This is a genomic window from Vibrio sp. C8, assembly GCF_054051265.1.
The window spans coordinates 1-57,671 of the sequence record NZ_JBPAOE010000012.1; the positions used below are offsets into that span (position 1 = coordinate 1).

At 44.7% G+C, this 57,671-nt stretch carries 53 protein-coding genes (1 of these 53 running past the window's edge); 15 read left to right on the plus strand and 38 right to left on the minus strand.

The annotated features are described in order from the left end of the window. Positions 1 to 348: 348 nt before the first annotated feature. The 3 genes from hemG to ACRQQK_RS09100 are packed head-to-tail and all read right to left on the minus strand — an operon-like array spanning position 349 to position 3,010. Positions 349 to 873 carry a menaquinone-dependent protoporphyrinogen IX dehydrogenase gene (hemG, locus tag ACRQQK_RS09090; protein ID WP_457511110.1) on the minus strand — a complete coding sequence of 175 codons (525 nt, stop codon included), beginning with the start codon at positions 871 to 873 and terminating at the stop codon, positions 349 to 351. Between the two features lie 22 nt (positions 874 to 895). After that, positions 896 to 2,353, minus strand: a complete 1,458-nt coding sequence (locus ACRQQK_RS09095; protein ID WP_457511111.1) for a TrkH family potassium uptake protein — start codon at positions 2,351 to 2,353, stop codon at positions 896 to 898. A gap of 33 nt (positions 2,354 to 2,386) precedes the next feature. Next, a complete protein-coding gene (locus ACRQQK_RS09100) occupies positions 2,387 to 3,010 on the minus strand; it encodes a YigZ family protein (protein ID WP_457511112.1) in 624 nt (207 codons plus the stop codon). Positions 3,011 to 3,225: 215 nt separating this feature from the next. On the opposite strand from ACRQQK_RS09100, the gene fadB reads away from it, so the two are divergent. Beyond that, a complete protein-coding gene (gene fadB, locus ACRQQK_RS09105) occupies positions 3,226 to 5,433 on the plus strand; it encodes a fatty acid oxidation complex subunit alpha FadB (protein WP_457511113.1) in 2,208 nt (735 codons plus the stop codon). Between the two features lie 4 nt (positions 5,434 to 5,437). Then, on the plus strand, positions 5,438 to 6,601 hold the full coding sequence (gene fadA, locus ACRQQK_RS09110) for an acetyl-CoA C-acyltransferase FadA (protein ID WP_102964068.1): 1,164 nt from the start codon (positions 5,438 to 5,440) through the stop codon (positions 6,599 to 6,601). A gap of 100 nt (positions 6,602 to 6,701) precedes the next feature. On the opposite strand, the gene punR is transcribed toward fadA, so the two are convergent. Next, positions 6,702 to 7,607, minus strand: a complete 906-nt coding sequence (gene punR, locus ACRQQK_RS09115; RefSeq protein ID WP_457511114.1) for a DNA-binding transcriptional activator PunR — start codon at positions 7,605 to 7,607, stop codon at positions 6,702 to 6,704. Between the two features lie 150 nt (positions 7,608 to 7,757). Here punR and punC point away from each other — a divergent pair, with 150 nt between their 5' ends. After that, entirely contained in the window at positions 7,758 to 8,957 is a 1,200-nt protein-coding gene (gene punC / locus ACRQQK_RS09120) for a purine nucleoside transporter PunC (RefSeq protein ID WP_457511115.1), read from the plus strand. Between the two features lie 55 nt (positions 8,958 to 9,012). On the opposite strand, the gene glmU is transcribed toward punC, so the two are convergent. From glmU to ACRQQK_RS09235, 23 genes are all read right to left on the minus strand, one after another. Further along, positions 9,013 to 10,374 (minus strand): bifunctional UDP-N-acetylglucosamine diphosphorylase/glucosamine-1-phosphate N-acetyltransferase GlmU, encoded by a 1,362-nt coding sequence (gene glmU / locus ACRQQK_RS09125; RefSeq protein ID WP_457511116.1) that lies wholly within the window; start codon positions 10,372 to 10,374, stop codon positions 9,013 to 9,015. A gap of 143 nt (positions 10,375 to 10,517) precedes the next feature. Continuing rightward, positions 10,518 to 10,940, minus strand: a complete 423-nt coding sequence (locus ACRQQK_RS09130) for a F0F1 ATP synthase subunit epsilon (protein ID WP_102942781.1) — start codon at positions 10,938 to 10,940, stop codon at positions 10,518 to 10,520. A gap of 18 nt (positions 10,941 to 10,958) precedes the next feature. Continuing rightward, entirely contained in the window at positions 10,959 to 12,362 is a 1,404-nt protein-coding gene (gene atpD / locus ACRQQK_RS09135) for a F0F1 ATP synthase subunit beta (RefSeq protein ID WP_042489561.1), read from the minus strand. Between the two features lie 34 nt (positions 12,363 to 12,396). Further along, positions 12,397 to 13,263 carry a F0F1 ATP synthase subunit gamma gene (gene atpG / locus ACRQQK_RS09140; RefSeq protein ID WP_042489558.1) on the minus strand — a complete coding sequence of 289 codons (867 nt, stop codon included), beginning with the start codon at positions 13,261 to 13,263 and terminating at the stop codon, positions 12,397 to 12,399. A 43-nt stretch (positions 13,264 to 13,306) separates the two neighbouring features. After that, positions 13,307 to 14,848, minus strand: a complete 1,542-nt coding sequence (gene atpA / locus ACRQQK_RS09145) for a F0F1 ATP synthase subunit alpha (protein ID WP_457511117.1) — start codon at positions 14,846 to 14,848, stop codon at positions 13,307 to 13,309. A 13-nt stretch (positions 14,849 to 14,861) separates the two neighbouring features. After that, the gene (atpH, locus tag ACRQQK_RS09150; protein ID WP_457511118.1) at positions 14,862 to 15,395 is read right to left on the minus strand and encodes a F0F1 ATP synthase subunit delta; all 534 of its coding nucleotides are present in this window, start codon (positions 15,393 to 15,395) and stop codon (positions 14,862 to 14,864) included. Positions 15,396 to 15,409: 14 nt separating this feature from the next. Further along, entirely contained in the window at positions 15,410 to 15,880 is a 471-nt protein-coding gene (gene atpF / locus ACRQQK_RS09155) for a F0F1 ATP synthase subunit B (RefSeq protein WP_042489550.1), read from the minus strand. A gap of 74 nt (positions 15,881 to 15,954) precedes the next feature. Beyond that, positions 15,955 to 16,209, minus strand: coding sequence for a F0F1 ATP synthase subunit C (gene atpE / locus ACRQQK_RS09160; RefSeq protein ID WP_002540812.1), 255 nt, complete (start codon positions 16,207 to 16,209; stop codon positions 15,955 to 15,957). Between the two features lie 53 nt (positions 16,210 to 16,262). After that, on the minus strand, positions 16,263 to 17,093 hold the full coding sequence (gene atpB / locus ACRQQK_RS09165) for a F0F1 ATP synthase subunit A (protein ID WP_167412279.1): 831 nt from the start codon (positions 17,091 to 17,093) through the stop codon (positions 16,263 to 16,265). Between the two features lie 8 nt (positions 17,094 to 17,101). Beyond that, positions 17,102 to 17,491 (minus strand): F0F1 ATP synthase subunit I, encoded by a 390-nt coding sequence (locus tag ACRQQK_RS09170; RefSeq protein ID WP_457511119.1) that lies wholly within the window; start codon positions 17,489 to 17,491, stop codon positions 17,102 to 17,104. A gap of 188 nt (positions 17,492 to 17,679) precedes the next feature. Beyond that, positions 17,680 to 18,564, minus strand: coding sequence for a ParB/RepB/Spo0J family partition protein (locus ACRQQK_RS09175; protein ID WP_457511120.1), 885 nt, complete (start codon positions 18,562 to 18,564; stop codon positions 17,680 to 17,682). Between the two features lie 24 nt (positions 18,565 to 18,588). Beyond that, positions 18,589 to 19,362 (minus strand): ParA family protein, encoded by a 774-nt coding sequence (locus tag ACRQQK_RS09180; protein ID WP_102942790.1) that lies wholly within the window; start codon positions 19,360 to 19,362, stop codon positions 18,589 to 18,591. Positions 19,363 to 19,376: 14 nt separating this feature from the next. Further along, positions 19,377 to 20,006, minus strand: a complete 630-nt coding sequence (gene rsmG / locus ACRQQK_RS09185; RefSeq protein WP_457511121.1) for a 16S rRNA (guanine(527)-N(7))-methyltransferase RsmG — start codon at positions 20,004 to 20,006, stop codon at positions 19,377 to 19,379. Further along, positions 20,006 to 21,901 (minus strand): tRNA uridine-5-carboxymethylaminomethyl(34) synthesis enzyme MnmG, encoded by a 1,896-nt coding sequence (gene mnmG / locus ACRQQK_RS09190; protein WP_457511122.1) that lies wholly within the window; start codon positions 21,899 to 21,901, stop codon positions 20,006 to 20,008. Before mnmG ends, rsmG begins: the two co-directional genes overlap by 1 nt. Positions 21,902 to 22,386: 485 nt before the next feature. Then, a complete protein-coding gene (gene mioC, locus ACRQQK_RS09195; protein ID WP_457511123.1) occupies positions 22,387 to 22,824 on the minus strand; it encodes an FMN-binding protein MioC in 438 nt (145 codons plus the stop codon). A gap of 11 nt (positions 22,825 to 22,835) precedes the next feature. Beyond that, on the minus strand, positions 22,836 to 24,197 hold the full coding sequence (mnmE, locus tag ACRQQK_RS09200) for a tRNA uridine-5-carboxymethylaminomethyl(34) synthesis GTPase MnmE (RefSeq protein WP_457511124.1): 1,362 nt from the start codon (positions 24,195 to 24,197) through the stop codon (positions 22,836 to 22,838). A gap of 98 nt (positions 24,198 to 24,295) precedes the next feature. Further along, positions 24,296 to 25,918 carry a membrane protein insertase YidC gene (gene yidC, locus ACRQQK_RS09205; protein ID WP_457511125.1) on the minus strand — a complete coding sequence of 541 codons (1,623 nt, stop codon included), beginning with the start codon at positions 25,916 to 25,918 and terminating at the stop codon, positions 24,296 to 24,298. Positions 25,919 to 25,920: 2 nt separating this feature from the next. After that, complete coding sequence (gene yidD, locus ACRQQK_RS09210) at positions 25,921 to 26,178, minus strand: membrane protein insertion efficiency factor YidD (protein WP_081878773.1); 258 nt, start codon at positions 26,176 to 26,178, stop codon at positions 25,921 to 25,923. After that, positions 26,145 to 26,468, minus strand: coding sequence for a ribonuclease P protein component (rnpA, locus tag ACRQQK_RS09215; protein WP_237292831.1), 324 nt, complete (start codon positions 26,466 to 26,468; stop codon positions 26,145 to 26,147). The genes yidD and rnpA overlap by 34 nt, the downstream gene beginning before the upstream one ends. 46 nt (positions 26,469 to 26,514) lie before the next feature. After that, positions 26,515 to 26,652, minus strand: a complete 138-nt coding sequence (gene rpmH, locus ACRQQK_RS09220; RefSeq protein WP_004728723.1) for a 50S ribosomal protein L34 — start codon at positions 26,650 to 26,652, stop codon at positions 26,515 to 26,517. 252 nt (positions 26,653 to 26,904) lie between these two features. Beyond that, positions 26,905 to 27,642 (minus strand): amino acid ABC transporter ATP-binding protein, encoded by a 738-nt coding sequence (locus ACRQQK_RS09225; RefSeq protein ID WP_457511126.1) that lies wholly within the window; start codon positions 27,640 to 27,642, stop codon positions 26,905 to 26,907. Next, entirely contained in the window at positions 27,639 to 28,310 is a 672-nt protein-coding gene (locus ACRQQK_RS09230) for an amino acid ABC transporter permease (protein ID WP_042489518.1), read from the minus strand. The genes ACRQQK_RS09225 and ACRQQK_RS09230 overlap by 4 nt, the downstream gene beginning before the upstream one ends. A gap of 71 nt (positions 28,311 to 28,381) precedes the next feature. Continuing rightward, positions 28,382 to 29,128 (minus strand): amino acid ABC transporter substrate-binding protein, encoded by a 747-nt coding sequence (locus tag ACRQQK_RS09235; protein ID WP_457511127.1) that lies wholly within the window; start codon positions 29,126 to 29,128, stop codon positions 28,382 to 28,384. Positions 29,129 to 29,425: 297 nt separating this feature from the next. Here ACRQQK_RS09235 and dnaA point away from each other — a divergent pair, with 297 nt between their 5' ends. The 5 genes from dnaA to ACRQQK_RS09260 all read left to right on the plus strand — a co-directional run bounded on the left by dnaA (position 29,426) and on the right by ACRQQK_RS09260 (position 36,248). Further along, positions 29,426 to 30,829 carry a chromosomal replication initiator protein DnaA gene (dnaA, locus tag ACRQQK_RS09240; protein ID WP_457511128.1) on the plus strand — a complete coding sequence of 468 codons (1,404 nt, stop codon included), beginning with the start codon at positions 29,426 to 29,428 and terminating at the stop codon, positions 30,827 to 30,829. A gap of 60 nt (positions 30,830 to 30,889) precedes the next feature. Next, a complete protein-coding gene (gene dnaN / locus ACRQQK_RS09245) occupies positions 30,890 to 31,990 on the plus strand; it encodes a DNA polymerase III subunit beta (RefSeq protein ID WP_042489509.1) in 1,101 nt (366 codons plus the stop codon). Positions 31,991 to 32,010: 20 nt separating this feature from the next. Next, on the plus strand, positions 32,011 to 33,090 hold the full coding sequence (recF, locus tag ACRQQK_RS09250) for a DNA replication/repair protein RecF (RefSeq protein ID WP_457511129.1): 1,080 nt from the start codon (positions 32,011 to 32,013) through the stop codon (positions 33,088 to 33,090). 19 nt (positions 33,091 to 33,109) lie between these two features. Next, positions 33,110 to 35,527, plus strand: a complete 2,418-nt coding sequence (gyrB, locus tag ACRQQK_RS09255; protein ID WP_457511130.1) for a DNA topoisomerase (ATP-hydrolyzing) subunit B — start codon at positions 33,110 to 33,112, stop codon at positions 35,525 to 35,527. A 286-nt stretch (positions 35,528 to 35,813) separates the two neighbouring features. Beyond that, positions 35,814 to 36,248 carry an Hsp20 family protein gene (locus ACRQQK_RS09260; protein WP_457511131.1) on the plus strand — a complete coding sequence of 145 codons (435 nt, stop codon included), beginning with the start codon at positions 35,814 to 35,816 and terminating at the stop codon, positions 36,246 to 36,248. Between the two features lie 105 nt (positions 36,249 to 36,353). Here the strand turns inward: ACRQQK_RS09260 and ACRQQK_RS09265 are convergent, their stop codons facing one another. The 3 genes from ACRQQK_RS09265 to glyQ form a co-directional block, all read right to left on the minus strand. Further along, the gene (locus ACRQQK_RS09265; protein ID WP_457511132.1) at positions 36,354 to 37,604 is read right to left on the minus strand and encodes a valine--pyruvate transaminase; all 1,251 of its coding nucleotides are present in this window, start codon (positions 37,602 to 37,604) and stop codon (positions 36,354 to 36,356) included. 208 nt (positions 37,605 to 37,812) lie between these two features. Further along, entirely contained in the window at positions 37,813 to 39,879 is a 2,067-nt protein-coding gene (gene glyS / locus ACRQQK_RS09270) for a glycine--tRNA ligase subunit beta (RefSeq protein WP_457511133.1), read from the minus strand. 1 nt (position 39,880) lies between these two features. Continuing rightward, entirely contained in the window at positions 39,881 to 40,798 is a 918-nt protein-coding gene (glyQ, locus tag ACRQQK_RS09275; protein ID WP_042489583.1) for a glycine--tRNA ligase subunit alpha, read from the minus strand. A 433-nt stretch (positions 40,799 to 41,231) separates the two neighbouring features. On the opposite strand from glyQ, the gene ACRQQK_RS09280 reads away from it, so the two are divergent. Beyond that, positions 41,232 to 41,786, plus strand: coding sequence for a TMEM165/GDT1 family protein (locus ACRQQK_RS09280; protein ID WP_042489488.1), 555 nt, complete (start codon positions 41,232 to 41,234; stop codon positions 41,784 to 41,786). A gap of 138 nt (positions 41,787 to 41,924) precedes the next feature. Next, entirely contained in the window at positions 41,925 to 42,185 is a 261-nt protein-coding gene (locus ACRQQK_RS09285; protein WP_102969040.1) for a hypothetical protein, read from the plus strand. A 75-nt stretch (positions 42,186 to 42,260) separates the two neighbouring features. Here ACRQQK_RS09285 and tusA read toward each other — a convergent pair whose 3' ends face one another. After that, positions 42,261 to 42,524: a sulfurtransferase TusA gene (tusA, locus tag ACRQQK_RS09290; RefSeq protein WP_102969039.1), complete on the minus strand. Its 264-nt coding sequence runs from the start codon at positions 42,522 to 42,524 to the stop codon at positions 42,261 to 42,263. A gap of 134 nt (positions 42,525 to 42,658) precedes the next feature. Between tusA and ACRQQK_RS09295 the strand changes: the two genes are divergently transcribed. Together ACRQQK_RS09295 and ACRQQK_RS09300 are read left to right on the plus strand one after the other, a co-directional pair. After that, positions 42,659 to 42,844 carry a hypothetical protein gene (locus tag ACRQQK_RS09295; protein ID WP_102969038.1) on the plus strand — a complete coding sequence of 62 codons (186 nt, stop codon included), beginning with the start codon at positions 42,659 to 42,661 and terminating at the stop codon, positions 42,842 to 42,844. A gap of 126 nt (positions 42,845 to 42,970) precedes the next feature. After that, a complete protein-coding gene (locus ACRQQK_RS09300; RefSeq protein ID WP_102969037.1) occupies positions 42,971 to 43,912 on the plus strand; it encodes a LysR family transcriptional regulator in 942 nt (313 codons plus the stop codon). Between the two features lie 37 nt (positions 43,913 to 43,949). Here the strand turns inward: ACRQQK_RS09300 and acuI are convergent, their stop codons facing one another. Continuing rightward, a complete protein-coding gene (gene acuI / locus ACRQQK_RS09305) occupies positions 43,950 to 44,930 on the minus strand; it encodes an acrylyl-CoA reductase (NADPH) (protein ID WP_102964078.1) in 981 nt (326 codons plus the stop codon). Between the two features lie 451 nt (positions 44,931 to 45,381). On the opposite strand from acuI, the gene katG reads away from it, so the two are divergent. Then, positions 45,382 to 47,559, plus strand: coding sequence for a catalase/peroxidase HPI (gene katG / locus ACRQQK_RS09310; protein WP_457511134.1), 2,178 nt, complete (start codon positions 45,382 to 45,384; stop codon positions 47,557 to 47,559). A 124-nt stretch (positions 47,560 to 47,683) separates the two neighbouring features. On the opposite strand, the gene ilvA is transcribed toward katG, so the two are convergent. The 4 genes from ilvA to ilvG are packed head-to-tail and all read right to left on the minus strand — an operon-like array spanning position 47,684 to position 53,061. Then, entirely contained in the window at positions 47,684 to 49,216 is a 1,533-nt protein-coding gene (gene ilvA, locus ACRQQK_RS09315; RefSeq protein WP_457511135.1) for a threonine ammonia-lyase, biosynthetic, read from the minus strand. Positions 49,217 to 49,220: 4 nt separating this feature from the next. After that, positions 49,221 to 51,062: a dihydroxy-acid dehydratase gene (gene ilvD, locus ACRQQK_RS09320; protein WP_457511136.1), complete on the minus strand. Its 1,842-nt coding sequence runs from the start codon at positions 51,060 to 51,062 to the stop codon at positions 49,221 to 49,223. Positions 51,063 to 51,117: 55 nt separating this feature from the next. Next, positions 51,118 to 51,402 carry an acetolactate synthase 2 small subunit gene (ilvM, locus tag ACRQQK_RS09325; protein ID WP_042489461.1) on the minus strand — a complete coding sequence of 95 codons (285 nt, stop codon included), beginning with the start codon at positions 51,400 to 51,402 and terminating at the stop codon, positions 51,118 to 51,120. Between the two features lie 12 nt (positions 51,403 to 51,414). Then, positions 51,415 to 53,061, minus strand: a complete 1,647-nt coding sequence (gene ilvG / locus ACRQQK_RS09330; RefSeq protein WP_042489459.1) for an acetolactate synthase 2 catalytic subunit — start codon at positions 53,059 to 53,061, stop codon at positions 51,415 to 51,417. A 629-nt stretch (positions 53,062 to 53,690) separates the two neighbouring features. Here ilvG and ACRQQK_RS09335 point away from each other — a divergent pair. Next, positions 53,691 to 55,217, plus strand: coding sequence for a YifB family Mg chelatase-like AAA ATPase (locus ACRQQK_RS09335; RefSeq protein WP_457511137.1), 1,527 nt, complete (start codon positions 53,691 to 53,693; stop codon positions 55,215 to 55,217). Between the two features lie 140 nt (positions 55,218 to 55,357). Then, positions 55,358 to 56,236, plus strand: a complete 879-nt coding sequence (locus tag ACRQQK_RS09340) for an acyltransferase (protein WP_457511138.1) — start codon at positions 55,358 to 55,360, stop codon at positions 56,234 to 56,236. Between the two features lie 40 nt (positions 56,237 to 56,276). Here the strand turns inward: ACRQQK_RS09340 and ACRQQK_RS09345 are convergent, their stop codons facing one another. Then, positions 56,277 to 56,879, minus strand: a complete 603-nt coding sequence (locus ACRQQK_RS09345) for a thiol:disulfide interchange protein DsbA/DsbL (RefSeq protein WP_457511139.1) — start codon at positions 56,877 to 56,879, stop codon at positions 56,277 to 56,279. Positions 56,880 to 56,913: 34 nt separating this feature from the next. Beyond that, positions 56,914 to 57,671: the 3' portion of a serine/threonine protein kinase gene (locus ACRQQK_RS09350; RefSeq protein ID WP_457511140.1), read on the minus strand. The gene runs 229 nt beyond the window's last position; 758 of the gene's 987 nt are visible here — the last part of the coding sequence; its start codon lies beyond the right edge, outside the window; its stop codon occupies positions 56,914 to 56,916.

Consider the following 57,671-nt stretch of genomic DNA (forward strand, 5'->3'; position numbering starts at 1 on the left):
ACAAGAGAGAAGACTTAACTTTGATTTTCATCAACGAGTGCCCACACAGATTGATAGGTTTAAATTGTTAAAGAGCTACGTTCTAAAAGGCATTCCTCTCAAAACGGACGGCTATTTTAGCTAGTTAAGTTTAAGTGTCAAACACTTTTTTTAAACTTTTTCATCGTTAATTGATGCTAGTTAATAAACCAGCTAACTGGTTACATTTCTTAAGAACTGTTCCCGTGTCAGCGAGGCGGCATTATAGGGAGATGACCAGAATTGGCAATAGTTTTTTAGCAAAGATTTTGAAGTTTTTTATCGTTCGAACAAAAAAGAGCCAGCAAGGCTCTTTTTTGTCTGTTTTCTTTACAATTGTTCAAACTTTTGGGCGAATAAAGACACTTTTTCCCAGTCTGTGTATTCAACTTCTTTACTTGTATCCGTTTCACCACCAGTCAGCTTCATAATGAAACGAATCATCATTCTATCTATTGGGCGGTAACGTGGGTAATAAAGCGCTCCCGCAAACACACCTATCAATGAAGGTTGCCAAGGCGATTTTTTTAAAAACGTTTTTATATAAACGCTTCCTTCAGGAGTATCTTTACCCTGTTCCACTTTACGAGCAGTGAGATTGACACAATAAAAGGCTGCCTTTACTTGTCCTAACTGTTTTATGTGAGCATCGATGAATTGATACAACTTCGCATTTAATTTTCCATAGCGGATAGATGCACCAATCAAAACTTTGTCATATTGTGTTAAGTCCATTGTCTGGCACTCATGCAGGTCAACAAACTGACATTCATAACCTTGCAACTGCTGCGCAATGTGGTGCATGATTTTTTTTGTCTGCCCTTCGCGGGTCGAATATAAAAGAAGTGCTTTCACGCTATATCCCTGCTTTGTAACCCTAGCTACGCCAAAACGTAGGCGTTAACAAAATTAATAAAGTAAATATCTCTAGACGACCGAACAACATGGAGACAATAAGCACCCACTTGGCACTATCATTAATATCAGCAAAGTGGACAGAAACCTCTCCGAGCCCAGGACCTAGATTGTTTAAAGTAGCAGCAACAGCTGAGAACGCACTAAGTTCATCCATTCCTGTCGCAATCACTGCAAGCATACAAACCACAAACACTAATGCATAAGCAGAGAAGAATCCCCATACCGCATCGACAACACGTTGTGATAACGCACTGTCCCCCAGTTTAATCGGGTAGATTGCTCTCGGATGCACTAAACGTTTCATTTCACGAGCACCTTGCAATGTAAGCAATAACACGCGAATGACTTTCATACCGCCACCGGTTGAGCCCGCGCAGCCACCAATAAAAGACGAGAACAGTAAAAGCACAGGTAAGAATAGAGGCCATTCTGAGAATCCTGTTGTGGTAAATCCGGCCGTTGTCGATATTGATACCGTTTGGAATATCGCCTGATCAAACGCATCATAAAGAGAGTCATAGGTATGGTGCTGCAATAGCATTAAGAAACAGACCGCAAATAGAATAACTTGTATTGCAACGAACGCTCGAAACTCAGGGTCACGCCAATAATATTTGGGATGCACACCACCCGTTGCCCAAACAGCATAATGCAAGGTGTAGTTACACGCAGAGATTAAGAGAAATACCACCGTAATCAAGTTAATCGCATAGCTGTCAAAATATCCCATACTCGCGTCATGGGTTGAGAATCCACCGATAGCGATAGTTGAAAAGCTGTGGCAGATCGCATCAAAAACCGTCATGCCAGCCAACCAGAACGATGTAGCACATAGAATGGTTAAACTAAGATAGATATACCACAACGCTTTTGCTGTCTCTGCAATACGAGGCGTTACTTTCGTGTCTTTCACAGGACCGGGAACTTCAGCTCGATACAACTGCATACCACCGATACCCAGTACCGGTAGGATAGCAACAGCTAATACGATGATACCCATACCACCAAACCACTGTAGAAACTGACGATAAAATAGAATCGCCTTCGGTAACTCATCAAGGCCAACTATGACTGTCGCCCCCGTGGTGGTTAATGCAGAGAATGATTCAAAAAAAGCATTAGTGACTGAAAGGTTTGGGTTATCTGACAGCAAAAAAGGCATCGCCCCAGCGCTACCGATTACCGTCCAAAAAAGGACAACAATAAGAAAACCGTCTCGGGATTTTAGTTCGTGTCGATAATGGCGGTTAGGAAACCAAAGTACCGCGCCAAAGAACAGCAATGCAAAGAAAGTAGTGACAAATGGTACACCCGCACCATCACGATAGATCAAAGCGACCAGCGCTGGAGCTAGCATTGTAAAGCTGAATATCGCGAGCAACAGCCCGACAATCCGGATAATTGAACGAAATTGCATTGATAGACAAAATGAAGCCGGGCTTCTTAGTTCCTATATATTGTTTAAATCGGTGACAATGATTTTTGCACCGCTTCGATTAATGATAGTTTGGGTGAAATCTTCAACATGAAGAACTTCCAGCTCCACATCCAATTCCACGTTTGAACCGTATTGAGCGTCAACTTCTGTCCCATCGAACTGCTTAATAATAGACTGAGCTAGCGGAACTAGGCCGTAGTCTAAACTTAGGTGCAAATTTGTGGTGATTTTTTTCTCAATAGTTTGAAGCAGCTTAAGTGCTTGTTGCACACCACCACCGTACGCCTTAACTAAACCACCGGTTCCAAGACGAATACCGCCATAGTAACGCGTGACAACAGCTGTTATTTCACCAACACCAGAACCAGATAATTGAGCCAATATCGGCTTACCCGCTGTTCCTGACGGCTCGCCGTCATCACTAAATCCCCAAAGCATCGAATCCTCAGGCCTACCTGCAGCAAATCCCCAACAGTTATGTCTAGCATCAGGATGTTTTTGTTTTATTTGCTCCACAAACGCTTTGGCAGCATCACTACTAGGCGTATGAGCAAGATAAGTAATAAACAGGCTCTTTTTTATCTCTTCTTCGAAGATAACTGGCTCATTAGGGATTAAATAGGGTCGAACGTTCATATTTTTCACAAAAGCATAAAGACGGCCAAGTGTATCACGAGCCCTAAAAATGTGCTCAGGATTGGTATCAGCACACAATGTTAAACACTTGTTTAAAAAATGTATTGAAATTAAACATTCTGCCGTTCAAACTGAAACTACTGGTCACACCAGAAACTAAATACAACAAAAACTCTCACACACAATCCTTCGGTTGTATGTCAAGGAGATAGACAATGATTTACCAAGCCGAAACCCTACAGGTAAAGGAATTAGAGAACGGTATTGCAGAGATAAGCTTCTGCTCACCGAACTCTGTAAACAAGCTCGACCTCAGCACTCTTAATTCTCTAAACGAAGCTCTTGATGCTCTCCAAACCCATCAAGGTTTAAAAGGTGTTGTGCTCACAACGGATAAAGACTCATTTATTGTCGGTGCCGACATTACTGAGTTTTTAGGACTATTTGCAAAACCAGAAGCAGAGCTAAATACGTGGCTCGTTTTTGCAAACAGCATATTTAACAAGCTGGAAGATTTACCGGTACCAACACTCTCTGCGCTAAGAGGTTTCACTCTTGGCGGCGGATGTGAGTGTGTACTTGCTACCGACTTCCGCATTGGTGATAAAACCACCAGCATCGGTTTGCCAGAAACCAAACTTGGTATTATGCCCGGCTTTGGTGGCACGGTTCGCCTGCCAAGAATCATCGGCGCAGACAGCGCGATGGAAATCATCACTCAAGGTAAAGCCTGTAAAGCTGACGAAGCACTAAAACTGGGCTTACTCGATGCCATTGTTGAAAGCGACAAGCTCGAAGAATCTGCTATCGCGACGCTAACCCAAGCCATGAATGAGAAGATTGACTGGCAAGCGAGGCGTAAGCAAAAAACCTCAGCGCTGACATTAAGTAAGATTGAAGCGATGATGAGCTTTACCATGGCGAAAGGCTTAGTCGCTCAGGTAGCGGGTACTCACTACCCAGCGCCAATGACCGCCGTAAAAACTATCGAACAAGCAGCAAACTGCGAGCGCGATGCCGCTTTGGATATTGAGCGTAAACACTTTATCACCCTAGCGAAATCTCAAGAGGCGCAAGCGCTTGTAGGTATCTTCCTGAATGACCAATACATTAAAGGGCTGGCAAAAAAATCTGCGAAATCTGCATCGAAAGATACTCAGCGTGCAGCTGTTTTAGGCGCAGGTATCATGGGTGGTGGTATCGCTTACCAATCCGCGTCAAAAGGCGTTCCGGTAACCATGAAAGACATCGCTCAGTCGTCTCTTGATTTAGGAATGACGGAAGCGTCTAAGTTGCTAAATAAACAACTTGAGCGTGGCAAGATCGACGGCTTTAAGATGGCTTCTGTGATCGCTTCTATTTCACCAACGTTACATTATGCAGGTATAGAGCAATCCGACGTTATTGTGGAAGCAGTGGTTGAGAACCCAAAAGTGAAAGCGGCCGTTCTGAGCGAAGTAGAACAACAAGTTTCAGCAGACACCGTCATCACGTCAAATACCTCGACTATTCCAATTAACTTACTGGCGAAATCGCTTAAGCGCCCAGAAAATTTCTGTGGTATGCACTTCTTCAACCCAGTACACCGTATGCCGCTGGTTGAAATTATCCGTGGTGAACAGACTTCTGAAGACACCATCAATCGTGTTGTCGCTTACGCTGCGAAAATGGGCAAATCGCCAATCGTGGTTAATGACTGCCCCGGATTCTTCGTAAACCGTGTTTTGTTCCCATACTTTGCAGGCTTTAGCTTGTTGATGCGTGATGGCGGTGATTTCACTCACATCGATAAAGTGATGGAACGTCAATTCGGTTGGCCTATGGGCCCTGCCTACTTGTTGGATGTGGTAGGTATAGATACCGCTCACCATGCACAAGAAGTGATGGCGCAAGGCTTCCCTACTCGTATGGCTAAAGAAGGTCCTGACGCGATCAGCGCCCTGTTTGAAGCTCAGAAATACGGTCAGAAAAATGGTAGTGGTTTCTACCAGTACACAGTCGATAAAAAAGGTAAGCCTAAGAAAGCCTTTGATAACAGTGTTCTTACACTGCTTCAAACCGTGTGTGGTGCTTCTGCCGAGTTTGATGACCAAACCATTATTGAACGCATGATGATTCCTATGATCAATGAAGTAGTGCTTTGTTTAGAAGAGAACATCATTGCTTCGCCTCAGGAAGCTGATATGGCTCTAGTTTATGGCTTAGGTTTCCCTCCATTCCGTGGTGGTGTGTTCCGTTACCTAGATAGTATTGGTCTAAGTACTTATCTAGAAATGGCGAAAAAACATCAGCATTTAGGTGCGGTTTATCAAGTACCTCAACGCCTGATAGATATGGCTGAGAAAGGTGAAACCTTCTACGGTTCACAACAGGCTGGCTCACACCAAACCGTCTCAAAGCAAATCACTTTGGAAAAGGAATAACAAAATGAATAATGTAGTGATTGTTGATTGCCTTCGTACCCCTATGGGACGTTCCAAAGGCGGGGCGTTTCGCCATCAGAGAGCGGAAGATCTGTCAGCTCATTTGATGAAAGGGATTCTGGCTAGAAACCCACAAGTAAACCCACACGACATTGAAGATATCTACTGGGGCTGTGTGCAACAAACCTTAGAGCAAGGCTTCAACGTTGCGCGTAACGCAGCGCTACTGGCAGGCCTGCCAATTGAAATTGGTGCTGTTACAGTTAACCGTCTCTGTGGTTCTTCTATGCAGGCTCTTCACGATGCCACTCGTTCAATCATGGTTGGTGATGCAGAGATCTGCCTAGTAGGTGGTGTTGAGCACATGGGACACGTACCGATGAACCATGGTGTGGATTTCCACCCAGGTTTATCAAAGAACGTTGCAAAGGCAGCAGGCATGATGGGTTTAACCGCTGAAATGCTGGGCAAAGTACACGGTATTAGCCGTGAACAACAAGATGCGTTTGCCGCACGTTCACACCAAAGAGCGTACGCTGCAACTGTTGAAGGAAGATTCAAAAATGAAATTCTTCCAACAGAGGCTCATGCGGAAGACGGCACTCTGTTCACTCTTGATTACGACGAAGTGATCCGCCCAGAAACCACTGTTGAAGGCTTATCTGCTCTTCGACCAGCCTTTGACCCAGTCAATGGTACGGTAACTGCGGGTTCTTCTTCTGCTCTGTCTGACGGTGCTTCTGCAATGCTGATCATGAGTGAAGCAAAAGCGCTGGAGTTAGGACTTACTATCCGTGCCAAAGTAAAATCGATGGCGATTGCTGGCTGCGATCCTTCTATCATGGGTTATGGACCTGTTCCTGCTACTCACAAAGCACTGAAACGCGCTGGTCTATCAATGGAAGATATTGATGTGATTGAACTGAACGAAGCGTTTGCTGCTCAGTCTCTACCTTGTGCAAAAGACTTAGGTTTATTGGATAAGATGGATGACAAAGTAAACCTCAATGGTGGTGCTATTGCATTAGGCCACCCATTAGGTTGTTCAGGAACACGGATCTCAACGACGTTGATAAACCTTATGGAAGCAAAACAAGCAAAATACGGCTTGGCAACCATGTGTATTGGTTTAGGCCAAGGTATTGCGACGATTTTCGAACGTCCGTAACATTTTCGAACGCTCGTAACTTAGTTAAAAATAAAAGGCCACCAGCATTACTGGTGGTTTTAAAGCCAAACAATAATGCCAGCCCACGCTGGCATTATTCTTAATCCGCTTTTAGCCAGTCTCTATGAAGTTGTTCGCTCGAACCTAAATAATTCACCATCCACTCAATTAAACGGTGATTATCATCTTTACGCCATACGAGGCAGCACTGACTTAATGGTTGTTGATCGGGTAATGTTTTTTCTACTAACAAGCCTTGTTCGATCAATGGCAGTGCAATATGACGTGGCATATAGCCCACACCAATTCCCTTTTTCAGGCACTCTATCGCGCAATACCAGTTGGGCAATAATAATCGACGCTGTTGAGGATAATGTCCCGTATGTCTTTTAGGTAAAACACTGGAGGTATCATCAAGACAAATCGCTGGAAACTGACTCACAAAGGCTTCACTCAAATCTTGCTGTTGTGCGCACGGATGATGAGGTGACATCACAAATGTCCATTGCAACTCGCCCATATCTCGTACTTCGAAGTCTCCACCAACAGGAACTGCCGAGGTAGCACCAATCACAATATCCGCACGCTCTTGAGCTATCGCTTCCCATGAACCGTTAAATACTTCCATGTTGATTTGTAGCTCTGCAAACTCAAACTGTTGATAAAAATCTTCCACCAGCGATTTAAGCTTATCGAGTTTCACCACATTATCTAAAGTCAGCTTTAGTGTAGATTGCCAACCATGAGCGGCTCGGCGAGTTTGCGCATTGATCTCCTCCATTTGCCTCAAGAGCAAACGGGCTTGAGCAATAAATAGTTCACCAGCCGGAGTCAGTTCTACTTTACGAGGTAAACGGCGAAAGAGAACCACATCAAGTTCTTGTTCCACTTGCCGAACACCGTAGCTGATGGCTGAAGGAACTTTGTGCAACAACTCTGCCGCGGCTGTAAAACTGCCTAATCGGGCTACCGCGTCCAACATTTCCAACGAAGATTTAGAGTACACACATATACCTTTCAAATTTTTTGAACGATAACCAACAATTTTATCGTTTTATTTTCCTAACAACGAAAAATAGAATAGCACGGTAAATAAATAGGGGTTGGCGCCAATTTGTATTCACGGAACATTAATTAAAATATTTGATTGGTTAAAATGAAAATATCAAAATTACAACTCTTCTATCTTGCGACTCTGTCTATGCTCGGCTTTATCGCTACCGATATGTACTTACCGGCCTTTAAAGCGATGGAAATCGACTTTGCGACAGGACCCGAACAAATAGCCTTGTCTCTGACTATATTTTTGGTTGGGATGGCGATCGGTCAATTGATATGGGGTCTTGCCTCAGATAAATTTGGCCATCGTAATACGCTTGCGGCAGGCTTAGTACTTTTCACCATCGCATCCTTAGGGCTAGCATTCGCCGATCAGGTTTGGCAACTGTTGACTCTGCGCTTTATCCAAGCGATCGGTGTCTGTGCTCCAGCAGTAATCTGGCAAGCCATGGTTATTCAGCGATATTCAAGCCAAAGCCAACAGATTTTTGCCACGATTATGCCGTTAGTCGCGCTCTCTCCTGCCCTAGCTCCTCAACTAGGAGTATTGCTAGCAGAAAGCTTTGGCTGGTCGAGTATCTTCGTTGCGCTCACTGTCATCGGCCTAGCACTGATTACAGCCACAATGGCACAAGATAATAAAAAGGCGGAGATAAAACAGACCAGCATAGCCGCTGATATAAAAGCACTGCTTGCTTCAAAAGCTTATCTTGGCAATGTGCTGATATACGCTACGGCATCAGCGGCCTTCTTCGCTTACCTAACAGGTATGCCGGAAATCATGGCTCAGTTAGGCTATAGCACGAAAGATATCGGCTTAAGCTTCATCCCACAAACGGTTGCCTTCATGCTAGGAGGTTATTTAGGCAAGGTAGCAGTGAAAAAATTTGGCGATGAGAAAGTACTGCGTCATTTGATCGGCTTATTCAGTGTCGCGTCATTGCTGATTTTTATCGCATCACAATGGCAGTTAGAATCCATTTGGCCAATTCTGACTCCATTCTGTTTGATCGCTGTTGCCAATGGTGCTTTGTACCCAATAGTGGTTAATCGAGCCTTAGCCAATGCCAAGCGAGCACCGGCAACAGCTGCAGGGTTACAAAACAGTCTACAAATCTGTATCAGCAGCCTTTCTAGTGCTCTGGTTGCCTCTATGGCAAGCCAAGCGCAAATAGTCATAGGCATCGCAATAATTATTTGTACGGCAGGATTGTGGTTCGGATTCGTTGTTTCCAATAAACAGCTATCACAACATTTCACAACACCAGATAATTCACGAGTTGTCAGTGATGAATAATCCGTAAAAAAATAGCCCCCATAATTGGGGGCTATTTTATAACAGAGCACTTAGATTACTTTTTCTTAACTGGGCGTTGCCAGCCAGAAATTTTCTTCTCTTTAGCGCGAGTGATTACTAACTCACCTTCTGCGACATCTTTCGTTAATGTCGTGCCAGCACCGATTGTTGCACCGTTTGCGATAGTAACAGGAGCCACCAGCTGGCAGTCAGAGCCGACAAACACATCATCACCAATAATGGTTTTGTGCTTGTTCACACCGTCATAGTTACAAGTAATCACACCTGCACCTACGTTTACACGCTGACCAATTTCGGCATCACCAATATAAGTTAAGTGGTTGGCTTTAGAACCTTCACCGATACGAGCGTTCTTAACTTCCACGAAGTTACCAACATGAGCATCATTACGTAAGTCAGCCCCTGGACGAAGACGAGTAAATGGACCCACAGTACAGTCTTCACCCACACTCGCGCCTTCGATCACGCTGTATGGACGAATAACGGTATTGTCATCGATTTCACAGTCTTTCAGGATACAACCCGCACCGATAACCACGTTATCACCGATAGAAACCGTACCTTCGATAATAACGTTCACATCAATTTCAACGTCCATACCGCATTGCAACTCACCACGTAGATCAAAACGAGCTGGGTCGCGTAACATTACGCCTTGTTCCAACAATTTGTTTGCTTGACGAGCTTGGAATGCTCGTTCCAAACGAGCCAGTTGAATACGGTCATTGACACCTTCAACTTCAATTGAGTTCACTGGATGTACAGCTTCAACCGCCCGGCCTTCTTCATGCGCAGCAGCAATAACGTCTGTCAGGTAGTATTCGCCCTGAGCATTGTTGTTGTTCAAACCAGACAACCAGCGTTTTAAGTCACGACCAGTCGCAACCATCACACCAGTATTAATCTCTTTGATCAGCTTTTGCTCTTCGGTTGCGTCTTTCTGTTCAACGATAGCCACTACAGGACCATTCTTACGCACGATACGTCCGTAGCCCATCGGGTTTTTAAGCACTACGGTTAATAAAGCAATACCATCGTTTGGTTGAGCATCTAACAAACTTTCGAGGGTTTCCTCAGAGATCAATGGAACATCACCATATAAAACGAGGATCTTCTCATCATCCTGAAATTGCGCTGATGCTTGATCAACCGCATGACCAGTACCCAGTTGCTCCGCTTGCAGCACCCAATTAACGTTTTCTTCAGCAAGCGCATGTTGCATTTGATCGCCACCGTGGCCATAAACCAAGTGGATATTCTGTGCGCCTAAGCTATTGCACGTATCGATCACGTGCTTGACCATTGGCTTACCAGCAAGGGTGTGAAGAACTTTTGGCTTGTTGGAATTCATGCGAGTACCTTTACCCGCGGCCAAAATTACAGCGCTAAATTTCATGTTAAACCTATTTGTTGAGGTAACGACTGAGGGCATTTTAGCGGCTTACGGGGAGGGTGTTAATTCTTTGTCGTTAATTTCTGTCAAAAATAAAGCAAAAAAGGCGACCAATGGTCGCCTTTTCATGAAACGAGTTAATAAAATTAACGACGTTTCTTAGTCAGCTCAATTACTCGTAACTGAGCAATGGCTTTAGCCAGTTCACTGGCCGCTTGCGCGAAGTCCATATCGCCATGCTGATTCTGAATTTTCTCTTCAGCGCGACGTTTGGCTTCTTGAGCCTTGGCTGTATCTAGATCTTCACCACGAATTGCTGTGTCAGCCAGTACAGTCGCTGTACCAGGTTGAACTTCAACAATGCCACCAGAAACATAAATAATTTCTTCGTGGCCGTGTTGTTTCACTATACGCACCATACCAGGCTTAATAGCGGTCAGCAGCGGTGTGTGACCATGGAAAATACCAAGTTCACCTTCGCTACCGGTCACCTGAAACGTTTCAACACGACCTGAGAAAATTTTCTTCTCTGCGCTTACAACGTCTAGATGAAAGGTTATTGCTGCCATATCGCCTCCTAGTTAGCCTTATAGCTTCTTCGCATTCTCGATAGCTTCGTCGATAGTACCGCAGTACATAAACGCTTGCTCTGGAATGTCGTCGTAGTCACCAGCTAGTAGACCTTTAAAGCCACGTAGTGTTTCTTTAAGAGAAACGTATACACCAGGGTCACCAGTAAATACTTCCGCTACGTGGTAAGGCTGAGTAAGGAAACGCTCAATCTTACGTGCACGAGATACAACTTGCTTATCTGATTCAGAAAGCTCGTCCATACCTAGGATCGCAATGATGTCTTTTAGCTCTTTGTAACGCTGAAGCGTTTGCTGAACACCACGCGCAACATCATAGTGCTCTTGACCAACAACCAATGGATCTAGCTGACGAGAAGTCGAATCTAGTGGGTCGATCGCTGGGTATAGACCCATAGCTGCGATGTTACGGTTAAGTACAACGGTTGCATCCAAGTGCGCGAACGTTGTTGCTGGAGATGGGTCAGTCAAGTCATCCGCAGGTACGTATACCGCCTGTACAGACGTGATAGAACCTTGACGAGTTGATGTGATACGTTCTTGAAGAACACCCATTTCTTCAGCAAGTGTAGGCTGGTAACCTACCGCAGAAGGCATACGACCTAGTAGTGCTGAAACCTCAGTACCTGCAAGTGTGTAACGATAGATGTTATCGATAAACAGCAATACGTCACGGCCTTCATCACGGAAGCGCTCAGCCATTGTTAGGCCTGTCAGTGCAACACGTAGACGGTTACCTGGTGGCTCGTTCATCTGTCCGTAAACCATTGCTACTTTAGATTTTTCAGGTTCAGCGATGTTTACAACACCCGCTTCCTGCATCTCGTAGTAGAAGTCGTTACCTTCACGAGTACGTTCACCAACACCCGCGAATACTGATAGACCAGAGTGTTGTAGTGCGATGTTATTGATAAGTTCCATCATGTTAACGGTCTTACCTACACCTGCACCACCGAATAGACCGATTTTACCACCCTTAGCGAATGGACAAATCAAGTCGATTACTTTTACACCTGTTTCTAGAAGAGCTGTCTCGTTTGATTGCTCTTCGTAGCTTGGCGCTGCACGGTGGATAGAGTAAAGCTCTTCCGCACCGATTTCACCACGCTCATCAATCGCATCACCAAGCACGTTCATGATACGACCTAGTGTCTTAGTACCTACTGGTACTGAGATTGGAGCGCCAGTGTTTTCAACTACCAAACCGCGACGTAAACCATCAGAGCTACCCATAACGATTGCGCGAATAACGCCACCGCCAAGCTGCTGTTGAACCTCAAGAACTAGACGCTCTTTAGAATCCACAACATTCAGAGCATCGTAAACACTAGGTACTTCGCTCTGTGGGAACTCTACGTCGACTACCGCACCAATGATCTGTACGATCTTACCTGTAGCCATCGTTAATCCTCTAAACTGTTTGTTTTACCTAAGCTTAAACCGCTGCCGCACCAGAAACGATTTCTGATAGTTCTTGTGTAATCGCAGCCTGACGGGCTTTGTTGTACACAAGTTCCAAATCTTCAATCAAGTTGGTTGCGTTATCAGTTGCAGCCTTCATCGCGATCATTCGAGCCGCTTGCTCACAAGCAAGGTTCTCAACTACACCTTGATAAACCTGAGATTCTACGTAACGCACAAGAAGCGTATCCAGTAGAGGCTTTGGTTCAGGCTCATAGATGTAGTCCCATGAATGCGGACGCTGCATCTCTTCGCTTTCCGATTTAGGCAAAGGTAGCAATTGATCGATCGTTGGTTGCTGAACCATAGTGTTTACAAACTCGTTGTAAACAACATATAAGCGGTCCAATTCACCTTCATCGTATTTTTTCAACATTACGCCAACAGAACCGATCAGGTCTTCCAAGCTAGGTGCATCACCTAAACCAGAAACCTGAGCGACGACTTTTGCGCCACTGTTGTTAAAGAAAGCCGTTGCTTTTGAGCCAATTACCGCTAGCTCAATATCAGCACCTTTTGCTTTCCAAGCTTGCATATCAGTTACAGCCTTTTTGAACACGTTAATGTTCAAGCCGCCACACAAGCCACGATCTGTAGAAACGATGATATAACCAACACGTTTAGCTTCACGCTCTGCTAGGTACGGATGACGGTACTCTAGGTTTGCGTTAGCCACATGACCGATCACTTTACGCATTGTTTCAGCGTATGGACGAGAAGCTTCCATTGCGTCTTGAGAGCGACGCATTTTTGAAGCTGCTACCATTTCCATCGCTTTCGTAATTTTCTGAGTGCTTTTAACACTACCGATTTTATTACGTATCTCTTTTGCGCCGGCCATCGTTACTCTCCATTAGTTGGTGGCAGAATCTGCCACCGACTTATTACCAAGTTTGGGTTGCTTTAAAATCGTCGGTCAGTTTCTTCAACTGAGCTTCGATCTCATCGTTGTAAGCACCCGTCTTGTCGATCTCAGCTGCAAAATCTGCGTACTGAGCGCGAGCATACGATAGTAGAGCCGCCTCAAAATCTAGAACTTTTGACAGTTCTACATCATTTAGGTAACCACGCTCTGCAGCATAGATAGTTAGTGCTTGGTCAAATACTGACATTGGAGCATATTGTTTCTGCTTCATTAGTTCAGTAACTTTTTGACCGTGGTCTAACTGACGCTTAGTCGCTTCATCAAGATCAGAAGAGAACTGAGCGAAAGCCGCTAGTTCGCGGTATGCAGCTAGTGCTGTACGGATACCACCTGATAGTTTCTTGATGATTTTCGTCTGCGCAGAACCACCTACACGAGATACTGAGATACCTGGGTCAACAGCTGGGCGAACACCCGCGTTGAATAGCTCAGTTTGTAGGAAGATCTGACCGTCGGTAATCGAGATTACGTTTGTCGGTACGAATGCTGAAACGTCACCAGCTTGTGTTTCGATGATAGGTAGTGCAGTTAAAGAACCTGTCTTACCTTTCACTTCACCATTAGTGAAACGTTCTACATACTCTTCGTTTACACGAGCAGCACGCTCTAGTAGACGAGAGTGGAGGTAGAATACGTCACCTGGGAAAGCTTCACGGCCTGGTGGGCGTTTTAGTAGTAGAGAGATCTGACGGTAAGCAACCGCTTGTTTTGATAGATCATCATAAACAATTAGTGCATCTTCACCGCGATCACGGAAGTATTCACCCATCGCACAACCTGCATAAGGCGCTAGGTATTGCAGCGCAGCAGATTCAGAAGCAGAGGCTACAACAACAATAGTGTTCGCTAGTGCGCCATGCTCTTCCAATTTGCGAACTACGTTAGCGATAGTCGATGCTTTCTGACCGATTGCTACGTAGATTGAGAAAATACCAGAGTTTTTCTGGTTAATGATTGCATCGATCGCCATTGCTGTTTTACCAGTCTGACGGTCACCGATGATAAGCTCACGCTGACCACGACCGATTGGGATCATTGAGTCAACTGACTTATAACCAGTTTGTACAGGTTGATCTACCGATTTACGGTCGATTACACCTGGTGCAATCACTTCTACAGGCGAAGTAAGTTTCGCTTCGATTGGGCCTTTACCATCAATAGGCTCACCTAGTGTGTTCACTACGCGACCTAGAAGTTCTGGACCAACTGGTACTTCAAGAATACGACCAGTACCTGTAACTTTCATGCCTTCCTTAAGGTCAGCATAAGGTCCCATTACAACCGCACCCACTGAGTCACGCTCAAGGTTAAGTGCTAGTGCATAACGGCCACCCGGTAATTCAATCATTTCACCTTGCATCACGTCCGCAAGGCCATGAATACGGATAATACCATCGCTTACCGACACGATAGTACCTTCATTGCGAGCTTCACTAACAACGTTGAAAGATTCAATACGTTGTTTAATTAGATCGCTAATTTCCGTGGAATTAAGTTGCATGCTCCAATCCCCATCAAGATTGCAAGGCATCGCTCAGGCGGTTCAAACGACCACGCGCTGAGTTATCGATGACAAGATCTCCGGCTCGAATTACGACCCCACCAAGTAAGGTCTCATCTACACTGCAATTCAGCTGAACTTTACGTTCTAGACGCTGCTCCAGTTTGCTACTGATATCTGAAAGTTGTTGTTCAGAAAGCTCGGTTGCTGAAATAACTTCAACATCGACATTCTTCTCATACTCTTTCTTAAGAGCAATGAATTGCTCACAAACATCAGGAATAGCTCTTAAACGGCCATTCTCAGCCATTACCTTAATTAGGTTTTGGCCAAATTCATCAAACTGTTCGCCACAAATTGCGATAAAAATTTCTGCAAGTTTCTCAGCAGAAGCAGAACTGGTTAACAGTTCATGTATTTGCTCGTTATTTGTAACTTCGGCAGCGAAAGCTAACATCTCACTCCACTGAGTTAGTTGTTGCTTTTCTACCGCAAAGTCAAAAGCTGCTTTAGCGTAGGGGCGAGCAATAGTAGTCAAATTAGACATTCGCGCCCCCAGACTTAAAGTTTTGCAGTAATGTTGTCGAGAATATCTTTATGCGCATCTTTATCGATAGAACGCTCAAGAATCTTCTCAGCACCAGCAATTGCCAGAGTTGCAACTTGTTTGCGCAGCTCATCGCGGGCACGATTACGTTCAGCTTCAACTTCTGATTCTGCTTGAGCAAGGATTTTCTGGCGTTCTGCCTGAGCTTCCTCACGTGCTTCATCTAGAATTTGAGCTTTGCGTTTGTTCGCTTGCTCGATGACCTCTGTTGCTGTGCGCTTCGCTTCTTTCAAAGAATCGGAAGCGTTGGCTTGTGCTAGATCTAAGTCTTTTTTTGCACGCTCAGCGGCTTGCAAACCGTCAGCAATTTTCTTCTGACGTTCTTCAATCGCTTGCATGATTGGTGGCCATACATACTTCATGCAGAACCACACAAATAGTGCGAAAGACAGTGCTTGACCTAGCAGAGTTGCGTTCATATTCACAACAGCTACCCCTCTATATGGACTTAGTATTAATCAATGGCAAACCTAAAAAGCTTGCCTCTGGCAAAACGTGATTAACCTAATTGACCAACAAATGGGTTCGCGAATGTAAATAGAAGTGCGATTACGATACCGATCATAGGAACCGCATCCAGTAGACCCGCGATGATGAACATCTTAACTTGTAGCATAGGAGCCATTTCTGGTTGACGAGCTGCACCTTCAAGGAATTTACCACCTAGAAGTGCGAAACCAATCGCTGTACCAAGAGAAGCAAGACCGACGATGATACCTACGGCGATTGCAGAAAAGCTCAGTAAAGTTTCCATTACTATCTCCAATTATAGTTGTTGGCTAATTGTGCCCAAATAAAAGCTATATATTAATGATCACTGTCTTCGTGTGCCATTGACAGATAAACGATAGTCAACATCATGAACACAAAGGACTGAATCAGAATTACAAGAATATGGAAAATAGCCCACGGTAGTGAACCCATCCATTGTAAATACCATGGTAGCATCGCTGCGATAAGAATAAATACAACCTCACCTGCGAACATGTTACCGAATAGACGCATACCAAGTGAAAGAGGCTTAGCTAGTAGCGATACCACTTCAATTAGTAGGTTAAACGGAATCATCACTGGGTGATTAAATGGATGTAATGCTAATTCTTTCGCAAAACCGCCTAGGCCTTTTACTTTGATGCTGTAATAAATCATCAGAGCAAATACACCTAGTGCCATAGCCATGGTGATGTTTACATCAGCAGAAGGAACCACTTTCAAGTAAGGGATACCTAGCCAATGCTGTGCTGGATACGGCAAGAAATCAATTGGCACTAAGTCCATGATGTTCATTAGCAATACCCAACAAAAGATAGTCAGTGCCAGCGGTGCTATTAGTGGATTGCGTCCATGGAAGGTGTCTTTGACGTTGGTATCGACAAATTCAACCACTATTTCAACAAAACACTGTAGCTTGCCTGGTACACCCGCTGTTGCCTTCTTCGCTACAGAACGAAAAATCCAAAGGAAAATTAGTCCAGTAAACAAAGAAAAAAACAGGCTATCGATATGTACGTTCCAGAAACTTGTTTCACTCAAATGCCATCCCAAATCAAAGTGCTCAGAAATACGAGCCAATGACAAGTTAGACAAGTGGTGTTCAATGTATCCGGACGATGTTAGCGCTTCACCTGGCGCAGCCATAACTCATCCTATTTTTTGTTGTTAATGAATAGCACTGGCGCACAGATATTAATACCTAGAGCCAGCAAATAGGTTAGTTTCAGGGGAACAAGTTCCACCTGCATATACATGTAAGCAACGGAGAATAAAATGACTGTAATAAGAATTTTAAGTGCTTCACCAGTGTAAAAAGAGACCGCTATACGCTTTGCAGCGCGAGCTCCACTAAACATAAAAGCACACAGCGCAAAAACCGCATTGGCAAAGACACAAATGCCTCCCCCAACCAGCGCTGAAAATCCCCAATCAGCATTTACAGCAATAGTCATCCCTGCTGCCACAACCATAACCGCGCCAGACTGGATCATTAACAATTGCTTTGCAAGCTCTCGTCCTGGCCTAGCCAACGCAGCTACCATGTATTCGTACCTCTAGTTACATTCCCAACACTCAAAAACGTAATGTTGAGAAATTCGCGAAAATTATACGAAGGCGCAAAACTAATGCAACGTAAATACAATCTTATGTTACATTTTTGTTCGCTAACCAACATTTTTCACACAAAATTCTTTTTTCTCAAAAATGTGACGCAGGCCGATTATGTCACTTAGGCTTGCAGCTTTGCAACCAATTGCTCTAGTTTCTGGGGTTCATCAAGGCTAATCGTCACCTTAGATTTACCATTTTTGGAACGGACAATTGACACTTTTGCACCTAAGTTTTCACTAAGTTTTTGTGACATTTGTTGTATTTCTACGTCTTCAAGCACATTTTTTTCTTCAGTTGTGTCTGAGAGACATTTTTTCACTAACTGCTCAGTCTGACGCACTGTTAATTGCTTTTTAGCAACTCGCTCTGCAATCTCTTCTTGTCGTTCACCTTCCAACATTAACAGAGCACGAGCATGCCCCATCTCTAACTGTTTGGTTTCAACTAAACGCTTAACAGCGTCAGCCAATTGGTTAAGACGAAGTAGGTTACTGACCGTAGTTCTCGACTTACCGATCACATCAGCGACTTGTTGATGAGTCAGTTTAAATTCATCTTGCAGGCGCTCTAAAGCCTGTGCTTCTTCAATCGCATTAAGATCTTCACGCTGAATATTCTCGATCAACGCCATCGCGATCGCCGCGCGATCGTCCACTGGTTTGATCAAACAAGGCACTTGCTTCAAACCCGCTTGTTTTGCTGCTCTCCAACGACGCTCACCCGCAATGATTTCGTAGCCACCAGTATTTAATGGGCGGACCACAATAGGCTGAATAATACCTTGAGATTGAATGGATGCAGATAGCTCTTCCAAAGCTTCAGGAGACATATCTTTACGGGGCTGGTAAATACCCGGTTTCAAGCTCGCAATCGCGATATCCTGCAGCTCACCATCAGAAGACAGCTCTTGACTGTGTGTTGCGACTTGTTGCTTTTCACGAGCAAGAGAACTGGTTGCCAATAACGCATCCAGTCCTTTTCCTAAACCACGTTTAGACGACATGTAAACGAATTCCTTTATTCTGTGTTAAGCGATAACTTCTTCGCGACGAAGCATTTCTCCAGCCAAAGCTAAATAAGCTTTAGAACCCGCGGAATACTTGTCGTAGTACATGGCAGGTTTACCATGACTAGGCGCTTCAGCGAGGCGGACATTACGAGGAATAACGGTACGATATACTTTGTTACCAAAATGCTTCTTCAACTGATCGGAAACTTCATTGGCCAATCGGTTACGAGGATCATACATGGTTCGAAGTAAGCCTTCGATTTTCAATTTATCGTTCACTACCGCAGCAAGTTTGCTGATGGTATCCATTAACGCAGTTAAACCTTCTAATGCGAAATACTCACATTGCATTGGCACTAACACAGAGTCAGCTGCTGCCATCGCGTTGATTGTAAGGAGGTTTAAAGAAGGAGGACAATCAATAAAGATGAAATCATAGTTATCACGAACTGCTGCTAATGCGTTCTTGAGACGGACTTCGCGAGCGAAAACTTCCATCAATTTAATTTCTGCAGCAGTGACATCGCCATTAGCAGCGATCAAGTCATAATGTCCAGCAGTGTTGCGGCATACCACGTCTTCAAATGGTGCGTCTTCCACTAAGAATTCGTAAACCGTAGCATCGACTTGGTATTTGTCTACACCACTTGCCATAGTGGCGTTACCTTGAGGGTCAAGATCTATCACCAGAACTTTACGTTTAGTGGCTGCCATAGAAGCCGCTAAATTAACACAAGTTGTTGTTTTTCCTACGCCACCTTTTTGGTTGGCGATCGCTACGATTTTACCCACGGTATGCCTCGCTGTTATCCCTTTCGGGATAAGATTACAAGATGACGCTCGCCTTCTAACTCTGGAACTTTCAAAGCTTTGACGTCGGTCACAGAACACCATTCAGGTAGCAGGCTTATCTCTTCCTGCGGCAATTGTCCTTTAAGAGCAAAAAATACACCTGAATTAGCGCGCGGTAAGTGCTGGCACCACTCAACCATATCGGATATAGAAGCAAAAGCTCGGCTCAAAACTGCGTCAAATCCGCCTTCCGGGTCGAACTCTTCAACACGGCTCTGAACAGGAACAACGTTAGCAATATCCAACTCATGCAGAACTTGCTTAATAAAGCGGATACGCTTACCCAAGCTGTCCAGTAATACAAAACTCTTGTTTGGATTCATGATAGCCAGAGGAATGCCCGGTAAACCAGGCCCTGTTCCAACGTCAATAAAGCGCTCACCATCGAGATAAGGGCTTACAACAATGCTATCAAGGATATGTTTCACTAACATATCCGCAGGGTCTCTTACCGATGTAAGATTGTACGCTTTGTTCCACTTGTTCAGCAGTCCAACATAACCTAGTAGTTGCTCACGTTGCTTATCTGATACGTCTAAATCTGTTTTGGCGATTAACGAATCTAATTTAGTACGTAAATCCATTAAGCCGCTTCTCCTTTCTTCAACATGCCTTGTTTTTTCAAGTGAACCAACAAGATAGAGATCGCTGCGGGAGTAATACCAGAGATACGTGACGCAATACCAACCGTTTCAGGTTTAGCTGCGTTAAGCTTCAAGACTACCTCGTTCGATAAGCCTTTAACTTGCTTGTAATCAAGATCCGCTGGCAATTTGGTATTTTCGTGACGCAAAGATTTCTCGATCTCGTCTTTCTGACGATCGATATAACCTTGGTACTTAACCTGAATCTCCACTTGTTCTGCGGCCTCTGCATCTTCAAGCGCAGGACCAAACTCAGGAAGAGAAACAAGTGCATCGTAATCCACTTCTGGACGACGGAGTAAATCTTCACCACTCGCTTCACGAGACATTGGTGTTTTGAGCAGCGCATTCAGAGCATCAATGCCTTTTGAGTTCGGATTCATCCAAGTCTCTTTTAGGCGCTGACGTTCTTTTTCCATATTGTCGATTTTCTGGTTGAAACGAGCCCAACGTTCATCACTAACTAAACCAAGCTCACGCGCTTTTTCCGTTAAGCGAAGATCAGCGTTGTCTTCACGAAGTAACAAACGGTATTCAGCACGTGATGTGAACATGCGGTACGGTTCTTTAGTACCCATGGTCGATAGATCGTCGATCAACACGCCCATGTAGGCTTGATCACGGCGTGGGTTCCAGCCTTCTTTGCCTTGGCTGTACAAACTTGCGTTCAGACCAGCCATCAAACCTTGTGCAGCTGCTTCTTCGTAACCGGTTGTACCGTTTATTTGACCAGCAAAGAACAGACCTTGGATAAACTTAGTCTCGTAAGTCTGTTTTAAATCACGAGGATCAAAGAAATCGTATTCGATCGCATAACCAGGACGAACGATGTGTGCGTTTTCAAAACCTTTCATTGAACGAACAATTTGAACTTGCACATCAAAAGGTAAGCTGGTGGAGATACCGTTTGGATAAAGTTCAGTCGTGTTCAAACCTTCTGGTTCGATAAAGATTTGGTGGCTGTTTTTATCAGCAAAACGCATTACTTTATCTTCGATAGACGGACAGTAACGTGGACCAATACCTTCAATCACGCCTGCATACATAGGGCTGCGATCAAGATTAGAACGAATTACATCGTGTGTCTGCTCATTGGTATGAGTAATGTAGCAAGGAATCTGACGCGGGTGTTGCTCCCGTTTGCCCATAAATGAGAAGACCGGAGTTGGATTGTCTCCATGCTGAGCTTCCAGCACAGAAAAATCGACACTATTTGCATCAATACGTGGAGGCGTGCCTGTTTTCAAGCGATCAACTCGGAAAGGTAATTCACGTAGTCGATCCGCTAGAGCGATCGATGGTGGATCGCCTGCACGGCCGCCTGAGAAGTTTTCCATACCAATGTGGATCTTTCCACCTAGGAAGGTACCAACGGTCAACACAACCGATTTAGAGCGGAATTTAACGCCCATCTGAGTCACTACACCCAGTACTTGATCGTTCTCGACGATAAGATCGTCTGCCGCTTGTTGAAAAAGCGTCAGATTTGGTGTGTTTTCCAGTGTGCTGCGAACATAGGCTTTGTATAAAGCTCGGTCAGCTTGCGCGCGAGTTGCACGAACTGCTGGGCCTTTAGAAGCATTCAGTGTTCTGAACTGAATACCTGCATGGTCAATAGCTTGCGCCATTAAACCACCCATAGCATCTACTTCTTTAACTAAATGGCCTTTACCAATGCCACCAATCGCTGGGTTACAAGACATCTGTCCGAGCGTGTCAATATTATGCGTTAGAAGTAACGTACTTTGTCCTGTACGTGCGGCTGCGAGAGCGGCTTCCGTTCCTGCGTGACCGCCACCAACCACAATGACGTCAAATGTTTCGTGATAAAGCATGAACGACCTCAGGTATTCAATGAGATTAAGAGTTAAACAAAAGAGGCGTATTCTACCCTCTTTCCTAAGTCTAGAAAATCGGTTTTCTATATTTTCCTGTCACTACCGATTACTTAATATATATAAGATCTTTATATAGAGATCTTTTATTACTCTTACTATTAGGATCGACGATCTCTGTGGATAAGTGGAAAATGATCAACAAGATCATGGATCTTTAACGGATCAGAACTTGTGATCTACACATGATCTTATTGCGTATTAGCTGGGATCAAAATTGGTACTTATGCACATCCACTTAAAGAGATCAAAGTTGTTATTGGGATAACTATAGGTTGATCACCGGATAACAGTGTAGTTATCCACAAGTGATTTGTTTGAAATAGCATCAATATTGAATAAGTTTACAGTTAAATTTTAAATTTATTTTCTTACAAGCATAAAAAAAGCAGCGTTTCCGCTGCTGTTTCTTGTTTATTGAGTACTTATTTGAGCTGGTGGATGATGCTTTGTAGCCATTCTGACGCAGCATCTTCAGGTACCGGATGCTCTTGAATATCTATTGTGAAGCAATCTGATAGCGGAGTTGCACCGATATCCTCAAGCAGTGCGTGAGCATGCTTGCCTGCAGCACAAAAGGTGTCATAGCTTGAATCACCAATAGCAATAACCGCAAATTTTAAGTTGCTGGTTCTAGGTGGTGTATTTTGCAATGCAGCTATAAAAGGCTGAATGTTATCAGGATAATCTCCAGCGCCATGAGTCGAGGTGACGATTAGCCACGTACCGTCTGCTGGAATTTCTTCAAATGCAGGTTGATTGTGGATTGTCGTTTCCAATGATTGCTCTTGAAGTAAATCACTGAGATGATCGCCCACGTATTCAGCACCGCCAAGGGTGCTACCCGTAATTATATGGATCATAGTGCTCCGCTTTATTTACCAATACAGAAAGATGAGAAGATTCGGCCCAATAGGTCGTCTGAGCTGAATTCACCGGTAATTTCATTCAAGTGCTGCTGAGTAATACGCAGCTCTTCCGCTAAGATTTCACCAGCCATGTAGCCTTCTAGTTGCTGCTGACCTATGTCTAGGTGTTCTGCGGCACGTTCCAGTGCTTCTAAGTGGCGACGACGCGCCATAAAGCCGCCTTCTTGGTTACCCGAGAAGCCCATACACTCTTTTAAGTGAGTTCGCAGTGCTTCTACACCTTCGCCAGTCTTCGCTGAAAGACGGATCAATGTTGGTGTACTCACATGGCAAATACCCAGCGTTTCACCTGTTTGATCCACTTTATTACGAATAACCGTCATACCCATGTTGTCTGGCAGACGATCAACGAAGTCTGGCCAAATATCTTCAGGGTTAGTGGCATCTGTTGTGGTGCCATCAACCATGAATAGTACTCGGTCAGCTTGCTTTATTTCGTCCCAAGCACGCTCAATACCGATTTTTTCTACTTCATCTGAAGCATCACGCAGGCCCGCTGTATCAATGATGTGCAGCGGCATACCGTCTATATGGATATGCTCACGCAGAACGTCACGAGTAGTACCAGCTATATCAGTTACGATAGCGGACTCTTTACCTGACAAAGCATTAAGTAGACTGGATTTACCGGCATTTGGTCGGCCAGCGATTACGACTTTCATACCTTCACGTAAAATTGCACCTTGGTTGGCCTCTTTACGCACAGCATTCAGGTTATCAATAATCGCTTGCAGATCTGTGGCGACTTTACCATCGGCCAAGAAATCAATTTCTTCCTCTGGAAAGTCAATGGCAGCTTCCACATAGATACGTAGGTGAATAAGTGACTCCACCAGCGTGTTGATACGTTGTGAGAACTGACCTTGCAAAGATTGCAGTGCCGATTTCGCTGCTTGCTCAGAGCTGGCGTCGATCAAATCTGCAATAGCTTCAGCTTGAGTTAAGTCCATTTTGTCATTGAGGAACGCACGCTCTGAGAATTCACCTGGTCGTGCTGGGCGAACACCGGAAATTTTTAAAATACGCTTAATCAGCATATCCATAACTACAGGACCACCATGACCTTGCAGCTCTAATACGTCTTCGCCAGTAAATGAGTTCGGGTTCGGGAAGTAAAGCGCAATGCCTTGGTCCAGCTCTAGACCACTTTCATCTTTGAATGGCAAGTACTCTGCATAGCGCGGTTTTAAAGTTCGTCCCGTTACTTCTAAAGCAACCTCAGCCGCCTTTGGACCTGAGACACGGATAATGCCTACACCGCCTCGTCCAGGGGCTGTTGCTTGAGCAACGATGGTATCAGTTGTCATAAAGGTTGTTACCTAAATACATTTCGAATTAGCGTCATTGTAATCAGCAAAAAACAAAAAGGCGACCTTTTGGCCGCCTTTGCTGATTCATCATTAACTTACTTGGAGTGTAAGCCTTTCTTCTCTAGCGCTTTGTAAATCAAAGTCTGCTGAATCAGAGTCACGACGTTCGATACCAACCAGTAAAGAACCAGACCTGAAGGGAAGAACAGGAAGAAGAATGTGAACATCACCGGCATGAAAGTCATGATCTTTTGTTGCATTGGATCAGTAACAGTCGTTGGGCTCATCTTCTGGATCATAAACATACTTGCACCCATCAATAGAGGCAGGATGTAGTATGGGTCTTGTGCTGACAAGTCATGAATCCAACCAAAGAATGGTGAGTGACGCAGTTCAACAGATTCCATCAGTGCCCAGTATAGCGAGATGAAAATTGGCATCTGTAGGAAGATTGGTAAACAGCCACCAAGTGGGTTTACTTTCTCTGTCTTGTACAGTTCCATCATCTCTTGGCTCATGCGTTGACGGTCGTCGCCAATACGTTCACGCATTGCTTGCAGTTTAGGTTGCAGCATGCGCATTTTCGCCATTGATGTGTACTGTGCTTTCGTTAGTGGGTACATAGCACCACGAACGATGAAAGTTAGACACATGATTGCCAGACCCCAGTTCACTACGATGCCTTGAATGAAAGAAAGCAGTGAGTGTAGAGGTTTCGCGATGAACCATAACCAACCGTAATCCACAACAAGATCTAGGCTTGGTGCAACGGCTGCCATCTCATCTTGCAGTTTTGGACCAACCCAAAGTGTTGATGTGAAGGTTTCTTGAGTACCATCAGCCAAAGTTTTGTTTGGCATACGAATACCGATATCACCTAAGCTACCGATAATACGAGAGTAGATGTTAGTGCCCGGCTCGTTACGTGGAATCCACGCAGTTGCGAAGTAGTGTTGGATCATCGCTGCCCAACCTGTACCGTTTGGTAGGTTGATAGACAGATTACGATCTTGCATATCGTCGAAGCTGTACTTTTTGTAACGAGTATCTTCACTTGAGTATGCGCCGCCACGGTAAGTTGGCATTGCTAAGCTACCGCCCGAATCTTGTAGATTTTGACGTAGATGCGCGTACATACCCATAGTAGCGTTGCTACCAGAGTGGTTAACAACGTTGAATTCAACATCGATAGCATAGCTGTCGCGCTTGATGATGAAGGTTTTGGTGTACTCAATACCGTTTGCTGAATAAGTCATCGGAACTCGAAGTTCGTCTTGACCGTCTGCTAGCGTGTAGCTGTCAGCGTCAACATGATAATTTGGACGAGCAGTGCTGCTTAGGTCGATACCTTGAGGACCGATCAAGCCACTTTGAGCAATAAACTGGTGTCCTTGCTCATTTTTAAGTAGTTGGAATGGAGTCTCTGAATCTAGTTCTTCTGCATACTGATTTAGTTTTGCAGAAACAACATCACCGCCAACTGTGTCAATTGACAGAGTTAGTACATCTGAAGTAACGGTAATCGTTTTTGCAACAGCACTAGTTTGAGATGGTGCTGGGTCAAACTCATCTGCAAATGATGGTGCAGGTACTGTATTGCCTGATTGAGCCTGTTCAACCGCTTGCGGAGCTGGATTCTTAGCTACTTGCCATTGTTGGAAGAGTAAAAAAGAAACCAGAGCCAAAGCGATTAACAGGATATTACGTTGAGAATCCATCGTTAATTATCTCTGTCGTGTTTTTGGATCGGTGGAACGGGGTCAAACCCGCCTTCATTCAAAGGGTGGCATTTTAATAGACGTTTGCCAGATAACCAACACCCTTTTACAAAACCGTGAACTCTCAGAGCTTCTATCGCATATGAGGAACAGGTCGGAGTAAACCGGCATCGAGGGCCGATTAGCGGACTAATAGTCCATTGGTAAAGTTTTACTAAACCAATGGCTATCCACGTGAAGGGCGAGATAGGCGTTGCCATAACTTTTCGAACAAAGTAAATAGTTCTTCATTGCTCAAATACTGCGCGCTATTTTTCGCTATTACAACAAAATCTTTATTAGGAAGTTTGTGCTGTTGAAGACGAAAACTTTCTCTAGATAAACGCTTAAAGCGGTTACGACCAACGGCAGTTTTAATTTGTTTTTTTGGAACAGCTAAACCTAAACGAGGGTGAGAAAGATTATTATTGCGGGCAATGATTGTGAAATGAGGAGAGCCAGCTCGATGAGCTTGCTGAAAGACATTTTTATAATGCTCGGGAGTTAACAAGCGTAACTCCCGATTGAATGCGTACGTACTCAAAATAATTTATGGATTATTTTGAAAGGCGCTTACGGCCTTTTGCACGACGTGCATTAATTACTTTACGACCGTTCGCTGTCGCCATGCGAGCACGGAAACCGTGAGTACGCTTGCGCTTTAGAACTGTAGGTTGAAAAGTGCGTTTGCTCATTGTAAATACCTTACTGATCAGTAGTTTTTAGGTTTGTTAAACCCGGCGTGGGCTTTGTGTCTTCTCTTTATATAAAGAAAGGACTATCCGACGCCTCTCAACAAAGAGGCGGAATTGTAATCACTGTCACAAAAGGTGTCAATGATTGGGTTTGCCGAAGTCCTGTTCAGTTTCTCAAATTACTAAGAAATAGAGGCTTCGGTTTTTCCGGTCGGGCGATTATACGGAGTCTCGGTAAAATCTCAAGGATCCTTATTCGATCCCAACCATATTTAAGAATTTCTTTAAACGAGGATCCTGTGGATTACCAAAAATATCCTGTGGAGAACCTTGTTCGACGATGTTGCCTTCAGCCATGAAGATCACTCTGTCCGCGACTTCTCTGGCAAACTGCATCTCGTGAGTAACCACTAACATTGTTTGATGTTGTGTGGCGAGTTTTTTCATCAGTGAGAGTACTTCACCGACCCATTCTGGATCCAGTGCAGATGTTGGCTCATCAAACAGCAATAGCTCAGGTTGCTGTGCCATTGCTCTACCAATACCCACGCGTTGCTGCTGGCCACCAGAAAGTGCAGAAGGGTAACTGTCTCCCTTGTCGCCAAGTCCAATATCATCAAGTATCTGCTGAGCACGAGCTAAAGCATCGTTCTTTTTCCAGCCTTTTACTGTAATCAAACCTTCAGCGATGTTCTGTCTTGCCGTCATATGCGAGAACAAGGCGTAGTTCTGAAATACAAACCCCGTTTTGCGTCTAAGCGCTAACACTTCCGATTTGCTGTGAGATTGGCAATCAACAGCCACGTTATCAATAGTGATAGTGCCTTGGTCTGCTTGCTCTAAGAAGTTAACACAACGCAACAAGGTTGATTTACCTGTACCGCTTGAACCGATAATGACGATGATCTCTCCTTTATTAATAGAGAGATCGATGCCTTTAAGTACTTCGCTATCGCCAAAGCGTTTATGAATGTTAGTTAATGTGATCATCTTACATACGCCTTGTTGAGTTTATTTTCAGCCCAAATCTGTACTCGTGTAAGAACCACAACCACAGCCCAGTAAATCAATGCTACTGCTAGGAATGCTTCGAAAAAGCGAAAGCTGGATGATGCTTCCATTTGAGCTTTGGCCATGATTTCCGCAACACCCAAAGTAAAGGCGAGAGAGGTCGATTTAATCATATCAATGAAGTAGTTCATCAGTGACGGCAAAGCCACACGTGTTGCTTGCGGCAAAATAATGCGACGCATGGCTTGACTGGTGGTCATTCCCACAGAGAGGCTTGCTTCCATCTGGCTACGATCAATACCAATAATCGCCGCACGAATACTTTCTGCCATGTAAGCGGAGAAATGTAACGTGATACCAATAACCGCGGCACTAAAAGCATCAATACCGACTAAGATAGGGAATATCTGCGGTAAACCATAATAAAGAAGGAACAGCTGTACTAATAGTGGTGTTCCACGGAAGAAGCTGATGTAGAGTTGACTAAGCTGATCAAGCACCGGAACTTTGAACACCCGAATATTGGCCAAGATGACGGAAAGAATCAGAGAGAAAAACATTCCCCATGTCGCCATTTCCATGGTGGTGCCAAGATACTTGAGCAGTATAGGCATCAGATCCAGCATGTATTGAAAGTCAAAACCCATTTACTTCCCCTTAAAGACAACAAAAGGCGGGATCATACAATCCCACCTCTTTAAAAGTACAGTTTAGCTTATTAGTTAGTAATATCAGTGCCAAACCACTTGTTCGAGATTGTGCTTAGCGTACCGTCCGCACGGATAGCTGCAAGCGCTTCATTAACTTCCGCTTGTAGTTTTTGACCTTTCTCGTTATTTAGGAATGGCCAAGCGTTTTCGATCGTTTCGAAAGGCTTACCTGCAAGTTGCAGTGGTAGACCTGTTTTTTCGATAGTTTCTAGCACTGACAGACGATCCATTACGAATGCGTCAGCACGGCCAAGAGCTACGTCATGTTCAATTCCTGTGTCGTAGGTCTTAATGTTTATTTTACCGTCTTTGTCATAGTCACGTAGTAGCTGTTCAAAGTTTGAACCTAGGTTAACTGCAACGGTTTTGCCTGCAAGGTCTTCAATACCTTTGATGCTGCTGTTACCTTTACGAACCGCGATCTGTGCACCGTCAATAACATATGGGTCTGCAAACAGGTACTTCGCTTTACGTGCATCGGTAATAGTAATTTGGTTAGAAATGGTATCGATACGACCTGTTTCTAGCAGACCAAATAGACCAGAGAAGTTTGAAGTCACAAACTCAACCTTGTAATCGTTACGTTTAGCGATTTCATTCCATACATCCACTTCAAAACCTTGAAGTTGGTCTTGCTTAACAAATGTGAATGGGAAATAGCGGCCAGACATGCCGACTTTGATATCTGTTGTTGCTTGAGCTGCTGAAGCTGCCAATACAAGAGTGGCTACTGCGAGTTTAATCCAGTTTTTCATTTTCTAACTCCGAATGAATATAGGGCAGAATGTTACTGGTAAATGTTAGTACAGAACAAATAACCTTATGTTATTAACAATAACCATAATAAGTTTTTATTTTGGGATAACTCACTAATTTTCTGGGATATGTGGGTAAAAATGGGGATGTTTATGTAGATCTTCATAATTGAGAAGGAAATATTGTGAATAACTTTGATCTTATTCACTGGATCTTCGATCAATCGCTGGCGATCTTAGTTATCAACAGGTAGAATTATCAACCTTTATCGATCATCAGATTAGAGTGAGAGCACCGTGTCATCTTCGCTTTGGTTGCAATGTTTGCAACAGCTTCAAGAAGAATTACCAGCCGCAGAATTCAGCATGTGGGTTCGTCCGCTACAAGCGGAGCTCAATGATAATACTCTCACTTTGTTTGCCCCTAACCGTTTTGTGCTTGATTGGGTTCGCGATAAGTACATCAACAACATTAACTTGCTGTTGAGAGAGTATTGCGGCAACGATGTACCAAGCCTGCGTTTTGAAGTGGGTAGTAAACCTGTAGCGGCTGTGAAGCCTGCGCCAAAGCGCTCTGCTGCAGACGTGGCTGCAGAATCATCTGCGCCAGCTCAACTAGCTCAGCGTCGTCCTGTGCATAAAACATGGGACGATGAATCTGTTGAAACGGATATCACTTATCGTTCTAACGTTAACCCTAAACACAAGTTCAATAATTTCGTTGAAGGTAAATCGAACCAGTTAGGTTTGGCTGCTGCTCGTCAGGTGGCAGACAATCCGGGTGCTGCGTATAACCCTCTATTCTTATACGGCGGTACAGGTTTAGGTAAAACTCACCTTTTACATGCTGTGGGTAACGCGATTGTCGATAACAAACCGAATGCTAAAGTGGTTTACATGCACTCTGAACGTTTCGTTCAGGACATGGTTAAAGCACTGCAAAATAACGCGATAGAAGAATTTAAACGTTACTACCGTAGCGTTGATGCGTTATTGATCGATGATATTCAATTCTTTGCCAATAAAGAGCGCTCTCAAGAAGAGTTCTTTCATACTTTCAACGCTTTGTTGGAAGGTAACCAGCAAATCATCTTAACTTCTGACCGTTATCCTAAAGAGATTAATGGTGTAGAAGATCGCCTGAAATCTCGCTTTGGTTGGGGTTTGACGGTAGCGATTGAACCACCTGAGTTAGAAACTCGCGTGGCGATTTTGATGAAAAAAGCGGAAGATCACCAAATTCATCTGCCAGATGAAGTTGCATTCTTTATTGCGAAACGTCTGCGTTCAAACGTTCGTGAGTTGGAAGGGGCACTTAACCGTGTTATCGCCAATGCGAACTTTACCGGTCGTCCAATTACCATTGATTTTGTCCGTGAAGCGCTGCGTGACTTATTAGCTTTGCAAGAAAAGCTAGTCACTATTGATAATATTCAAAAGACAGTCGCAGAATACTACAAAATTAAAATGGCGGATTTACTGTCAAAACGTCGTTCACGTTCTGTTGCGCGTCCTCGTCAGTTAGCAATGGCGCTAGCGAAAGAACTCACCAACCACAGCTTGCCAGAAATTGGTGATGCTTTTGGTGGTCGCGACCACACCACTGTGCTTCACGCATGTCGTAAAATCGAGCAACTGCGCGAAGAGAGCCACGACATAAAAGAAGACTATTCGAATTTGATTCGCACGCTTTCATCATAATTGCGCTATAGTTTGCGCTGATTTTGCGTCGTTAATCCGTCTATCGTTTAAGAGCACACTATGAAATTTACTATCGAACGTAGCCACTTCATTAAACCTCTACAACAAGTATCCGGCACTTTAGGTGGCCGTGCGTCATTGCCTATATTAGGTAACTTGCTGATTAAAGTTGAAGACAATCAATTGTCGATGACGGCAACGGATTTGGAAGTTGAACTGATCAGCCGAGTGACGTTGGAAGGGGATTTTGAAGCGGGCAGCATTACCGTTCCGGCGCGTAAATTTCTTGATATCTGCCGAGGTCTGCCAGATTCAGCGGTGATCACTGTGCTTTTAGAAGGCGATCGCATTCAAGTACGTTCAGGGCGTAGCCGTTTCTCATTAGCGACTCTGCCAGCGAACGATTTCCCAAATATTGAAGATTGGCAAAGTGAAGTTGAAATTTCACTCACTCAGGCAGAACTTCGTGGTCTGATAGAGAAAACTCAGTTTTCGATGGCAAACCAAGACGTGCGTTACTACCTAAACGGCATGCTGTTTGAAATTGATGGTAGCACGCTGCGTTCAGTGGCAACTGATGGTCACCGTATGGCGGTTTCTCAAACCGAATTAGGTGCAGATTTTGCTCACAAGCAAATCATCCTACCGCGTAAAGGTGTATTGGAATTAGTGAAACTGCTGGATGCCCCAGAACAATCTGTGGTACTGCAAATTGGTAGCTCAAACCTGCGTGCGGATGTGAACAATTTTGTTTTCACTTCTAAGCTGGTTGATGGACGTTTCCCTGATTATCGACGCGTAATGCCGCAAAGTACCAACAAAGTTTTGCTTGCGAACTGTGATGAGTTGCGTCAATGTTTTTCACGCGCTGCGATTTTATCGAATGAAAAATTCCGTGGTGTACGTGTGAATCTTGATGAAAACGAAATGCGCATCACAGCAAACAACCCGGAACAGGAAGAAGCGGAAGAGGTTCTAGATGTCACCTTCGAAGGAGACGCAATTGAGATCGGCTTCAACGTAAGCTACATCCTAGATGTATTGAACACTCTTCGTTGTGATAACGTACGTATCTCAATGTCAGATGCTAACGCCAGTGCGCTGGTGGAAAATGCGGAAGATGACAGCGCGATGTACGTCGTGATGCCAATTCGCCTGTAACCAAGAGTTAACTACGCGCTATGCCGCTAACCCGTCTGGTTATTCAGCAATTTCGTAATATTAGAGCCTGTGATATTTCATTATCATCAGGCTTTAACTTTCTTATTGGTGTCAATGGAAGTGGCAAAACCAGCGTTTTAGAAGCGATTTATTTGCTCGGACATGGTCGTTCTTTTAAGAGTTCGCTCACGGGTCGAGTGATTCAAAATGAGTGTTCTGAACTGTTTGTTCACGGGCGTTTTTTGACCTCGGATCAATTTGAGTTACCTATTGGTATTAATAAGCAGCGTGACGGTTCAACTGAGGTTAAAATAGGCGGTCAATCTGGGCAAAAATTGGCACAGTTGGCACAAGTTTTACCATTGCAGTTGATTCATCCTGAAGGCTTTGATTTATTAACGGATGGCCCGAAACAGCGTCGATCGTTTATTGATTGGGGTGTGTTTCATTCTGAACCTGCATTCTATGATGCATGGGGAAGATTTAAGCGTTTAAGTAAACAGCGTAATGCATTACTCAAAACAGCGACCAGCTATCGTGAGCTGAGTTATTGGGATCAAGAATTGGCCTTGTTGGCTGAAAATATTGACCAATGGCGCCGAACTTACGTCGAACAAATGATAGTTGTCGCAGAAGAGTTATGCCGCACGTTTTTACCCGAGTTTGATATTACGGTAAAGTACTACCGCGGTTGGGATAAAGATACCCCATACCAGCAGATATTAGAAAAAAACTTCGAACGCGATCAACAGCTTGGTTACACCTTCAGTGGCCCAAATAAAGCTGATTTGAAGATAAAAGTTAACGGTACTCCGGTGGAAGATGTGCTTTCACGGGGGCAACTGAAATTAATGGTGTGTGCACTACGTGTCGCACAGGGCCAACACTTAACTGAGTTGACCGGGAAGCAATGTATCTACTTAATTGATGACTTTGCTTCCGAACTCGATAGCCAGCGTCGTAAGCGTCTTGCAGACTGCTTGAAGGCGACGCAGGCTCAAGTTTTTGTAAGTTCTATTACACAAAGCCAAGTTGCCGACATGGTCGAGCCAAACAGCAAGATGTTTCATGTGGAACATGGCACAATAGAGCAAGGATAATTTAGTCAGAGAGTAACTCATGTCGAATAATTACGATTCATCGAGTATTAAGGTACTAAAGGGTCTGGACGCTGTACGTAAACGTCCAGGTATGTACATCGGGGACACTGATGATGGCACCGGTCTACACCACATGGTTTTTGAGGTGGTGGATAACTCAATAGATGAAGCGTTAGCAGGTCACTGTAAAGACATCATCGTTACTATTCACGAAGATAACTCAGTATCGGTTAGCGATGACGGCCGTGGTATTCCAACTGAACTGCACGAAGAAGAGAATGTTTCTGCGGCAGAAGTTATCATGACGGTACTGCACGCGGGTGGTAAGTTCGATGATAACTCTTACAAAGTATCAGGTGGTCTGCATGGTGTAGGTGTGTCAGTGGTAAACGCACTATCAGAAAAAGTGCTTCTGACTATTTACCGTGGTGGTCACATCCATACTCAAACCTATCGCCATGGTGTGCCTCAAGCGCCACTAAGTGTTGTTGGCGATACTGAAAAAACAGGTACGACGGTTCGTTTCTGGCCAAGCGCTGACACTTTTACCAATATCGAATTCCATTACGATATTCTTGCGAAACGTCTACGTGAGCTTTCATTCCTAAACTCAGGCGTATCAATCAAACTGGTTGATGAGCGTGAAGAAGATAAACAAGACCACTTTATGTATGAAGGTGGTATCCAAGCGTTTGTTACTCACCTTAACCGCAACAAAACTCCGATTCATGAGAAAGTGTTCCACTTTAACTCAGAACGTGAAGACGGTATTAGCGTTGAAGTGGCAATGCAGTGGAACGATGGTTTCCAAGAAGGTATTTACTGCTTTACCAACAACATCCCACAACGTGATGGTGGTACTCACTTAGCGGGTTTCCGTGCAGCGTTAACTCGTACGTTAAACACCTACATGGATAAAGAAGGCTACAGCAAAAAAGCCAAAACAGCGACGTCAGGTGACGATGCGCGTGAAGGCTTGACTGCAGTTGTTTCGGTTAAAGTTCCAGATCCTAAGTTCTCAAGCCAAACCAAAGACAAACTGGTTTCTTCTGAAGTGAAATCTGCAGTTGAGTCTGCAATGGGTGAGAAACTGAACGAGTTCCTTGCTGAGCATCCTTCTGAAGCGAAAATGGTATGTAGCAAGATTATTGATGCTGCACGTGCACGTGAAGCGGCACGTAAAGCTCGTGAAATGACTCGTCGTAAAGGCGCGTTAGATCTTGCTGGTCTTCCAGGTAAACTTGCGGACTGTCAGGAAAAAGATCCTGCACTGTCTGAACTGTACATTGTGGAAGGGGACTCTGCTGGCGGTTCAGCCAAGCAGGGACGTAACCGTAAGAACCAAGCAATTCTTCCTTTGAAAGGTAAGATTCTAAACGTTGAAAAAGCACGTTTTGATAAAATGCTTTCTTCTCAGGAAGTAGCAACACTGATTACTGCATTAGGTTGTGGTATTGGTCGCGATGAATACAACCCAGATAAACTGCGTTACCACAACATCATCATCATGACCGATGCGGACGTCGATGGTTCGCACATTCGTACGCTACTGTTGACCTTCTTCTACCGTCAAATGCCTGAGCTTATCGAGCGCGGCTACATCTACATTGCACAGCCACCACTTTACAAAGTGAAGAAAGGTAAGCAAGAGCAATACATCAAAGATGAAGATGCAATGGAGCAATACCAAGTTTCTCTCGCTTTAGATGGCGCAGCACTGCATGTCAATGCGGATGCTCCTGCATTGGCTGGTGCTCCACTAGAGCAGCTTGTACACCAGTATAATGCTGCGGTTAAGCTGGTTGGTCGTATGAGTCGTCGTTACCCATATGCGATGGTTCAGGAGTTCATGTATGTGCCTCGATTGACTGCTGAACAATGCCAAGATCAGGCGACAGTAAATGCTTGGACGGCGGTTTTAGTTGATCAGCTTAACGCAAAAGAGTCTGGTGCGAGCCAATACAGCTACCAAGTAGAACACAATGCAGAGCAAAACGTTTATGCTCCTAAGATTGTTGTTCGTACTCATGGTGTGACTTACGAATACTTGATCAGTGTAGACCTGCTTAACTCAAGAGAGTACAGCAAACTGGCTGACGCTTCAGAAGCACTACGTGGCTTGATTGAAGAGGGTGCATTTATCAAACGTGGTGAACGTACGCAACCAGTAGATAGCTTTGCTTCTGCACTTGATTGGCTAATCAAAGAGTCTCGTCGTGGTCTGTCTCTACAACGATACAAAGGTCTTGGTGAGATGAACCCAGATCAGCTTTGGGAAACCACTATGGACCCAGAAACTCGTCGTATGATGCAAGTAACTATTGAAGATGCGGTTGGTGCTGATGAACTGTTTACCACACTGATGGGTGACCAAGTTGAACCTCGTCGTGCGTTTATTGAAAACAACGCTCTGAAAGTAGCTAACTTAGACGTGTAGTAAGCTTGGACGCTTAGTCTTAGTTATTCGAAATAGTAAAAGGCGCACTTAAAAGTGCGCCTTTTTTATTCAATAAGAGTCTATACGCGCTGCTTTTATAAAAAACAAAAAAATATTTAAGAGAGACTTGAAAGACTAAAAGGTGGCCTTATATCTATTCACGAAGCAGGAAATGCCGCAGCTGGTGGGTTTCCACTGACTCGTCCAAAAGGAGAGTCCGCTTCATTATTCAGCATCTAATCAATGCATCATTTAAAAAATATTGCTTCAAAGAAGGATACTTATTATGAGAACTGTAGATTTTACTCCGCTATACCGCAACGCAATTGGTTTTGATCGTCTTCTTAATATGATGGAAGCGAACGCAGCAAAAAATAGCCAAGGCGGTTTTCCTCCATACAACATCGAGCAGCAAGAAGAGAACAAATTCCGCATTACTATGGCGGTGGCTGGATTTGCTGACGAAGAGCTTGATATCACTCAACAAGAAAACACCTTGATTGTTCGTGGTGAACGTAAACCAACAGAAGAAAAAAAATACGTTTATCAGGGTATTGCCGAGCGTGATTTCGAACGTAAGTTCCAACTAGCGGACTACGTAAAAGTGATTGGCGCGACGATGGAAAATGGCTTGCTACATATTGATCTGGAAAGAGAAACGCCAGAAGCCATGCAGCCACGTAAAATCTCCATTAACGGCAAACACTTACTAGAGAGCTAATCATTAAGTAGAGAACGAATAGCAGAAAGCCCGCGAGTAAGCGGGCTTTCTAATTTCTTAGGCCTAGTTTCTCAGGCTTTAGTTACTTACACGAGGGTAACAAAATTAGCTTTCTAAATACGCTTTTTTCACTTCTTCAGCGATCACCGCAACGCCTTTTTGCATTGCTTCATCGTCTTGAACATAGTTCATGCGTATGCATTGATGCGCGTGAGCCCAATCTTCCTTTTGACCAATAAAGAAATACTCGCCCGGAACAATCAGAACACCGCGATCTTTCAGGCGTTTGTATAGCTCCATGGTAGTGATTGGCAGTTCATCAAACCATAGCCATAAAAATATAGCGCCTTCAGGTTTATGAATTCGGAATCGCTTATCATCGATAGCATGTTGCAGAAGTTCTACTGCACGTTGAGATTTCTGTTTATAGAAAGGCTTAATCACCTCTTCACTCAGACGCAATAAGTCATTCTTTTCAATGATGCGGTGTGCCAACGCTGGGCCAATACTGCCCGGTGCTAAGCTGATGATGCCGTTCATATTACTTAGCGCTTCCGTCACCTGCTCGTTGGCAATCACAATGCCGCAGCGTACACCCGGCAATCCCAGCTTAGACAAGCTCATACATAGAATCGTATTCTCATTCCAGAACGGTTCTACATCTTCAAAAATGATGTTTGGAAATGGTACGCCATAAGCATTGTCCACCAGCAGTGGAATATTGTTCTCACGAGCTAATTGGTCGAGCTTGTGGATCTCTTCCTCTGTTAACACATTACCCGTTGGGTTGGTTGGACGAGAGGCGCAGATAGCGGCAACAGAATCGTCGATTTTTAGCTGCTCAAAATCGACATGGTATTTGAACAGACCATTATCCAGCAGTTCGATCTCTGGGTGGTAAGAAACGAAAATATCTTCGTCGATGCCAGCATCACCATAACCGATGTATTCGGGTGCTAGAGGCAATAAAATTTTCTTAAAGCTGCCGTCTGGCTGTTGACCGGCAAACAGGTTGAACAGGTAGAAAAAACCACTTTGACTACCGTTGGTTAAACTGATGTTCTTTTCTGTAATGTCCCAGCCATAAGTATCACGCAGCAGTTTTGCCAACGCGCTGATAAAGACATCTTTACCTTGAGGACCGTCGTAGTTAGTCATTCCAGCCAGTAAAGAGCCATCGGCCAGCATTTCTTCGGTTGTCAGTCGGAAATAATCGAGCATTTCAGGAATGGCGGCAGGGTTACCTCCACCAAGCATGATGGCACCCGGTGTGCGTAAACCATCATTCAAATCGTCCATTAATTGGGTTATTCCAGAATATCGATTAAATTTCTCGCCAAAAGTTGAAAACTGCATTACTGACTACCTGGGGTTGTGTTTATTTGAGTATTGCCGGCGGATAGATTCTCAGCCGTTTAGAATAGTTCCTGAACATACCGTAATGCTTTTGTGAGGCAAAGCACTATTTCATATGATGCAAAAAAAGCGGCGCAACTCGGAGGAGTCAGGCCGCTTTTTCAAGCTTTAGTGGAATAAACTCAGCGTTTTAAACTGAGTTACTCAATTACTTTTGTAGTAATGAGATATCCGCAATTTGCAGGAACAAGTTACGTAGGTTGTTAAGTAGAGTTAAGCGGTTTTTCTTCAACGCTTCATCATCTGCCATTACCATTACGTTATCAAAGAACGCATCTACTGGCTCGCGTAGCGCAGCAAGTTGGCTCAATGCTTGTTGGTAGTTACCCGTTGCGAATGCAGGCTCTAACGCTTCAGTTAACACTTCAACGTTTTCAGCCAGAGCTTTCTCTGCATCTTCCTGAAGAAGAGACAGTTCAATCTCAGCTGGCAGTTCGCCTTCGAATTTCGCCAGAATGTTACCCACGCGTTTGTTTGCTGCTGCCAGTGATTCTGCTGCATCCAACTCACGGAAGTGGGAAACCGCTTTAACACGTTGGTCAAAGTCTGCAGGTTTAGTTGGGCGACGAGCCAGTACCGCTTGGATGATGTCTACGCTGAAACCTTCATCTTGGTACCATGCACGGAAACGACCTAGCATAAATTCAATCACATCTTGCTCAACGCTTTCGTTAGTTAAACGATCACCGAACAGTGATTTCGCTTTCGCGACTAAGTCTACTAAATCTAGGTTGTAACCGTATTCGACGATGATACGCAGAACACCCAGTGATGCGCGGCGTAGTGCAAATGGGTCACTGCCTTTTGGTGCTTGGCCAATACCGAAGATACCTACGATAGTGTCCAACTTATCCGCCATAGCAACCGCTGCTGATACACCGTTGGTTGGTAGGCTGTCGCCAGCGAAACGAGGCATGTATTGCTCGTTAAGTGCCACTGCAACTTCTTCTGCTTCACCGTCGTGGCGTGCGTAGTGCATGCCCATAACACCTTGAGTATCGGTAAACTCGAATACCATTGATGTCATTAGGTCACACTTCGCTAGCAGACCAGCGCGTTTTGATTTCTCAACATCCGCACCGATTTGCTCAGCAATATAACCAGCAAGCTCTGTGATACGGTCTGTTTTGTCTTTGATTGTGCCCAGTTTTTGTTGGAAGATTGCCGTTTCTAGCTGAGGCAGGCGATCAACCAGTTTGCTCTTCAGGTCAGTGTTGAAGAAGAACTCTGCATCAGCAAGACGTGGACGAACCACTTTCTCGTTACCTTCAATTACATGACGAGGCTCTTTAGACTCGATGTTAGATACGAAGATAAAGTTAGGCAGCAGTTTCTTATCTGCGTCATACACTGGGAAGTACTTCTGGTCGCCTTTCATGGTGTAAACCAAAGCTTCTGAAGGTACTTTGAGGAACTTTTCTTCAAACTTAGCGGTAAGCACAACAGGCCATTCAACCAGTGAAGTTACTTCTTCTACTAGGTCATCTTCTAGGTCTGCAACGCCGCCAACTTCTTGTGCTGCTTTTTGTGCATCAGCAATGATGGTGGCTTTACGAGCATCGTAATCTGCAATGACTTTACCGCGCTCTTCGAGAATCGCTGGGTATTGAGATGCAGAATCAATAGTGAACTCTGCTTCACCCATGAAACGGTGACCACGGATAGTACGAGCAGAACTTACACCAAGGATTTCACCTTCGATAAGTTCATCACCGAACAGAATGGTTAGCGTTTTAACTGGGCGGATAAATTGAGTTTCTTTATCACCCCAACGCATTGGTTTCGCGATAGGTAGGTTAGCTAGGGCTTTTGCTGCAAGTTCAACAACAACTGCTTTTGCTTCTTGGCCTTTCACTTCTTGTTTGTAAAGCAGCCATTCACCTTGGTCTGTCTTTAGGCGATCTGCTTGTTCAACAGTGATACCGTTACCACGAGCCCAGCCTTCAGCAGCTTTGGTTGGGTTACCATCTGCATCAAAAGCAACTGCAATCGCAGGACCACGTTTTTCAACGACTTTGTCCGCTTGGCCTTCAGCAAGATTAGCGATTTTAAGAGCCAAACGACGTGGCGTTGCAAACCACTTGATGCCTTCATGAGCAAGGTCAGCAGCTTTTAATTCTGCTTCAAAGTTTGCAGAAAATGCTTCTGCTAGCGTGCGAAGTTGCTTTGGTGGTAACTCTTCAGTACCGAGTTCAATTAGAAATTCTTTTGCCATCTTATTTGTCCTCACCCTTTTTACACATTGGGAAGCCCAAAGCTTCACGAGATGCGTAGTACGCTTCTGCAACCGATTTAGTTAGGTTACGAATACGTAGGATGTAACGCTGACGTTCTGTTACTGAGATTGCTTTACGCGCATCTAGTAGGTTGAACGCGTGGCCAGCTTTCAAAATACGTTCGTAAGCTGGCAGCGGAAGAGGCTTTTCAAGCTCAAGCAAGTGTTTACACTCTTTTTCGCATTGGTCGAAGAAGGTGAATAGGAAATCTACATCTGCGTGTTCGAAGTTGTAAGTAGATTGCTCAACTTCGTTTTGATGGAAAATGTCACCATAGGTTACTTTACCTAGTGGGCCATCTGTCCATACCAAGTCATACACAGAATCCACGCCCTGAATGTACATCGCCAGACGTTCAATACCGTAAGTGATTTCACCTGTAACAGGTTTACACTCTAGACCACCAACTTGTTGGAAGTAAGTAAACTGAGTTACTTCCATACCGTTTAGCCAAACTTCCCAGCCAAGACCCCATGCACCTAGAGTTGGGTTTTCCCAGTTATCTTCCACGAAACGGATATCGTGTACTTGTGGGTCAACACCCAGCACTTTCAGAGAACCTAAGTACAGTTCTTGAATGTTGTCTGGTGACGGTTTAATGATCACCTGGAACTGGTAGTAGTGCTGAAGACGGTTAGGGTTTTCACCGTAACGACCATCAGTTGGACGGCGTGAAGGTTGAACATACGCTGTAGCGATTGGCTCTGGGCCAAGAGCTCGTAAGCACGTCATTGGGTGAGACGTACCAGCGCCCACTTCCATATCTAGTGGCTGAACAATGGTACAGCCTTGTTGGGCCCAATAATCCTGCAGCGCGAGGATCATACCCTGAAAGGTTTTGATATCGTATTTTTGCATAGTCAGGTTCGCGCGATTCTTCTGTCTGAATTGATAAAAAATAACGATCAAGTATACCCAGTTATTCCCTGACAAAGTAGTGCCAATATTGCCTATTTATTCGCTCAAACTTTCTTTTAAGGGAGATTTTTTCGTTTATTAGTCGTTATTCTTTAATCAGAGAAAAGCTTAAATGGAAGTGCATGGTGAATTTAGGGTTGAGATTAATAACGATGCTGTATAGAATTCGGCCTGTCTTTGGGGAGTAGCTTATCGGGCGCTGTAGCAAACAGTACCGATTCGTTCGTCAACATAATTGGTGCAAAATCACCATGGCGTCCGAGACTCGAAGCCCTTCGAGTTTAGCAAGACCTTAGACAAACACCGCGAACTTGGGTAGGGCGTGGGGTTTGTCTATGGTTTATATAATAATCCCTACCCTAATGAGTAGGTCGTGAGCGTTTTAGCTATTTCAATTACAACTGTCGCCTTAGCCGAAATTGGTGACAAAACCCAATTACTATCTCTTCTGTTAGCCAGCCGTTACCGTAAACCGGTACCTATCATTGCTGCTATTTTCCTTGCAACCGTTGTGAACCACGCATTAGCTGCTTGGTTAGGTGTTGTAGTTGCCGATTATTTATCTCCGGAAATCCTGAAATGGGTAGTGGTGGTCAGTTTCTTAGCCATGGCTGGCTGGGTGTTGATTCCAGATAAATTGGATGATGACGAGGAGATCTCAAATCGCGGGCCTTTTATTGCAAGTTTTATCGCGTTCTTTGTCGCTGAAATTGGTGACAAAACTCAGATTGCGACTTCTATTCTTGGAGCTCAATTCGCAGACGCGTTAACCATGGTGGTGCTGGGTACGACCATTGGTATGCTGCTAGCCAACGTTCCAGTTGTTCTGATTGGTAAATTGTCTGCAGACAAACTTCCTTTAGCTATGATTCGAAAAGTCACCGCACTGCTGTTCTTGGCCTTAGCTGCGGGCACAGCGTTCTTATAAGTAACACCAGTCAGTCTGTCATTTTTGGTTGCAAATATTGTTTAAATAACAATCAATAATGCGCGGGCTGACATATTTGTGTCACTCTTGTCATGCTAATGTAATAGGCGATGGTTTTCTAAAAAAGAGGGCTCGTTTATGTTGTCACGATACATGGGGATGAGCGTTAAGAGTCAGGCTTATTTGTTTACGTTTGGCTTTGGTTTAACGTTACTTGGAATGTCGTTAACGGAAATGTGGCTACCCATGGTTGCGGGAGCAATCATTATGGCGGGTTTAAGCGTTGAGTCTTGGATTCGGGTATCTCACATCATTCCACTGCATAACGAAATTCGGGCGTTACAAAAACAGGTCAACAAACTGCAAGCGGAGTTACGCTCTGTAGAAAATCAAGATTAAGCAAAAGGCTGCCACGACATTCATTCATAAAGATGAATGTGTTATGGCAGCCTTTGTTTGTTTCCATTCTCGCGTTTATTCCAAACCTTTTTTAATCAGATACAGGTAAGGCAGTTCGTCTGTTTTTGATGACAACAACTGGTGGTCCATAAAGCGACAGAAACTTGGGATATCCCGAGTGGTTGACGGGTCATCCGCTTTTACCAGCAGCACTTCACCATCCTGCATAGTACGAATTGTCTTTCTGACCATCATTACAGGCTCAGGGCAGCGTAATCCTTCAGCTTCCAATACTTTATTGACACTGATGTTATCGGTGATTTCTGGATTGATACTCATAGCAAACCTAACGGATGTCACATTTAGGGCGTTGATAATACTGTTGGGGAAAAATTATTCAATAAACTCTTGGCAAATGAAACAATTTGGTTTAATTTAATTAACAAGTTGGTAACAAGTGAGCTGGAGGTTGTATGTTAACAGCGTTAGATAGACTGACCATCTATTCGGTTCTGTGTTTTATCTCTTTCTGCTCATTAGTTATGAAGACACCTGCTGAACCATCACTCATGCCACTACTTGGCGTGATTGCCTCAATCAGTGGTCTCTGGCTTGAGATGCACCTGTGGCAAGGCTCATCTGAAGAACAGAAACATTAATTGTCATACTATGCTCTACGATATTCCGACACTATCCCCAGTTTTCTTGGGCTTCCCCGCTGAAAGGCGGGATTTTTTTTATTTATTGGTTACACTCAGAGTATCGTTATAAACCAGAGTGTTATTGTGGAATTAGAAGATGTTTATCGTCGGGATTTAAACCTACTTATTGCTTTGCGAGTTCTGGTGGAAGAGCGCAGTGTAAGTCGAGCTGCTGAACGCCTGAATTTAAGTCAGTCTGCAATGAGTCGAGTGTTAGGACGGTTGCGTAGCTTATTAGCTGACCCGTTGTTTACCCGCCAAGGTCAAAGCCTTATTCCGACAGAGAGGGCTTTAGCAATTAATTTAGCGTTAGGGGAACCCCTAGAATCGCTGCGTCAGGTGCTTTCTCCTTTGGATTTTAATCCAACCTCTTGTGATCATACCTTTACGATCGCAACTACCGACTATGCTATGCAAACCATTTTGCCATTCGCTCTGCCTCGGATATATAAAGAAGCGCCGAATGTCTCCTTTGAGTTTTTGCCTCTTCAGCATGAACGACTGATGGATCAGCTTACTTATGATGGTGCTGATCTCGCTATTTGCCGTCCTATTCGTTCTATAGAACCGCTGCGTCACGAGATTCTGGGAAGGGTGGGGGTGTTATGTTTGTTATCTAAACAACATCCGTTAGCGAACAGTACTATGAGTTTGCAAGATTATCTGCAGTATCCCCATGCCATGATAGCGATTAGTGATGGAGTCAAAGCGCTGATAGATCAGGCTCTTGAAGGTTGCTCTCCTCGTCATATGGTGTTGCGCGCCTATCATTTAGAAGCCGCACTAGCCATTATTGATATGATGCCTCTGATTATGACTGTACCGGCAGATTTAGCTTATCTGGTTGCAGAGCGCTATGACTTAGTTGTTAAGCCACTGCCATTTCAGTTCACTCCTTTTGACTACTCAATGATTTGGCATCCGAGGTGCGAACATTCGCCAGCACAAGAGTGGCTGAGAAGCATTGTTAAAGAAGAGTGTGGAAAGCTGATTGCGAAGCGTGTGGAAGATATGGGGTTAGAGTAAAAAGATAAGGCTCCGGAGAGCCTTATCTTTCAAACGATTATAGTTTAATAACAACACGGCCAGTGACTTGACCATTGGTGATGTTTTCAGCGTATTGTGGTGCTTGCTCAAGCGTGATTTCTGTACAAGCTTGTTCGAAATAACTCGCTGGTAGTAGCTCAGCCAATTTTTCCCATGCAGCAACACGTTTTTCTAGTGGGCAGCTTACTGAATCAACGCCTTGCAGACGTACATTACGTAGAATAAATGGCATCACTGTGGTTGGAAGGTCAAAGCCACCTGCAAGTCCACATGCAGCAACAGCACTGTTGTAATCCATTTGCGCTAACACTTTCGCTAAAACTTTACTGCCCACAGTATCAACGGCACCCGCCCAAACTTGCTTTTCTAGTGGGCGTGCTGGTTCTTCAAACTCACTGCGGTCGATAATTTGGCTAGCGCCTAATTTTTCAAGCAATGGACCGTTAGTTTCAACACGACCTGTAACAGCAGCAACTTTATAGCCCAATTGAGCCAGAAGAGTGACAGCAACAGAACCAACACCACCGCTTGCACCCGTCACCAAAATTGGTCCACTTTCTGGTTTTACTCCAGCATCAACAAGAGCTTGAACACATAACATTGCGGTAAAGCCAGCAGTACCTATCATCATGGCTTGTTTTGCTGAAAAACCTTGAGGAAGAGGAACTAACCAATCTGCTTTAAGGCGAGCTTTTTCTGCCATGCCGCCCCAGTGATTCTCACCCACACCCCAGCCAGTAAGAACAACAGCATCGCCTTCTTTATAGCGAGAGTCTTCAGAGCTGATGATTTTACCTGCGAGATCAATACCCGGAACCATAGGGAAGTTGCGGATAATTTTTCCTTTACCTGTAATGGCAAGGCCATCTTTATAGTTCAGTGAGGAGTAATCAACAGCAACAAGCACATCACCTTCCGGAAGTTGTGATTCATCAAGCTGTTCAATAGTCGCAATAGTTTGTTTTTCTTCTTGGTTTAGAGTCAGAGCTTGAAACATTTTGTTTCTCCACAAGGGTTATCGGGTTATTAAGGACAGTCTAGCGCTGATAGGCTAATGAATTAAATGAAACTTTAGCATTAGATCTATGCGTTTTAGTCATAGTCTTTGTAAATAGTATTTTTGTAAAAACAGAGTATAGACCAAGCTTTTTGGTCGATGAGACAAGGGGATGTTTGATTTTTACTTTGTGCTGACTGAATTTATTTCCGTTCAAATAGTTTAACTACCATTAACAACTATTCTTTATGTTTGGAATTGTTTAATAGATTTCTCTTATTGATTAAATCGGTTTAAAGAATGTGATCATATTTCAGGCTACTCATATACTCATTGTTGAAATAACAAACAGACATAAACCTATTTCGAAATAGAGAACAATTAGCGTCTAGAGAATGGGTTTGGGTGTAAGAACGACAGACAGAACTTCGCTTTGAAAGGAGCATGCTCAATGGATAAGAAAGATAACAACTCAGCAGGAAAGTGCCCAGTGATGCATGGCGGCATGACATCAACGGGATCTTCGGTAATGGCCTGGTGGCCTAATGCTCTAAATTTGGACATCCTTCATCAACACGATAAGAAAACCAACCCACTTGGTGAAGATTTCAATTACCGAGAAGAACTCAAAAAGCTTGATGTAGAAGCTTTGAAAAAAGACCTAACAGCATTAATGACAGACAGCCAAGAGTGGTGGCCAGCAGACTGGGGTCACTACGGCGGTTTGATGATTCGTATGGCTTGGCACTCAGCAGGTAGCTACCGTACTGCGGATGGTCGTGGTGGTGCTTCTACCGGTAACCAGCGCTTTGCTCCTCTCAACTCATGGCCAGATAACGCGAACTTAGATAAAGCGCGTCGCCTACTATGGCCAATAAAAAGAAAATACGGTAACAAAATCAGCTGGGCTGACTTGATGATTCTTGCTGGTAACATCGCTTATGAATCAATGGGTCTAAAAACCTTTGGTTTTGCGTTCGGCCGTGAAGATATCTGGCATCCAGAAAAAGACATTTACTGGGGCTCTGAAAAAGATTGGTTAGCGAAGAGTGGTGGCGAAGGTAGCCGTTACTCAGGTGAGCGTGATCTAGAAAATCCTCTAGCAGCAGTAATGATGGGTTTAATCTACGTAAACCCAGAAGGTGTGGATGGTAATCCTGACCCACTAAAAACTGCGGCTGACATGCGTGTGACATTTGCTCGCATGGCGATGAACGACGAAGAAACTGTAGCGCTAACGGCTGGTGGTCATACAGTAGGTAAAGCGCACGGTAACGGTAAAGCTGAAAACCTAGGTCCAGATCCAGAAGGTGCTGACGTTGAAGAGCAAGGTCTGGGCTGGAACAACCACAAATCTCGTGGTATCGGTCGCGATACAGTGACCAGTGGTATCGAAGGTGCTTGGACAACTCACCCAACACTGTGGGACAACGGTTTCTTCAAGATGCTGCTAGAGCATGAGTGGAAGCTAACTAAGAGCCCAGCAGGTGCATGGCAATATGAGCCAGTAGACATCGCTGAAGCAGATAAACCGGTAGACGTGGAAGATCCATCAATCCGTTACAACCCAATGATGACTGATGCGGACATGGCGCTGAAAGTTGACCCAGAATACCGTAAGATTTCTGAGCGTTTCCATCAAGATCCAGCGTACTTTAACGAAGTGTTTGCGCGTGCTTGGTTCAAACTTACTCACCGCGATTTAGGTCCGAAAACAAACTATGTTGGTCCAGATGTACCTGCAGAAGACTTGATTTGGCAAGACCCAATTCCAGCAGGCGTGACGGGTTACGATGTTGATGCAGTTAAAGCGAAAATTGCCGCAACTGACCTAACCGTTTCTGAGTTAGTTTCAACAGCATGGGATAGCGCCCGTACTTTCCGCAATTCAGACCTACGTGGTGGTGCGAACGGTGCTCGTATTCGCCTTGCGCCACAAAATGCTTGGGAAGGTAACGAACCAGAGCGTCTAACTCGAGTGCTTTCTGAACTGACCAAGATTGCACAAGAGTTCGCAATTAGCATTGCAGATACTATTGTACTTGCAGGTAACGTCGGTATCGAGAAAGCGGTGAAAGCAGCCGGTTACGACTTTAAAGTACCATTTGCCGCGGGTCGTGGTGATGCAACAGCAGAACAAACCGATGCAGAATCATTTGATGTACTTGAGCCTGTAGCCGACGGTTTCCGTAACTGGCAGAAGAAACACTACACAGTGACACCTGAAGAGATGTTGCTAGATCGTGCTCAATTGCTTGGTTTGACTGCACCAGAGATGACTGTGCTTATCGGTGGTATGCGTGTGCTAGGTACTAATCATGGTTGCAGCAAACACGGTGTGTTTACCGACCGCGTTGGTACTTTGACTAACGATTTCTTCGTGAACCTAACCGACATGGCATTTACTTGGAAACCAACGGGTCGCAACTCTTACGACATCTGTGACCGTAAAACAGGCGAAGCTAAGTTCACGGCAACTCGTGCTGACCTAGTGTTTGGTTCAAACTCTATCTTGCGCTCATACGCAGAAGTGTATGCTCAAGATGACAACCAAGAGAGGTTCGTAAAAGACTTCATCGCAGCTTGGACCAAAGTAATGAACGCAGACCGTTTTGATCTGAAAAAGTAAGACTTAGAAATCTAAGTATCATTAAAGCTCCTGCCATTGGTGGGAGCTTTTCTTTTGCGGCAAAGCCAAAACAAGCAGAAAAAAGAAAAGCCATCGACTTTCGATGGCTTTTGTACTGAAGTTGCTATTTCGCTAAGAAGAAGCGATAAGACGGGTTGTCGGTTTCATCTTTACAGCGATAGCCCAGCTCAACCAGATGAGCAGAGAAACGTTCTAAATCAGATTGTTCAAGCTCAAAGCCACACAGTACGCGACCATAGTCAGCACCGTGGTTACGGTAGTTGAACAGACTGATGTTCCAGTGAGTACCAAGGGTGCTTAAGAACTTAAGCAGTGCACCCGGATATTCTGGAAATTCGAAGCTGTATAAACGCTCTTTCAATGGTTTAGACGGCTTGCCACCAATCATATAACGGGTGTGCAGTTTCGCCATTTCATCGTCCGAGAGATCCTGCACTGGGTAACCAGAAGCGCGTAGCTCTTTGATGATGGATTGTAGCTCTTCCTGACCACCGGCTAGGCGAACACCAACAAAGATATTGGCCAGCTCGTCATCGCTATAACGGTAGTTGAACTCTGTTACTGCACGGTTACCAATGATTTGGCAGAACTTAAAGAACGCACCTTTCTGCTCTGGAATAGTGACTGCAAGTAAGCCTTCGCGTTTTTCACCCAGTTCACAGCGCTCAGAAACGTAACGTAGACCGTGGAAGTTGGTGTTCGCACCCGATAGCACGGTTGCCAGTTTCTTATCTTTTAGTTGGTTCTTCTCAGCGAATTTTTTCAATCCAGCCAGAGCTAAAGCGCCTGAAGGCTCGGCAATTGCACGAGTATCTTCAAAGATATCTTTTACTGCAGCGCAGATTTCATCACTCGATACCGTGATATGACCGTCCAGATATTGCTGACATAGGCGGAAGGTTTCATCGCCGATGCGTTTTACTGCAACACCGTCGGCAAACATGCTGACTTGGTCAAGTACCACAGGTTCACCTGCATCTAGGGCTGCTTTTAAACACGCGGAATCTTCAGGTTCTACCGCAATGACTTTGATTTCCGGCATCAACTGCTTAACCAGTACCGCGACACCCGCCGCTAAACCGCCGCCGCCAACTGGGACAAAAATGTAATCGAGATGGCCGTTTTGCTGCAGCATCTCCATACCAATAGTGCCTTGACCAGCAATGACCAGTGGGTGGTCAAAAGGTGGCACAAAGGTATAGCCGTTTTCTACCGACAGACGTTCAGCTTCTGCTTTCGCTTCGTCAAAGTTGCTGCCGTGAAGAATAACGTTACCACCAAAACCGCGAACCGCTTCAACTTTGATATCTGGTGTGGTGCGAGGCATAACGATGGTGGTTTTAATACCGAGCTTAGTCCCTGACAACGCCATACCTTGAGCATGGTTGCCCGCAGAGGCTGCAATAACACCGGCTGCTTTCTGCTCTTCGGTCAGGTTCGCCACCATGTTGTAAGCACCACGCAATTTAAACGAGTGCACTGGCTGGCGGTCTTCACGCTTGATCTGCACTTGGTTGCTGATACGAACAGACAGACGAGGCATATCTTGAAGTGGCGTGACATTTGCCACCTCATAGACAGGAGCGCGAAGGACTTGGCGCAGATAATCTGCGCCAGTTTGTTGGGTTAAGGTCATAAATCTAGCCCTCTAGCTTAGATTTATCTCGCACCGCACCTTTGTCAGCACTGGTTGCCATGCTGGCATAAGCTTTTAGTGCAAAAGAAACTTCACGTTGACGATCAACCGGTTTCCAACCTAGCTTCTCTTGTTCAGCACGGCGCTCAGCAAGCTCCTGCTCTGATACTTGTAGAGAAATAGTACGGTTTGGAATATCGATAGAGATAGTGTCGCCCGCTTTCACTAGACCAATCGTGCCACCATTCGCCGCTTCAGGAGAAACGTGACCAATCGACAGACCAGAAGTACCGCCAGAGAAGCGACCATCAGTTAATAGTGCACACTCTTTTCCTAGACCCATAGATTTTAGGTAAGTGGTTGGGTAAAGCATCTCTTGCATGCCCGGACCACCTTTAGGGCCTTCGTAACGGATAACGACTACGTCACCAGATTTCACTTTACCGCCAAGAATGCCTTCAACCGCATCTTCTTGGCTTTCAAATACCACTGCTGGGCCTTCGAACTTGAGGATACTTTCATCCACACCTGCAGTTTTAACGATACAGCCATCCAATGCGATGTTACCGCTAAGTACAGCTAGGCCACCATCTTGACTGAAAGCGTATTGTTTCTCACGGATACAACCTTCTTTACGGTCAACATCCAGCGTGTCCCAACGGCAGTTTTGAGAAAAGGCTTTAGTGGTACGGATACCTGCAGGGCCTGCGCGGAAAAAGTCTTTTACCGCGTCCGAGCTGGTTTGCATCACATCGTATTGGCTAAGCTGCTCTTCCATCGTTAAACCTAGCACCGTGTTGGTTTTACTATGTAGCAAGCCTGCACGGTTGAGTTCACCCAAAATACCCATTACACCACCAGCGCGGTGTACGTCTTCCATGTGATATTTCTGAGTTGATGGTGCCACTTTACACAGATGTGGAATTAAGCGAGACATGCGGTCGATATCAGTCATATCGAAATCCACTTCGCCTTCTTGAGCCGCAGCAAGCAAGTGAAGAACCGTATTGGTTGAACCACCCATTGCGATATCTAACGCCATTGCGTTTTCGAACGCATTTTTGTTTGCGATATTGCGTGGCAGTGCGGTTACATCATCTTGCTCATAGTAACGTTTTGTCAGTTCAACGATACGACGGCCAGCATTGATAAACAGCTCTTTACGGTCAGCATGTGTTGCCAGCATAGAGCCGTTACCCGGTTGAGAAAGGCCGAGTGCTTCTGTCAGACAGTTCATAGAGTTTGCAGTGAACATGCCAGAACATGAACCACAAGTTGGACATGCAGAGCGTTCTATCTGCTCACTTTGCGCGTCAGAGACTTTAGGGTCAGCACCTTGCATCATGGCATCAACAAGATCTAGCTTGATGATTTGGTCAGAGAGCTTGGTTTTACCCGCTTCCATTGGACCACCAGAAACAAAGATCACCGGAATATTCAGGCGCATTGACGCCATTAGCATCCCCGGAGTGATTTTGTCACAGTTAGAAATACACACCATTGCATCTGCACAGTGTGCATTCACCATGTACTCTACTGAGTCTGCGATAAGTTCACGAGATGGCAATGAGTAAAGCATACCGCCGTGGCCCATTGCGATACCATCATCAACCGCGATGGTATTGAATTCTTTTGCGATGCCGCCTGCGGCTTCAATTTCTGCGGCAACTAGCTGACCTAAATCTTTTAGGTGAACGTGACCCGGAACGAACTGAGTGAATGAGTTGACGACAGCGATAATCGGTTTACCGAAATCTTCTTCTTTGACGCCAGTGGCACGCCATAGTGCGCGTGCTCCAGCCATATTGCGTCCATGTGTTGTGGTGGCCGAACGGTATTTAGGCATGTTGTGTTTCCTTACCTTATTTCTTTATAAATTAGTGGCTTTAAGAACTAATGCTTTAAGCGCAAATTTGTTGTTGTAAATTGTTATTTGGCAGCTCGTCGTTTCTGATGTTGGTCACATCAACAGTGCGAACATCCCATAATTTTTCAATCTGGTTGGTCAAAGTTGTGATTGGTCTGTCGCTGTCGACAATAATCTCTACACTTGCAACCTTGCTTTCATGGTTTTGAGTTGCCGCTACTTGTCTAATGATAAAACCGCGGTGGCGAATAACACGCAGAACACGCTCAAGTAGTACTGGTTTATCGTCTGCTTTGATGTCTAACAGATATCTTTGCATGGTGAGCCTCTCTTAAGTGTTCTCTAGCATGTCATTGTTGGATGCGCCCGGTGGTACCAGCGGCCATACGTTTTCTTCTTCATCAATTAAGACATGAAGCAGATAAGCGGTTTTGCTTTCAAGCATCTCTTTTAATGCGGGTTCAACTTCTTCTTTCTTAGTGATGGTTTTGCCCGGAATATCGAATGCCTTTGCCAGCATGACGAAATCTGGGTTGTCATCTAGGATAGTTTCACTGTGGCGACCATCGAAGAATAGTGATTGCCACTGACGAACCATACCTAAGCGTTGGTTGTTCAATAGAACCATCTTCACTGGAATTTTACGGCGTTTCAGAGTGCCAAGTTCTTGGACGTTCATCATGAATGAACCGTCTCCAGATACCAGAATCGATTGGTCTTCTGGACGAGCGACAGCTGCGCCCATTGCAGCAGGTAAACCAAAGCCCATCGTGCCTAAACCCGCTGACGAGATGAAGTTTTGTGGCATACGCGGTTGGATATGCTGTGCGGCCCACATTTGGTGTTGGCCTACGTCGGTAGAGACAATCGAGCTATCGGGCATCATGTCAGACAGTTGCTTCAATAGCAGTGGTGCATAAATAAGATCGCCCGGATGGTCATAGCGCCATTTAAAGCCACTGCGCAAGCTTTCACTGTGGTGAACCCAAGGAGCAATGTCGTGGCTCAGTTCTAACTGAGGCAAGATACTGTTGATGTCACCACGCAGTGCAGCATTCGCTTTACGTAGTTTGTTGAATTCTGCTGCATCAATATCAATGTGAATGACTTTTGCGTGTGGAGCAAAGGTATCCAGCTTTCCGGTTACACGGTCATCAAAACGAGCACCCACAACGATCAATAAATCGCTTTCCTGAACGACTAGGTTAGCGGCTTTGGTACCGTGCATACCCAACATACCAAGGTAGTGTGGGTCGTGGCGCTCGATGGTTCCCAAACCTTTCAGTGTGCTCACTGAAGGCATTGGGTTCAAACGTAAGAAGTTGCGCACGCAGTCGGTCGCATGAGCCAGTTGAACTCCTCCGCCAACATACAAAACAGGACGTTTGCTTTCAGTCATCAACTGTTGAGCTTTCACTAGCTGCTGAGGGTCAACTTGAGGGATTGCTGGTGGAGTAAAACTTGGTAGTGATGTCACCGGTGCTTGACCAAGTTGCACATCTTTAGCGATATCAACGATAACAGGACCTGGGCGGCCAGTTTTAGCAACTTCAAATGCTTCTGCAAGCGTTGGAGCCAGTTCATTAATATCGGTAACGAGGTAGCTGTGCTTGGTACAGGAGAGGGACATACCTATCACATCCATTTCTTGGAAAGCGTCAGTACCAATGTGAGAGCTGGCGACCTGACCTGTGATAGCAACGAGTGGAACGGAATCTAGAAAGGCATCGGCAAGGCCGGTTACAAGGTTAGTGGCTCCAGGGCCTGATGTTGCCATACATACTGCTACGTCTTGAGTTGCTCTGGCCATACCGATGGCAGCCATTGCAGCACCTTGTTCGTGGCGACACAGTATGTGTTCTACTCCGCCATCATACAAAGCATCATAGATGGGCATGATAGCGCCACCCGGATAACCAAAAACGGTCTTGATACCCTGCTGTTTTAAAGCGGCTACGACTAGTTGCGCTCCCGTCATCGTATGCCTCCGTTATTGCGATTTGAATCGCTGTGATTGTTTGTTGTGTTGTGTTTGCACGTCATGTGCGCTCCCATTCTTCCTGACATATCCGACTAGGTATTAATCAGTATGTGCTTTTTATTTATCCCCTTCCTACTTGAAGCTGCAGCGGTGTTGTCTGCGTTCATTCACCCCAATCACATAGTTATATATGCTCATGGGGATTCACTCACTTGCCGCCTACCTGCAACTTCAAGTAGTTTGGGTATAGTCTTATTGTTTTTGTTTCAGCACAAAGGCTGTAAAAAAGCCCCCGGACTTTTCAGTGCGGGGGCTTTTTGAATCTTGGCAATTATTTTACGCCTGCAATTCCCCGCGCGGTCTTAATAATGACCACGATAATCAGGGTAATCAGAGAGTTAAAGCGGGCGTTCAAATTCATTCTTTGCTCTAAAAAATCGTTTTAATAGTATGCGCAATTGTTTGCGTCTCTAGTGGTAACACACATCTCCGTTACATGACAAGCAAAAACTCATTCTTTTTTCACATTCTCGTTTTGTGTTGCCACGATATATAACAATTGCCTCTAGCTGATTGGAGACTCGATTGGCTGCTGAGTGATTGTTAATCAAAGAATAAGGGAAAAAATGGGACTCGCGATTATTCATAGCCGGGCAAGTGTAGGTGTGGAAGCACCGTCAGTAACAGTGGAAGTTCATATTAGTAACGGTATGCCGGGGTTCACGCTAGTAGGGTTGCCGGAAACCACGGTGAAGGAATCAAGGGACAGAGTACGCAGTGCCATCATCAATTCTCAGTTTGTGTTTCCTGCAAAAAAAATCACCGTTAACTTAGCTCCGGCTGATCTTCCCAAGGAAGGAGGAAGGTTTGATTTGCCTATTGCGTTAGGTATCTTGGCGGCTTCGAACCAAATTTCGCAAACCAGTTTGAATAAACACGAATTTATCGGTGAACTTGCTCTGTCAGGTGAGCTTCGTCGCGTGAAAGGAGTGCTACCAGCAGCGTTAGCGGCGTCTAAAAAGAGTCGTTGCTTGGTTGTTCCGCATTGGAATGGCGATCAGGCTGCTCTCGTAGACAGAAAGCTACATAAATCAGCGCAAACTTTACTGGAAGTGTGTGCAGACCTTTGTGGGCAGAAAACACTGAGCTTGTTTGAGAGTTCAAGTATAGCGCCAAGTGTACACACTCAAAGAGACTTGCAAGATATTATCGGGCAACAACAGGGAAAACGAGCTTTAGAAATTGCAGCGGCGGGTAACCATAACCTGCTGTTCTTGGGGCCTCCCGGAACAGGTAAAACCATGCTGGCTTCGCGCTTGTGTGACTTACTGCCGCCAATGACTGACGTTGAGGCAATGGAAACCGCCTCTGTCGCTTCCCTCACTCAGCAAGAGATCAATATTCACAACTGGAAGCAAAGACCGTTTCGCTCGCCTCATCACTCCAGCTCGATGGCGGCGTTAGTGGGCGGAGGTTCGATTCCTCGTCCAGGGGAAATTTCTCTCGCTCACAATGGATTGCTGTTTCTCGACGAGATGCCCGAGTTTGAACGAAAAGTCTTAGATTCATTACGTGAACCTTTGGAATCTGGTGAAATCATTATTTCTCGCGTGCAAGGTAAGACCCGCTTCCCTGCTCGTTTTCAACTTGTGGGTGCTTTAAACCCAAGTCCTACTGGGTATCACGAAGGTGAACGGGCTAGAGTTAATCCACAGGTGATCTTGCGTTATTTGAGCCGCCTGTCAGGCCCATTGCTCGACAGGTTTGATATGTCAATAGAGATACCGGCGTTACCCAAAGGCACTCTGTCTAATGGTGGCGACAGGGGAGAGCCTACTGCGATTGTCAAAGAGCGGGTGCTGCAAGCGCGCGAAAAAATGTTAGAGCGAAGCGGAAAAGTGAATGCCTTGCTGCAGAGCCGAGAGATAGAGCAAGTTTGCCCTTTAACTAAGCCGGATGCGGAGTTTCTAGAAAATGCACTGCACCGTTTGGGGCTATCCGTTAGGGCGTACCATCGCATCATCAAAGTCGCGCGTACGATTGCTGATTTGCAGGGTGAGGAGCAGATAAATCGTTCTCATCTTGCGGAAGCTCTAGGTTACCGAGCAATGGACAGGTTACTCAAACAACTTACTTCTCACTCGATTGGTTAACAGAGGTGGGTGATTGGTCGGAGCTAATTAATAAGTTCTGTTTATGAGTACTCTGACCATTGCTGAACGATATTTTAAAAAACGAACAAACTTGTATAATTGTGCGCTTATTTTTTGTTCATTGAATTGAAGGCCCTGCCTTGTCTTATTTTCTGCTCATTATCAATGCATTATTGGTTATCGTTAATACGGCGATAAGCTCTCTGATTATCTGTGCAATTGCTGTCATTAAAGTGCTGCTGCCAACCCCGAAACTGAAAGCGCGAGCCACTCAGATGGCAGATAAAGCGATGTGGATATGGGCAACGGTAAACGTAGGGTTACTATCACTTTCTAATCCTGTGCAGTGGGATATTGAAGGGGGAGAAGACTTAAAGAAAGATGGCTGGTACTTGCTAATCAGCAATCATTTGAGCTGGACGGATATTGTAGTGCTGTGCTCGGTATTTAAGGATCGTATACCTATGCCGAAGTTTTTCTTAAAGTATCAGCTCTTGTATGTGCCTTTTGTTGGAATGGGTTGTTGGGCGCTTGATATGCCTTTTATGCGTCGTTATTCCCGTGAATATTTGCTTCGTCATCCGGAAAAACGTGGTCAGGACTTACAAACCACTCGCCGCTCATGTGAGAAGTTTAAGTTCCATCCGACCACAGTGGTTAACTATGTTGAAGGTACGCGTTTTGATTCTCGCAAACAGCAAGCGGTACGTTCTTCCTATCAACACCTTCTACCGCCGAAATCCGGTGGTATGGCTTATACCTTAGCGGCGATGGGTGAGCAGTTTGAAAACATTATAGATGTCACTCTGGCGTATCCAGACAATTTAGAAAAACCATTCCGAGACATGTTGATGGGGCGTATGAAAAGAGTTGTCGTGCGCATTCGAGTATTGCCTGTTGATGAGAATGTCTCTGGCGATTATTTCAATGACAAACCGTACAAACGTCAGTTTCAGCAGTGGCTGGGGGACGTGTGGCAAGATAAAGACGAGATGTTGGAAGAGATTTATAAATCTTAATCAAAAAGAAAAAGGGAGCTTGTGCTCCCTTTTGTTTGTGTTATTTCTTGTTGACTAAGAAGTTCACCAACTCGAAGTATTCATCCAATGTTTTGATACCTTGAGCCTGAACTAAGTAGTGGTTGTTGACCACAACGGCAGGAACACCGCTTAGGCCAGCTTCTTGGAACTGTTTGTCAAAACGACGAACCATAGAATCTACCGCAAAGCCGTTAAATGCAGCGTCGAACTTGCCGCCATCAATACCTTCATCAGTAAAGATCTGACGAAGCTCTTTATCGTCTTTTGGTGGCTTACGCAAGTTGTGAATACGGTTGAACATGACTGGAATCATTTTATCTTCAACGCCTAGTGCAATCATAGTCGCGTAAGCTTTGCTCATTGATTTACCCATGTTACCGCCCATGAAAGATACGTGGTTCTTTTGTAGTTTCACGCCTTCTGGCAGCTTATCTTTAAGCTGAGCAATGATTGGTTCAAACTGATTACAGTGCGGGCAGTAAAACGAGAAATACTCAACTACGCTAGGTTTTGAAGAAGGTGTTAGATCGAGCTCTTTGTAGTGCACTCCTTCCTGAAAGTCTGTTGCATAAGCCGAAAGACTGAACATCAGGGTTGCAACCAGTGCAAACAATTTTTTCATTACGGACTCCATTTTTCCTTTTAAAGGCAATAAATTACCATTGTGGCATCAGTGAGAGCGCTGGCTCGTCTAATGCTGAGATTTGTTCTTTGAATGACAGCACCTGGCTTTCCCAATATTTAGGGTCGTTGAACCAAGGAAAGGCGATTGGGAATGCTGGGTCATCCCAACGTTTTGCCAACCAAGCCATGTAGTGCACCATTCGTAGACCACGAAGTGGCTCAATTAGTTTCAATTCCGAGACATTAAAATCGCAAAACTCTTGGTAGCCTTCAAGCAAAATATCCAGTTGAACGAGCTTATCTTGTCTTTCACCGTTGAGTAACATCCACAGATCTTGCACGGCAGGGCCATTACGAGCGTCATCGAGATCGACAAACATAGGGCCGTCGCGCCATAAAATATTACCGGGGTGACAATCACCATGGAGGCGAATGTTTACATGTTTACTTGACCATTGCTGCTCAATTCTTTTGATCAGCAAGTCTAAGTCATTAAAGAACACGTTCTCTAAATGCATTGGAATACACTGAGAGTTTTGTAGCAGCTCTCGTGGCTGGTATAGGTATTCTTCCAAGCTCACCGTTGGTCGATGTTGGAAAGTTTTTTCAGTGCCGATTTTATGAATTCGTCCTAAAAATCGTCCCACCCATTCCAGTTGTTCTTCGTTATCGACTTCAAATTGACGACCACCGACACTATTGAACAATGCAAAATCGTAGCCTTGATAATGATGAAGGTTAGCGCCGTTGATCATTAGTGGTGGGACTAGCGGGATCTCCGCTTCTGCTA

Coding starts and splice junctions, on each gene's coding strand:
- ACRQQK_RS09345 (WP_457511139.1), bottom strand. CDS start 56,879: ATGAAAAAATTGTTTGCACTGGTTGCAACCCTGATGTTCAGTCTTTCG.
- yidD (WP_081878773.1), bottom strand. CDS start 26,178: ATGGCAACGCCTATCTCGCCCTTCACGTGGATAGCCATTGGTTTAGTA.
- ACRQQK_RS09230 (WP_042489518.1), bottom strand. CDS start 28,310: ATGGGTTTTGACTTTCAATACATGCTGGATCTGATGCCTATACTGCTC.
- mnmG (WP_457511122.1), bottom strand. CDS start 21,901: ATGCTTTATCACGAAACATTTGACGTCATTGTGGTTGGTGGCGGTCAC.
- ACRQQK_RS09170 (WP_457511119.1), bottom strand. CDS start 17,491: ATGGTAGCTGCGTTGGCTAGGCCAGGACGAGAGCTTGCAAAGCAATTG.
- atpG (WP_042489558.1), bottom strand. CDS start 13,263: ATGGCCGGCGCAAAAGAGATACGTAATAAAATCGGTAGTGTTAAAAGC.
- fadA (WP_102964068.1), top strand. CDS start 5,438: ATGAATAATGTAGTGATTGTTGATTGCCTTCGTACCCCTATGGGACGT.
- ACRQQK_RS09130 (WP_102942781.1), bottom strand. CDS start 10,940: ATGGCAGCAATAACCTTTCATCTAGACGTTGTAAGCGCAGAGAAGAAA.
- ilvG (WP_042489459.1), bottom strand. CDS start 53,061: ATGACGGGAGCGCAACTAGTCGTAGCCGCTTTAAAACAGCAGGGTATC.
- ACRQQK_RS09225 (WP_457511126.1), bottom strand. CDS start 27,642: ATGATCACATTAACTAACATTCATAAACGCTTTGGCGATAGCGAAGTA.
- ilvM (WP_042489461.1), bottom strand. CDS start 51,402: ATGCAAAGATATCTGTTAGACATCAAAGCAGACGATAAACCAGTACTA.
- katG (WP_457511134.1), top strand. CDS start 45,382: ATGGATAAGAAAGATAACAACTCAGCAGGAAAGTGCCCAGTGATGCAT.
- glyQ (WP_042489583.1), bottom strand. CDS start 40,798: ATGCAAAAATACGATATCAAAACCTTTCAGGGTATGATCCTCGCGCTG.
- glmU (WP_457511116.1), bottom strand. CDS start 10,374: ATGAAATTTAGCGCTGTAATTTTGGCCGCGGGTAAAGGTACTCGCATG.
- ACRQQK_RS09100 (WP_457511112.1), bottom strand. CDS start 3,010: ATGAACGTTCGACCCTATTTAATCCCTAATGAGCCAGTTATCTTCGAA.
- atpA (WP_457511117.1), bottom strand. CDS start 14,848: ATGCAACTTAATTCCACGGAAATTAGCGATCTAATTAAACAACGTATT.
- ilvD (WP_457511136.1), bottom strand. CDS start 51,062: ATGCCTAAATACCGTTCGGCCACCACAACACATGGACGCAATATGGCT.
- dnaN (WP_042489509.1), top strand. CDS start 30,890: ATGAAATTTACTATCGAACGTAGCCACTTCATTAAACCTCTACAACAA.
- recF (WP_457511129.1), top strand. CDS start 32,011: ATGCCGCTAACCCGTCTGGTTATTCAGCAATTTCGTAATATTAGAGCC.
- ACRQQK_RS09295 (WP_102969038.1), top strand. CDS start 42,659: ATGTTAACAGCGTTAGATAGACTGACCATCTATTCGGTTCTGTGTTTT.
- tusA (WP_102969039.1), bottom strand. CDS start 42,524: ATGAGTATCAATCCAGAAATCACCGATAACATCAGTGTCAATAAAGTA.
- rpmH (WP_004728723.1), bottom strand. CDS start 26,652: ATGAGCAAACGCACTTTTCAACCTACAGTTCTAAAGCGCAAGCGTACT.
- ACRQQK_RS09335 (WP_457511137.1), top strand. CDS start 53,691: ATGGGACTCGCGATTATTCATAGCCGGGCAAGTGTAGGTGTGGAAGCA.
- acuI (WP_102964078.1), bottom strand. CDS start 44,930: ATGTTTCAAGCTCTGACTCTAAACCAAGAAGAAAAACAAACTATTGCG.
- atpD (WP_042489561.1), bottom strand. CDS start 12,362: ATGGCTACAGGTAAGATCGTACAGATCATTGGTGCGGTAGTCGACGTA.
- ACRQQK_RS09095 (WP_457511111.1), bottom strand. CDS start 2,353: ATGCAATTTCGTTCAATTATCCGGATTGTCGGGCTGTTGCTCGCGATA.
- yidC (WP_457511125.1), bottom strand. CDS start 25,918: ATGGATTCTCAACGTAATATCCTGTTAATCGCTTTGGCTCTGGTTTCT.
- atpE (WP_002540812.1), bottom strand. CDS start 16,209: ATGGAAACTTTACTGAGCTTTTCTGCAATCGCCGTAGGTATCATCGTC.
- mioC (WP_457511123.1), bottom strand. CDS start 22,824: ATGATCCATATAATTACGGGTAGCACCCTTGGCGGTGCTGAATACGTG.
- punC (WP_457511115.1), top strand. CDS start 7,758: ATGAAAATATCAAAATTACAACTCTTCTATCTTGCGACTCTGTCTATG.
- ACRQQK_RS09265 (WP_457511132.1), bottom strand. CDS start 37,604: ATGCAGTTTTCAACTTTTGGCGAGAAATTTAATCGATATTCTGGAATA.
- ACRQQK_RS09235 (WP_457511127.1), bottom strand. CDS start 29,128: ATGAAAAACTGGATTAAACTCGCAGTAGCCACTCTTGTATTGGCAGCT.
- glyS (WP_457511133.1), bottom strand. CDS start 39,879: ATGGCAAAAGAATTTCTAATTGAACTCGGTACTGAAGAGTTACCACCA.
- fadB (WP_457511113.1), top strand. CDS start 3,226: ATGATTTACCAAGCCGAAACCCTACAGGTAAAGGAATTAGAGAACGGT.
- ACRQQK_RS09175 (WP_457511120.1), bottom strand. CDS start 18,564: ATGTCGTCTAAACGTGGTTTAGGAAAAGGACTGGATGCGTTATTGGCA.
- rsmG (WP_457511121.1), bottom strand. CDS start 20,006: ATGGATTTACGTACTAAATTAGATTCGTTAATCGCCAAAACAGATTTA.
- atpB (WP_167412279.1), bottom strand. CDS start 17,093: ATGGCTGCGCCAGGTGAAGCGCTAACATCGTCCGGATACATTGAACAC.
- ACRQQK_RS09260 (WP_457511131.1), top strand. CDS start 35,814: ATGAGAACTGTAGATTTTACTCCGCTATACCGCAACGCAATTGGTTTT.
- ACRQQK_RS09285 (WP_102969040.1), top strand. CDS start 41,925: ATGTTGTCACGATACATGGGGATGAGCGTTAAGAGTCAGGCTTATTTG.
- mnmE (WP_457511124.1), bottom strand. CDS start 24,197: ATGACAACTGATACCATCGTTGCTCAAGCAACAGCCCCTGGACGAGGC.
- gyrB (WP_457511130.1), top strand. CDS start 33,110: ATGTCGAATAATTACGATTCATCGAGTATTAAGGTACTAAAGGGTCTG.
- ilvA (WP_457511135.1), bottom strand. CDS start 49,216: ATGACCTTAACCCAACAAACTGGCGCAGATTATCTGCGCCAAGTCCTT.
- atpH (WP_457511118.1), bottom strand. CDS start 15,395: ATGTCTAATTTGACTACTATTGCTCGCCCCTACGCTAAAGCAGCTTTT.